Source organism: Microcoleus sp. PH2017_34_RAT_O_A (assembly GCF_020737885.1).
Taxonomy (GTDB): domain Bacteria; phylum Cyanobacteriota; class Cyanobacteriia; order Cyanobacteriales; family Microcoleaceae; genus Microcoleus.
In genome coordinates this window covers 1-46,238 of the sequence record NZ_JAEQDD010000059.1, presented here as the reverse complement: position 1 = coordinate 46,238, position 46,238 = coordinate 1, and the positions used below count along the sequence as shown (strand labels likewise).

43 protein-coding genes and 1 pseudogene are annotated in these 46,238 nt (G+C 44.1%); 26 read left to right on the top strand and 18 right to left on the bottom strand.

Going from position 1 to position 46,238, the window contains the following annotated elements; all coding sequences use genetic code 11:
* Positions 1-123: 123 nt before the first annotated feature.
* A pseudogene (locus JGK11_RS19955) lies at positions 124-714 on the bottom strand (transposase); the annotation flags it as partial.
* A gap of 524 nt (positions 715-1,238) precedes the next feature.
* Positions 1,239-2,006: a class II glutamine amidotransferase gene (locus JGK11_RS19950; RefSeq protein WP_293183975.1), complete on the bottom strand. Its 768-nt coding sequence runs from the start codon at positions 2,004-2,006 to the stop codon at positions 1,239-1,241.
* A 707-nt stretch (positions 2,007-2,713) separates the two neighbouring features.
* On the opposite strand from JGK11_RS19950, the gene JGK11_RS19945 reads away from it, so the two are divergent.
* Positions 2,714-4,663 (top strand): iron uptake porin, encoded by a 1,950-nt coding sequence (locus tag JGK11_RS19945; protein ID WP_293183978.1) that lies wholly within the window; start codon positions 2,714-2,716, stop codon positions 4,661-4,663.
* Between the two features lie 435 nt (positions 4,664-5,098).
* A complete protein-coding gene (locus tag JGK11_RS19940) occupies positions 5,099-5,428 on the top strand; it encodes a hypothetical protein (protein ID WP_293183980.1) in 330 nt (109 codons plus the stop codon).
* A 98-nt stretch (positions 5,429-5,526) separates the two neighbouring features.
* Here JGK11_RS19940 and JGK11_RS19935 read toward each other — a convergent pair whose 3' ends face one another.
* The 3 genes from JGK11_RS19935 to JGK11_RS19925 all read right to left on the bottom strand — a co-directional run bounded on the left by JGK11_RS19935 (position 5,527) and on the right by JGK11_RS19925 (position 7,049).
* Positions 5,527-6,423 (bottom strand): thermonuclease family protein, encoded by an 897-nt coding sequence (locus tag JGK11_RS19935; RefSeq protein WP_293183982.1) that lies wholly within the window; start codon positions 6,421-6,423, stop codon positions 5,527-5,529.
* A gap of 276 nt (positions 6,424-6,699) precedes the next feature.
* The gene (locus tag JGK11_RS19930) at positions 6,700-6,885 is read right to left on the bottom strand and encodes a hypothetical protein (protein WP_293183985.1); all 186 of its coding nucleotides are present in this window, start codon (positions 6,883-6,885) and stop codon (positions 6,700-6,702) included.
* 5 nt (positions 6,886-6,890) lie between these two features.
* A complete protein-coding gene (locus JGK11_RS19925) occupies positions 6,891-7,049 on the bottom strand; it encodes a hypothetical protein (protein ID WP_293183987.1) in 159 nt (52 codons plus the stop codon).
* Positions 7,050-7,068: 19 nt separating this feature from the next.
* Here JGK11_RS19925 and JGK11_RS19920 point away from each other — a divergent pair, with 19 nt between their 5' ends.
* Together JGK11_RS19920 and JGK11_RS19915 are read left to right on the top strand one after the other, a co-directional pair.
* Entirely contained in the window at positions 7,069-7,365 is a 297-nt protein-coding gene (locus tag JGK11_RS19920) for a hypothetical protein (protein WP_293183989.1), read from the top strand.
* The gene (locus JGK11_RS19915; protein ID WP_293183990.1) at positions 7,365-7,652 is read left to right on the top strand and encodes a hypothetical protein; all 288 of its coding nucleotides are present in this window, start codon (positions 7,365-7,367) and stop codon (positions 7,650-7,652) included. The genes JGK11_RS19920 and JGK11_RS19915 overlap by 1 nt, the downstream gene beginning before the upstream one ends.
* A 74-nt stretch (positions 7,653-7,726) precedes the next feature.
* On the opposite strand, the gene acs is transcribed toward JGK11_RS19915, so the two are convergent.
* Together acs and JGK11_RS19905 are read right to left on the bottom strand one after the other, a co-directional pair.
* Positions 7,727-9,697, bottom strand: coding sequence for an acetate--CoA ligase (acs, locus tag JGK11_RS19910; RefSeq protein WP_293212576.1), 1,971 nt, complete (start codon positions 9,695-9,697; stop codon positions 7,727-7,729).
* Between the two features lie 155 nt (positions 9,698-9,852).
* A complete protein-coding gene (locus JGK11_RS19905; protein ID WP_293183995.1) occupies positions 9,853-10,203 on the bottom strand; it encodes a DUF433 domain-containing protein in 351 nt (116 codons plus the stop codon).
* Positions 10,204-10,362: 159 nt separating this feature from the next.
* Here JGK11_RS19905 and JGK11_RS19900 point away from each other — a divergent pair, with 159 nt between their 5' ends.
* From JGK11_RS19900 to JGK11_RS19885, 4 genes are all read left to right on the top strand, one after another.
* Positions 10,363-11,022 carry a restriction endonuclease subunit R gene (locus JGK11_RS19900; protein WP_293183998.1) on the top strand — a complete coding sequence of 220 codons (660 nt, stop codon included), beginning with the start codon at positions 10,363-10,365 and terminating at the stop codon, positions 11,020-11,022.
* Between the two features lie 121 nt (positions 11,023-11,143).
* Positions 11,144-11,824: a VWA domain-containing protein gene (locus tag JGK11_RS19895; protein ID WP_293184001.1), complete on the top strand. Its 681-nt coding sequence runs from the start codon at positions 11,144-11,146 to the stop codon at positions 11,822-11,824.
* A gap of 254 nt (positions 11,825-12,078) precedes the next feature.
* Entirely contained in the window at positions 12,079-12,276 is a 198-nt protein-coding gene (locus JGK11_RS19890) for a type II toxin-antitoxin system prevent-host-death family antitoxin (RefSeq protein ID WP_293184004.1), read from the top strand.
* A gap of 21 nt (positions 12,277-12,297) precedes the next feature.
* Positions 12,298-14,469 (top strand): tetratricopeptide repeat protein, encoded by a 2,172-nt coding sequence (locus JGK11_RS19885; RefSeq protein WP_293184006.1) that lies wholly within the window; start codon positions 12,298-12,300, stop codon positions 14,467-14,469.
* A 124-nt stretch (positions 14,470-14,593) separates the two neighbouring features.
* On the opposite strand, the gene JGK11_RS19880 is transcribed toward JGK11_RS19885, so the two are convergent.
* Positions 14,594-16,033, bottom strand: a complete 1,440-nt coding sequence (locus tag JGK11_RS19880) for a type IV secretory system conjugative DNA transfer family protein (protein ID WP_293184009.1) — start codon at positions 16,031-16,033, stop codon at positions 14,594-14,596.
* A gap of 455 nt (positions 16,034-16,488) precedes the next feature.
* Positions 16,489-17,025, bottom strand: coding sequence for a hypothetical protein (locus tag JGK11_RS19875; RefSeq protein WP_293184012.1), 537 nt, complete (start codon positions 17,023-17,025; stop codon positions 16,489-16,491).
* Between the two features lie 144 nt (positions 17,026-17,169).
* On the opposite strand from JGK11_RS19875, the gene JGK11_RS32925 reads away from it, so the two are divergent.
* Positions 17,170-17,328, top strand: a complete 159-nt coding sequence (locus JGK11_RS32925; RefSeq protein ID WP_366053901.1) for a WD40 repeat domain-containing protein — start codon at positions 17,170-17,172, stop codon at positions 17,326-17,328.
* A gap of 29 nt (positions 17,329-17,357) precedes the next feature.
* Here the strand turns inward: JGK11_RS32925 and JGK11_RS19870 are convergent, their stop codons facing one another.
* Positions 17,358-17,645: a colicin immunity domain-containing protein gene (locus JGK11_RS19870; protein WP_293184014.1), complete on the bottom strand. Its 288-nt coding sequence runs from the start codon at positions 17,643-17,645 to the stop codon at positions 17,358-17,360.
* A 2-nt stretch (positions 17,646-17,647) separates the two neighbouring features.
* Complete coding sequence (locus JGK11_RS19865) at positions 17,648-17,962, bottom strand: colicin D domain-containing protein (protein WP_293184017.1); 315 nt, start codon at positions 17,960-17,962, stop codon at positions 17,648-17,650.
* A 103-nt stretch (positions 17,963-18,065) separates the two neighbouring features.
* On the opposite strand from JGK11_RS19865, the gene galT reads away from it, so the two are divergent.
* On the top strand, positions 18,066-19,088 hold the full coding sequence (gene galT / locus JGK11_RS19860; protein WP_293212574.1) for a galactose-1-phosphate uridylyltransferase: 1,023 nt from the start codon (positions 18,066-18,068) through the stop codon (positions 19,086-19,088).
* 160 nt (positions 19,089-19,248) lie between these two features.
* On the opposite strand, the gene JGK11_RS19855 is transcribed toward galT, so the two are convergent.
* Together JGK11_RS19855 and JGK11_RS19850 are read right to left on the bottom strand one after the other, a co-directional pair.
* Positions 19,249-19,533, bottom strand: a complete 285-nt coding sequence (locus JGK11_RS19855; protein WP_293184022.1) for a hypothetical protein — start codon at positions 19,531-19,533, stop codon at positions 19,249-19,251.
* A gap of 161 nt (positions 19,534-19,694) precedes the next feature.
* Complete coding sequence (locus JGK11_RS19850) at positions 19,695-20,666, bottom strand: acetamidase/formamidase family protein (protein WP_293212572.1); 972 nt, start codon at positions 20,664-20,666, stop codon at positions 19,695-19,697.
* Between the two features lie 397 nt (positions 20,667-21,063).
* On the opposite strand from JGK11_RS19850, the gene JGK11_RS19845 reads away from it, so the two are divergent.
* From JGK11_RS19845 to JGK11_RS19835, 3 genes are all read left to right on the top strand, one after another.
* Entirely contained in the window at positions 21,064-22,848 is a 1,785-nt protein-coding gene (locus tag JGK11_RS19845; protein ID WP_293212570.1) for a metallophosphoesterase family protein, read from the top strand.
* 267 nt (positions 22,849-23,115) lie between these two features.
* Entirely contained in the window at positions 23,116-24,363 is a 1,248-nt protein-coding gene (locus JGK11_RS19840) for a DUF262 domain-containing protein (protein WP_293212568.1), read from the top strand.
* 13 nt (positions 24,364-24,376) lie between these two features.
* Positions 24,377-25,018, top strand: coding sequence for a HEPN domain-containing protein (locus JGK11_RS19835; protein ID WP_293212566.1), 642 nt, complete (start codon positions 24,377-24,379; stop codon positions 25,016-25,018).
* Positions 25,019-25,176: 158 nt separating this feature from the next.
* Here JGK11_RS19835 and JGK11_RS19830 read toward each other — a convergent pair whose 3' ends face one another.
* Positions 25,177-26,301, bottom strand: a complete 1,125-nt coding sequence (locus JGK11_RS19830) for a DUF4336 domain-containing protein (protein WP_325315522.1) — start codon at positions 26,299-26,301, stop codon at positions 25,177-25,179.
* 23 nt (positions 26,302-26,324) lie between these two features.
* On the opposite strand from JGK11_RS19830, the gene JGK11_RS19825 reads away from it, so the two are divergent.
* Positions 26,325-26,552: a hypothetical protein gene (locus JGK11_RS19825; RefSeq protein ID WP_293184072.1), complete on the top strand. Its 228-nt coding sequence runs from the start codon at positions 26,325-26,327 to the stop codon at positions 26,550-26,552.
* A 185-nt stretch (positions 26,553-26,737) separates the two neighbouring features.
* On the opposite strand, the gene JGK11_RS19820 is transcribed toward JGK11_RS19825, so the two are convergent.
* The gene (locus tag JGK11_RS19820) at positions 26,738-27,538 is read right to left on the bottom strand and encodes a Uma2 family endonuclease (protein ID WP_293192518.1); all 801 of its coding nucleotides are present in this window, start codon (positions 27,536-27,538) and stop codon (positions 26,738-26,740) included.
* A gap of 119 nt (positions 27,539-27,657) precedes the next feature.
* Between JGK11_RS19820 and leuB the strand changes: the two genes are divergently transcribed.
* Positions 27,658-28,743 (top strand): 3-isopropylmalate dehydrogenase, encoded by a 1,086-nt coding sequence (gene leuB / locus JGK11_RS19815; protein ID WP_293184039.1) that lies wholly within the window; start codon positions 27,658-27,660, stop codon positions 28,741-28,743.
* A gap of 359 nt (positions 28,744-29,102) precedes the next feature.
* On the opposite strand, the gene JGK11_RS19810 is transcribed toward leuB, so the two are convergent.
* On the bottom strand, positions 29,103-30,581 hold the full coding sequence (locus JGK11_RS19810; protein WP_293212564.1) for a bifunctional orotidine-5'-phosphate decarboxylase/orotate phosphoribosyltransferase: 1,479 nt from the start codon (positions 30,579-30,581) through the stop codon (positions 29,103-29,105).
* Between the two features lie 129 nt (positions 30,582-30,710).
* On the opposite strand from JGK11_RS19810, the gene JGK11_RS19805 reads away from it, so the two are divergent.
* The 5 genes from JGK11_RS19805 (at position 30,711) to JGK11_RS19785 (ending at position 36,346) form a co-directional block, all read left to right on the top strand.
* A complete protein-coding gene (locus JGK11_RS19805; RefSeq protein WP_293184043.1) occupies positions 30,711-31,100 on the top strand; it encodes a pentapeptide repeat-containing protein in 390 nt (129 codons plus the stop codon).
* A gap of 506 nt (positions 31,101-31,606) precedes the next feature.
* Positions 31,607-32,311 carry a DUF547 domain-containing protein gene (locus JGK11_RS19800; RefSeq protein ID WP_293197959.1) on the top strand — a complete coding sequence of 235 codons (705 nt, stop codon included), beginning with the start codon at positions 31,607-31,609 and terminating at the stop codon, positions 32,309-32,311.
* 341 nt (positions 32,312-32,652) lie between these two features.
* Complete coding sequence (locus JGK11_RS19795) at positions 32,653-34,053, top strand: DUF2157 domain-containing protein (protein WP_293184047.1); 1,401 nt, start codon at positions 32,653-32,655, stop codon at positions 34,051-34,053.
* A gap of 180 nt (positions 34,054-34,233) precedes the next feature.
* A complete protein-coding gene (locus JGK11_RS19790; RefSeq protein ID WP_293184049.1) occupies positions 34,234-34,935 on the top strand; it encodes a GDYXXLXY domain-containing protein in 702 nt (233 codons plus the stop codon).
* 280 nt (positions 34,936-35,215) lie between these two features.
* Positions 35,216-36,346, top strand: a complete 1,131-nt coding sequence (locus JGK11_RS19785) for a hypothetical protein (RefSeq protein ID WP_293197952.1) — start codon at positions 35,216-35,218, stop codon at positions 36,344-36,346.
* A 227-nt stretch (positions 36,347-36,573) separates the two neighbouring features.
* Here the strand turns inward: JGK11_RS19785 and JGK11_RS19780 are convergent, their stop codons facing one another.
* Entirely contained in the window at positions 36,574-37,215 is a 642-nt protein-coding gene (locus JGK11_RS19780) for a class I SAM-dependent methyltransferase (protein WP_293184054.1), read from the bottom strand.
* 100 nt (positions 37,216-37,315) lie between these two features.
* On the opposite strand from JGK11_RS19780, the gene hemH reads away from it, so the two are divergent.
* The gene (hemH, locus tag JGK11_RS19775) at positions 37,316-38,479 is read left to right on the top strand and encodes a ferrochelatase (protein ID WP_293184056.1); all 1,164 of its coding nucleotides are present in this window, start codon (positions 37,316-37,318) and stop codon (positions 38,477-38,479) included.
* Between the two features lie 425 nt (positions 38,480-38,904).
* Here hemH and JGK11_RS19770 read toward each other — a convergent pair whose 3' ends face one another.
* A complete protein-coding gene (locus JGK11_RS19770) occupies positions 38,905-39,516 on the bottom strand; it encodes a DUF4126 domain-containing protein (protein WP_293184070.1) in 612 nt (203 codons plus the stop codon).
* A 480-nt stretch (positions 39,517-39,996) separates the two neighbouring features.
* On the opposite strand from JGK11_RS19770, the gene JGK11_RS19765 reads away from it, so the two are divergent.
* The 5 genes from JGK11_RS19765 to JGK11_RS19745 all read left to right on the top strand — a co-directional run bounded on the left by JGK11_RS19765 (position 39,997) and on the right by JGK11_RS19745 (position 46,137).
* Positions 39,997-41,283 (top strand): Glu/Leu/Phe/Val dehydrogenase, encoded by a 1,287-nt coding sequence (locus tag JGK11_RS19765; RefSeq protein ID WP_293184058.1) that lies wholly within the window; start codon positions 39,997-39,999, stop codon positions 41,281-41,283.
* Positions 41,284-41,680: 397 nt separating this feature from the next.
* Positions 41,681-42,244: a COP23 domain-containing protein gene (locus JGK11_RS19760; RefSeq protein ID WP_293184061.1), complete on the top strand. Its 564-nt coding sequence runs from the start codon at positions 41,681-41,683 to the stop codon at positions 42,242-42,244.
* Between the two features lie 31 nt (positions 42,245-42,275).
* Positions 42,276-43,061: a serine protease gene (locus tag JGK11_RS19755; protein ID WP_293184063.1), complete on the top strand. Its 786-nt coding sequence runs from the start codon at positions 42,276-42,278 to the stop codon at positions 43,059-43,061.
* 332 nt (positions 43,062-43,393) lie between these two features.
* The gene (locus tag JGK11_RS19750) at positions 43,394-44,449 is read left to right on the top strand and encodes an RRXRR domain-containing protein (protein WP_293184066.1); all 1,056 of its coding nucleotides are present in this window, start codon (positions 43,394-43,396) and stop codon (positions 44,447-44,449) included.
* Positions 44,450-44,475: 26 nt separating this feature from the next.
* Complete coding sequence (locus JGK11_RS19745) at positions 44,476-46,137, top strand: trypsin-like peptidase domain-containing protein (RefSeq protein WP_293192527.1); 1,662 nt, start codon at positions 44,476-44,478, stop codon at positions 46,135-46,137.
* Positions 46,138-46,238: the final 101 nt, after the last annotated feature.

Here is a 46,238-nt window from a genome sequence, read left to right as displayed (position 1 = left end):
TTTAAATCCAAAAAAGTCAAGCACAGAGGTACTGGAATAAAAACTAATCCTCCTATTTTTAATATTTTCAAGCCTCCCAACCCTTAAGTAAACCGTATTGGATTATCGTCGTGGTTTTCGTTATTTTGCTATGGCTAGGTATTCTTTCCTGGCTCTGTTTCGATATGTCCTCGGTTTTTTTACAGGTGACTTAATTTGATTGTGTAGAGCATCTATGATTTTTTCAGTATTCTCTCTTGCTTGATTTAATAGTCCTAAGTCGGTCGGATATTTAAGGTCGGCTGGCGCGCAGGTTGCATCTAATATTAATTTTCCTTGATTTTTGGATTCACTTATTTCTGATGACTTTTTTTCAACCAGCTCTCCTGGCACTTCGGTCTGCTCTTTGACCATTTTTTCGTTGATTTTATTGACTAGATTGACACCTATTCTTTGCCGAAAATAAACGAGCATGGATGAGTCGAATGGTCTAGCATTACTATAGCCACTCAGACCTAGGAAGTATTGTAGGTATGGGTTTTCTCTTATTTGTTCTACTGTTTCGGCATCGCTAGTTCCTAATCTTTCTTTGATTATTAATGCCCCTAAGGCGATACGAAACGATTTGGCAGGGGCTCCCGTTGAGCAGGTGAAATTTTTGGCATATTCTACTTCAAATTCTGACCACGGAATTATTTTTGCCATGATTACCCAACGATTATTCTCTGATAATTGTCACGCGATCGTTAAGGTCAAAGTTGGACGGTGCTTTTGGGGCCCTAGTCAAGTTTTCGGTACATGAACGAAAGTGATGCTGTGCATGGCTTTTGACTAATTTTAGCTCATAGTCTTACACTTTATCCGCGCCGATCGCGAGTCAAAGTCTTTTCAGGTAAGGCTTTTAGGCTTATTCAGCAAGCCCTACATAACCTTCCTCGTTACAGATGTTTAAGCTGTTAGTCATTTAAATTTATTGCTTGAACCTCTTACAGCATGGGGTCTGAGCTACAAATAGTGCAGTTTGAATGTCGAACAGCTTAATGTAACTTTGGTGCTGTGTGAGAATTCATATAAAAATCAATAGGCTATACTATCTCAGCGAATTGCTGTCTGAAATAAAATCGATTTTCCTAGAGTCCTCAAAGAGCATTAGTTGAATATGAATTAATAATTTTGGAACCATATAAAGTCAAAGTATACACTTGGAAAGCTAATATGCAACAAGGTTTAATTTCATTAATTTTTTTTTAATTCGGCTTTCAAATAACAGGCAAACCATCCTGAAATACCAGCAATTTTCCCGGTTCTATTTGCGTCCAGACTTCGTTATCAGTGAGCGGGAAAGTGGCAATCACCGCGACGCGATCGTCCTCTTTGGTCAATTCCCGGAAATCCACAGTTACATCTTCATCGATCGAGTGCGCGCTGGCAAAAGGTGCTTGTCGCACAATATAATGCAGATTAGTAGAACAGTGTGCAAACAAGTGTTCTCCATCAGAAAGTAAATAGTTGAAAATTCCTTGAACGGCAAGATTTTTAGTAATTTCGTTGAGAACCACGTAAATTTCCGTCACAGTAGGTTTATTGTGAGGAAAACTTTCTCGCAGCTTTTCTAATATTAAACAAAAAGCTTTTTCGCTATCAGTCTTGCCGACTGGTTTGTAAATCCCGGCACTTTCAGGATTAAAGTTTTCCAGATTTCCATTGTGGGCAAATACCCAATACCGCCCCCAAAGTTCCCGAATAAAAGGGTGACAGTTTTCTAGAGCAATTTCCCCTTGAGTAGCTTTACGAATATGAGCAATGACGTTAGTTGAGTGAATGGGATAGCGACGCACTACTTCAGCAAGCGGAGAAGCAACCGCAGGTTTTGAGTCTATAAACAGGCGACATCCCAAGCCTTCAAAAAAAGCAATTCCCCAACCGTCTTGATGAATGTCTGTTCGACCACCTCTTGCAGAAAAACCTTCAAAAGAGAAGCAAATATCTGTTGGAACATTGCAGTTCATTCCCAGTAATTGGCACATAGCTTTTAAATCTCTGGAGTTTGGATGGATGCCGCAGCTATGGGCAGCTACAGATTTTTGATAATACCATTATAGTATGAAGTGATTTAGCGTTATAAAAAAAACATAATTAATTTGCTTTGTCAACCGTAAGAATACTTAGTTAGAGAAAAATCCGAGGCGCTAAAATTCAGTACCCTATCCCCGAGAGCAGTCTTGATTGTTCCGTTTGTGTTGCAAATATTTGCTGATGTGGGCTGGCGGGGTATCTATCCCTGCGCAATAGTAAAACAACTATCAACACACTGGCGATTCAGTTGCCACAAAAAGTCAGGTGATTTTAGATGCAAAAGTTGGAAATAACTTATTTTATCTGGTTTGGAGCTTGACGACTGTTACATTATTTTTTAAACTGGTATCAGTTATCACATTAACAGCATATTGATGACTATATCGTAATTTTCCATCAAATCAATCAGATTAATGCCAATGTGATCGATCTAATTAGGAATGCTAAAACACCCAAATATGACGAGATTGTGAGTTATTTTTGGCGACAAGTAGCAGGTATTTAATGTTAGCTACATTAACTACACTTCGGCAGAGATTTTCAGGTTTCTCCGGCGCAGTTCACTACTAATATCTTTAATTTCATAGCGTCATTTTTGATCGGGTCGTCTCGTTTTCACATATCTTCAATCAACAAGCACCAAGTATAACAACTGAAAATGCAAAATCTCAATCAAAAAGACGATCGCCCAAACCGACAAATTCTCACAGGCTTAATCCTCGGATGGGGATTGCAAGGACTATTTAGCCTTCCAGCATTAGCACAACCAAGTTTACCCGAATCTCCCGCTGCGATTGAAAACCAGGCTCAACGCACCCCAACTGCAATTTCCGTAATTGCAGTTGAGGCACCGGAGACAATCTTACCGGAAAATCAGCAATTTGTCGATCGGTCTATCCCACCATCCACACCCAGCTTACCCCAGTCTTCCCCTACTCCTGCAACTCTTGCTGAACCAGCCCCTACCGAAATTGCAGTTGACTCACTCCAGAAAATATTAGTCGAAAATCCTCAATCAGCCAATCAAAATCTCCCAGCCGATGCCAGTTTACTTGAATCTCCAACAACTATTGAAAACCAGAGTGAACCAATCTCAGAGGAAAGCACAGAACAAGTTACATCTGTCTCTCAACTCAGCGATGTAAAACCCACTGATTGGGCATTTCAAGCACTGCAATCCTTAGTAGAGAGATACGGTTGTATAGCTGGATATCCCGACAGTACCTTTCGTGGCAACCGCGCTTTAACCCGCTATGAATTTGCAGCCGGAGTCAATGCTTGTTTAGATAAAATTAGAGAATTAATTGACACAGGCAATGAAAACAGAGTCAAGCAAGAAGACTTGGTAAAAATTCAAAAACTGCAAGAAGAATTTGCAGCCGATATCGCCGTACTGCGAGGGCGCACCGACTTATTAGAAGCGCGAATAACAGAAGTAGAAGCCAATCAATTTTCGCCGACAGTCAAGCTATCAGGATTGACAATTGTGGGAATACAAGGTCGCAGTCCCAACCGTGCCGATCGCGCTCCTAGAGATGGCAAAAGAGATACGAAAGACCCCGGCACAAATATCAACACTATCGCTTTAAGTCAGTTATATTTAACGGCTCAATTCACTCCCCGCAGTAACTTATTCATCGGTCTTTTAAATCAGAGAGGAAAGACATCACCGCAATTAACCGAAGACGTAAACCTTGCTTACGATTTTGGCGAAAATTCTGCCCTTACCCTCAGCGATCTTAACTATCGCTTTCTGGTAGGCGATAAATTAGCAGTAATTGGAGGGACAGCAGGAGTTAACATGATTAGCGGTTTCCGAGGACCGAATCGAGCTGAAAGCGCCGCTTCTGGCCCGATTTCAACCTTCGCTCAAAGAAACCCTATTTTGAACATCGGTCTCGGTCAAGGCGGCGCGGGAATTGACTGGCAATTTGCCAAAAGAGCGAGTTTGCAAGCTGTTTATTCTACTACGGTTCCCGGCTTTTTTGTCAGTTCTAACGGGCCTAGCGGACACAATGCACTGGGATTGCAATTAACTCTCACTCCCGCCGATCCACTAGATATTACTGTTTATTATGTCAACGACTATTCGCCTAACGGCAATTTGCTTGGTCTGGCGGGAGACAGTCAATTAACTGCTGTTAATCCCAGTACCAGCAAATCAGCATCCCTCCAAACGAATGCTGTGGGAGCAACTGTAAATTGGCGGGTTTCTTCGCGTATTTCCTTGGGAGGTTGGGCTGGTTATACTAATTCTCGGATTCCGGGTAAATCTGGGAGTGTGGCAACTACAAATTATATGGTGTTTGTGAATTTTCCAGATTTATTTGGCACTGGAAATTTGGGGGGGATTTATATCGGGCAACCTCCTAAAATTGTTAGCAGTAATTTACCGACAGGCAACAATATTCCCGATTTTTTAGATACGGGTTTAGGGCGCAAAGGCGGCCAACCGGGAACGACTACTCATGTAGAGATGTTCTACCGCTGGCAGGTGAGCGATAATATCAGCGTTACTCCAGGAGTAATGGTGATTTTTCGACCAGATCACACTCGCAATAGCGATCCGATTACGGTGGGTGTCTTGAGAACTTCGTTCTCTTTTTGATTTTGTTTGTAGTGGGGACTTCAGTCCTCATAAAAGTCAGACGACTAAAGTCCTCACTATAAACTTATAACGGTTATTTTAAAATAATTAATATTAGTTATCAGTCAGCTCGCGCCAGGACTTAAACTTTTTTGCGGGAATCCCGAATTATTGCAACAAATACAAGTTTTGAACCTCAATCAGTTTTCGCTTTCTGACGCGGATTAAAACGCCGAGGAAGATGTCTTAATCTTTTTTCTAAGTACAAACACATGAGCTTTACTAAAACTTCACATTTTTGGGACTAATATCGTCATTCAATCTTTATTTTGTAGATAAAAATACTGAATTACTTGTAAAAAAAAGATCCGCACAAACACTCTAGGAATTATTTTTAAATTCAATTAATATCTTAACATATCTTCGATAGTTCCTGAAGTTAGGATTTAGAAAAACATGATTAAATCAAATGGCTATTTTTTGGCTCTGGGCTTGGTAGCAATTTCGGCTCTGACAGCCTGTCCTTGTCAAGCACAAACGGCTGTTGAATCAAATATAAATTTAACGGGAGATAAGAATATAACAACCACTAACCAGCAGAATGGTGCTAACACTTCTACTGGCGATCGCTCAAAAACTATTAGCACTTCTAAATCTTTTGTGGTTTCAGAGACTAATACCGTAACCGTTCAACCTAGTGCGACGGCGGCGGCTCCGGAAAATCGAACTGTACGCAGCAATCCCTTGGGATGTCGATTTTTTAATACTCCTTCAATGCAGCAATAAATACCGCAGATATCGGAAAAAGAGAAGATCGTGGCCGAAGAGAGGGCGATGCTTTCTGAGGATTGCTCTCTATTTGCTTAATTAACTTCATTTTTAATTCAACTTTCTGGGGGAAAGTCAGAAAACTGTTTGATATTCTTCAAAATTATTTGAGGCTTGCTTTTGTACTGTTCAACCTTGCCGCTGATATACACGTAACCGCGTCCTTGACCTGCATAACGCTTTTCAATCAACCGCTTCAAAGGAGCCATTTCATAAGTTTCGGCATCGGGTATCCACAAATCTAATTTATGATAAACTGAACCTGCATAAATCAGGGCATTGCCGCCGATCCATTTATTAATTCCTGCCTGCAAGTCGCAGAAAATAGTAATAGATTTAGCTTTCTCGGAAGCTGCTAAAATTTTTGGGTAGTGCAATCTCACAGAAAGTGCTCCGTCCCTTGCTTCCGACAATCGAAACTCTTCAACAATCGAGCCTCGCATCGACCACCAAGGCAGCAAATTAGCATAGTTGCGAGAGGGAATCTTGGCATTGGTAATCGGATCCCAAATCATCAGATTGTAAGCTTTGGCTGCCGATTCTGCCTCGGTCATTTGTCGGTGATACAATCTCGATCGCCCGTATTTCATAAAGTAGGGACTCCAGCCTTCTTTAATCAGTTTTAGATTGTAATTTTCTCCATCTTTATGTACGTAACATAAGAGGCGCCCGTAGTTGTCACGGTGTTTTTCTAGAGCAATTTCAACCGGATCGTCTGTATCAAATTCAATGTCAATTTTAGCAAGCCCACCATTTGCTGTAGCGAAGTATTGTTTAGCCATTTCCGAAGCTGCTTTCCCTGCGGCAGTTACAGGCTTTGAAGTGTTAGAGTAACTTTCTTCTGTATCGACGCAAATCAGCCGCAGAGACTCGGTTTTGCCGTTGAGAGCAACTTTGACAGTATCGCCATCAACTACTTGAGTTATTTGCAGGTTCGGAATTCTAGTTGCCATATTTCGCACCCTGTTAAACTTGAGATTTGATTCACATATTGGGTTAATTGTACATGAGTTTGCTGCTGAATGCAATAAATGTACCGTTGCAACTACCAGGAGAAAGAGTAATGGCTGTTCTAGAGTATGTAAAACCCGGTGTAAAAACTGGTCAAATTATGCTGGCGGTCGATCTAAAATTATATACAACCGCAGATAAAGGCAGATGAACGCAGATCAAAACACATCTGCGTTCATTTGTGTTCATCTGCGTTCATCTGCGGTTACAAAATACCCCTAAGAATCAGCTCGCAACTTATCCAAAACTGTCCGATCTTCCAAGGTCGAAGTATCCCCAGAAACCTCTTCTCCAGCGGCCAAAGAACGCAACAAACGCCGCATAATCTTTCCGCTGCGAGTTTTCGGCAAAGCATCGGTAAATCGAATTTCGCCGGGACGGGCGATCGCGCGTAAATCAACCAAGGCGATCAATCGGGGTAAAGCGAGTTATCTTCAACTTTTAAATTCCTAATCTGTTCGCGAATCACATCGGTTTTTGTTCTACCGCTGTTCGCGCAATAAGCTTCTAGCCGAAGCATTTCTACTTCAGGGAGTCGGATGGTTAGAACTTTAACGTTTTTACTCATACTGCAATTATACTGAAAAATGCAGTACAATAATAGCAGAGAAATGCGCCTTGGCACAATGTTACCGCACCATGCCAAGACGACTTCCCCGAAGTTGAACGTCCAACAAAGGAGCAATTTAATTATGATTCAAGATCCAGAAAAAGAACCAGAACGTTGGGATGAGCCGATTTTAGCGGATAACCCCAACCAAGCGAAACAGGAGTGCCAAAAACGAGCCGATCGCTACCGGGTTGAATTAGAATCTGTAACTCAACCCCGAAAAGTCGAAAATCGCCCTCAAGTGTACCGTTGCAACTACAAGGAGAAAGAATAATGGCTGTTTTGGAGTGTGTAAAACCTGGTGCTAAACTCGGTCAAATTATTCTGGCCGTCGATTTAACTGTTGCTGGTGCAGTCGATCGCATTTTAGCAAAAATTCAAGACTTAGGATATGACCCAGAAATCCGTCATGTCAACTATCCGTCTGGAGTTCACGTCTTAGCAATTCTCAAAGACGAACAGCATTCAGAAGCAGTCGATGATGACTACTTGCTAGAAGATTGGCTGCAAGTAAGGTCGGAAATTAACAGCGATGCCGTTCATTTGTGGCGAGGTAAATAAGCGAATTAACAATTAAACCGCAGATGAACACAAATGTAATTATATCAGTCTTCATCTGCGGTTACAAAATACCCCTAGGAATCAGCCCGCAACTTATCCAACACCGTCCGATCTTCCAAAGTAGAAGTATCCCCTGTCACCTCCAAACCAGCAGCTAAAGAACGCAGCAAACGCCGCATAATCTTTCCGCTGCGAGTTTTCGGCAAAGCATCGGTAAATCGAATTTCGCCGGGACGGGCGATCGCCCCAATTTCCTTCACAACGTGCTGCTTCAATTCCTTAATCAATTCATCACTAGGCTGCTGAGTATTTTGCAACGTCACAAACGCCACAATTTCCTCACCCTTAATCTCATCCGGTTTCCCCACAACCGCAGCTTCCGCCACCGCTGGATGAGACACCAAAGCCGATTCAACTTCCATCGTACCGAGTCGGTGTCCGGCGACATTAATCACGTCGTCAACGCGGCCCATTACCCAGAAATAACCGTCTTTATCTTTGTGCGCGCCGTCCCCCGCAAAGTACACGAATTGGCCATCTTTTGGGTGCAAATATTCCCAATAAGTGCGGCGGAAGCGATCGGGATCGTTGTAAAGTGTACGCATCATTCCCGGCCAAGGATGTTTGACTACTAAATAACCGCCGCTTTGATTAGTTACTGGTTCGCCATCTTGGTCAACGATATCGGCAACAATTCCGGGGAACGGAAGGGTTGCAGAACCGGGTTTTGTGGGGATTGCACCGGGCAAAGCGGTAATCATAATTCCCCCGGTTTCTGTTTGCCACCAAGTATCGACTATCGGACAATTCGAGTTGCCAATTACGCGCTGATACCACATCCAAGCTTCAGGATTGATCGGTTCGCCGACGGTTCCTAACAATCGTAAAGATGATAAATCTCTGGCATTCGGCAACTCTTCGCCCATCTTCATAAAGGTGCGAATTGCTGTTGGTGCGGTGTAGAAAACAGTGACGCCGTATTTTTCGATTACATCCCAAAAACAACCGGGATTCGATGCGCGCGGAGCACCTTCGTACATGACAGTTGTTGCACCGTTGGAAAGGGGGCCGTAGACTATGTAACTGTGCCCTGTAATCCAACCTACGTCGGCGGTGCACCAGTAGATATCGGTGTCTTGGAGGTCGAATATCCACTTGGTTGTCATGTGGGTGTAAAGGTTGTAGCCGCCTGTGGTGTGGACGACTCCTTTCGGTTTGCCGGTACTTCCTGAAGTGTAGAGAATGAATAGCATATCTTCGCTATCCATCGGTTCGGCGGGACAATCTGCGGAGGCGTTTTTTTGCAATTCGTGCCACCAGCGATCGCGCCCTGGTTCCATTTGCACTTCTTGTTTGGTACGCTGGACGACGAGAACGTTGGTAACACTGGGTGCAGCGTTGTTGGCGAGGGCTTTGTCTACTTGTACTTTGAGGCCGACTGCTGCGTCTTTGCGGAAGCCTCCGTCTGCGGTGATGACGAGTTTTGCTTGGCCGTCGTTGAGGCGATCGCGCAAAGCTTCTGCACTAAATCCGCCAAAGACGACGCTGTGTACTGCACCGATTCTGGCACAGGCTAACATGGCGATCGCAGCTTCGGGAATCATGGGCATATAAATGCCGACGCGATCGCCCTTTTGGACACCCAATTCTTTGATGACGTTGGCCATTTGGCAGACTTCGCGGTGGAGTTGGGCGTAAGTCAGGGTGCGGGAGTCGCCCGGTTCGCCTTCCCAAATCAGGGCGGCTTTGTTTTTGCGCCAGGTAGTTAAATGGCGATCGAGACAATTGTAAGAAATGTTAATTTTGCCATTGACAAACCATTTAGCAAAGGGCGGCTGCCAGTCGAGCACGGTATCCCAGTTTTGAAACCAGTCTAATTCTTGGGTAGCGAGTTCGGCCCAGAATGCTTGGGGGTCGGCTTTGGCTTTTTCGTAGAGGGCGCGGTATTCTTCTAGGCTTTTGATGTGAGCTTTTTCGGAGAATTCAGCAGGCGGCTGAAATAGGCGTTTTTCTTGGAGTATTGATTCGATGGTATCTTGTGACATCGCTGTTAGTTTTAATTTCGGTTAGTCTTTGTAACTATTGTTTGCATAAGTTGGGGCAAAAGTATGTTTATTTTCCTTAAGACTTTGAATACTTGTGTAAATGTTGGCGCTTATTACCAATTACCAATTACCAATTACCAATCGCCAAATTTTCATCAAACAGATACTGAATTGGCATCAGCCTTTCTCCTTGCATCTCTTTCTGCTTTAAATTTGCGGAGTTTTTCTGTCACTGGAGAAGGGTTGCAACGTTGTTCTTCTTGCATTCTCTCGCCCCATTCCAACCATTCGGTTATGTACTTACCGACTGCTTCTTTGTTGTGCAGGTAGTACAAAATTGTCGCATAAACTTGTTCGAGGGTGAGGGATGTATAAATATTAGCAATTTCTTCGGGAGTTCGAGCGCGAAACAGGTATTCGTAAAGAATAGTTTCGATGCCGATTCGAGAACCTTTGAGCCGAATATCATCTGGTCTTAGGAAGTTGAAGTAGTCTTCTAGTTGCATAACTTGGTGGCTAGGATAACGGTTGATAATATTATATCAGTTGAACAGAAAATGTTTTAGTTGTTTTTTGACGTTAATAAAAATAAATAAAACAGGCTTCACTCCTCTGGGAATGCCCTTATAATATAGTTGAATGGAAGAGTCGATCGCACAAAAACCATGACCCAAAATTTAGAAGCAAGCCAACTTTCGTTAAATGACGTTCGTCGCCTTCTCAAGCTGGAAAGACAAACAGAAGGCTCTTTTACTGATTTTTTCTCTCTGGAACCTCTGACAGATTTTGAACAGCAGGAATTATTGCAAATCAGAAATGTCTTTTGGCGTCATCTAGAAGCAAGGAAAATTTCTGCAAAAATGGTGAAATTTTTAGTGCTTTCACCTTTGATGAGATTAGCAGGATTTTTTGATATTCCGATCGTGCTGACAATGGAAGATAGCATACCGATCGAGGTTGAGGATGGGGATACTTTAATTAAGGGGCGGTTGGATATTTTAGCCGTAAATCAGCCGGATGCGGAGATAGGGGCGGCACAGTTTTGGATTTTGGTGGTGGAGGCGAAAAATAGTGCGATCGCCCCTTTAGCCGGTTTGCCACAATTGCTGACTTATACTTATAAAAGTTTGCAACAGCAATCGTCTGTTTGGGGATTGACAACGAATGGGGAAAGTTATCGGTTTGTGCGGGTGACGCGGGGGAATCCTTGCACTTATCAAATTTTACCAGAATTGAATTTGATTGATACAGAGCGATCGCTCTTGTTGGCGCAAGTCTTGAAAGCGATTTGCAAGTTGCAGAATGTGCAGTTGCAGTTGGCATGATGGTTTGGGACAGAACCGTTTTGACAGATTTTGGCAACTGAAGTCTTGTTTACTGACACCTGGGAAGTGTAGCTTGATATATAATATTCTGTAATATGATATTTACCCTTATCCTAAAACCATGTCTGAATCCCGAAGACTTCTTGAGGACGACGCCGTAGGATTGGCAGACAATCCAGAGCCGCGCTGTCCCTGTATCCTGTTGCTAGACGTTTCCGGCTCTATGAGCGGCGCACCCATTAAAGCCTTAAATGATGGATTACGCATCTTCAGAGACGAGCTGAATAAAGATGACTTAACCAAGAAGCGCGTTGAAGTAGCGATTGTTACCTTTGAGAGTGAGGTAAAGGTGGTTCAGGATTTTGTAACTGCCGATAACTTTGAGCCACCAACCCTAAAAGTAGGAGGAGCCACCTACATGGGAGAGGGAATTAATAAAGCTTTAGACATTCTTCAAGCGCGAAAAGCGTCGTATAAGGCAAATGGAATCTTTTATTACCGCCCTTGGGTATTTATGATTACAGATGGTTCACCCAGTGATAATGAAGTTGTCGATCGGGCAGCCCAACGGATTCGGGACGAGGAAATAAATAAAAGAGTTGCTTTCTTTGGTGTGGGTGTGGAAGGGGTTGATATGCCCCGCCTCAGTCAAATTCTAATCGAGCGCACACCTGTGAAGTTACAAGGGTTAAATTTTGCGGAGATGTTCCAATGGCTATCCGTTAGTATGAGCAGAGTATCTCATTCTAAATTAGATGAACAAGTTCCCCTAGAACCGCCTAAAGGATGGGGTTCTGTTTGACGACTTGTCAAGTTGCGTTTAAGTCAAAAGCATCCCATATTTAAAATCTTTTTCAGCGGATGTACAAAGCCGAACTTTATTTTAAATTAAGGAAGATGTTTCGGTAATTCACCGCGTCAAACATCGAAAACTGGACTTAAGCATGGGATTCCAGAAACCAGGTTTTTTACGAAAAAACTTTGTTAGAACATCGTAGACTCAGTAAAAACCCGGTTTCTTTGGTCGGGGTGCGTCCAAAACCGGAGGAAATATCGATGATTCCGTTACATCCTCAGTTTATTACCAAAAACGGTAAAAAAGAATTTGCAGTGATACCTTACGAAGAATTTGCAACACTGCAAGCATTCATTGCTGATATGGAAGATTTGATGGATTTGAGGGCGGCCAAACAGGAAGATGCAGATCGACCTTCTGTGCCGTTAGCAGAAGTAAAAAAAATGTTAGGATTGTAGAGGGTTGTGGTGGGGATTAGTATGCAAGTCAAGCGTCAGTCTAATGGAGAACTGATTGATCTGGGGCCTGAGATAGCTCGTGGTGGTGAAGGGGCAATTCACCCATACCGTCGAGATCCGTCACTGGTGATGAAAATTTATCACGCCGAAAAGCTAAAAGATATTGATAGTGACAAACTCCAACTAATGCTCGCTAACCCCCCTGATGACTCAGTAAAAAAAGATCACGGGTGTGTCTCGATTGCTTGGCCGGTTGATTTACTACTTTCTATCGATGGTAGTGAGCAAATCATGGGCTTCCTTATGCCGCGAGTGCCGATGCAGCAAGTGCGACCCATCCACGATTACTACAGCCCTAAAACTCGCAGTGAGAAAAATCTCGGTTTCAATTATAAATACTTGCACCAGACGGCGCGAAACTTTGCAGCCGCGATGAGTGCTTTACACGCGAAACAGTATGTCATTGGCGATGTGAATGAGTCGAATATCTTGGTTTATGACACAGCGATAGTAACGCTGGTAGATACGGATTCCTTTCAGGTTCGTGATTTCCAACATGGTAAAGTTTATCGCTGTCGGGTGGGGAAACCGGAGTATACACCCCCGGAACTTCAGCGTAAGACATTTGCAGATTATGACCGCACGCCGGAACATGATTTATTTGGGTTAGGGGTGTTAATTTTTCAGTTGTTGATGGAAGGGACGCACCCTTTTGCTGGAGTTTATCAAGGAACTGGGGACCCACCACCAACGGAGAAACGGATTTTAGCAGGGCATTTTCCCCACGGAACCAAGACAGTGCCTTATCGCCCTGCACAAATTGCAGTAAGGTTTGATGTGTTGCATCCGACGCTGCGGCAGTTGTTTGTACGCTGTTTTGAGGATGGGCACAATAACCCCCAAGCGCGGCCTGATGCGCGGACTTGGGTGAAGGCATTAGAAGAAGCAGCAGAAAAAGATTTAGTGAGTTGTAGGGTGAATTCTGAGCATCGGTATGGGGGACATTTGAGGGATTGTCCTTGGTGTGAGAGGAAAAAACGATTAGGACTCGATGCGTTTCCGCCAAGGGCTGGGATACAATCTAATATTCCTGTCCAAATCCCTTTGTGGTCTGCTAGCAAACCTAAACCTGTCAGTTCGCCGGCACCTACTACATACGCGACTCCTGTTCGGCCTACACCTACACCTATATACAATCCTCCGCCTTCGCCGACTCTGGCTGCTACACCTACACCTACACCTACATACAAGACCCCTCCTCTGGCAACTAGAAAATTCTTTGATAAAGCATTGACTTTAGGTGGAATATCTGCGGTTCTTTCTGTCAGTTTTTTTCTATTTTATCCTCACCAAGATCCAGAATTAAAGGATAGACAAAAACACATTACGGATCATATTAAAGCCATTAAGCTTGATTCAAACAGTGCGGATGGTTACAGTAATCGGTGTCTTGTTCGTTATGATTTAGGAGATAAAAATGGAGCAATTGAGGATTGTAATCAAGCCATTAAACTTAATCCTAAATTAGCTGATGCTTACAGCAATCGGGGTCATGTCCGCTACAATTCGGGAGATAAAAATGGAGCCATTGAGGATTTCAATCAAGCGATTAAACTTAATCCTAAATTGGCTATTGCTTACAATAATCGGGGTTGGGCTAGCTATAAATCAGGAGATAAGAAGGGAGCTATTGAGGATTACAATCAAGCGATTAAACTTAATCCTAAATTGGCTATTGCTTACGATAATCGGGGTTGGGCTAGCTATGAATCAGGAGATAAAAAGGGAGCTATTGAGGATTACAATCAAGCGATTAAACTTAATCCTAAATTGGCTAATGCTTACAATAATCGGGGTATTGCTAGATCTGATTTAGGAGATAAAAAAGGAGCCATTGAGGATTATGATCAAGCGATTAAACTTAATTCTAAATTAGCTCAAGCCTACGGAAATCGAGGTATTGCTAGATCTGATTTAGGAGATAAAAAGGGAGCTATTGAGGATTACAATCAAGCGATTAAACTTAATCCTAAATTTGCTAATGCCTACTACAACCGGGGTCTTGCTAGATCTGATTTAGGAGATAAAAACGGAGCCATTGAAGATTACAATCAAGCCGCAGAAATCTATCAGAAAGAGGGGAATACAGAGTGGTATCAAAAATCAGTATATAGCATTAGAAAACTTCAGTAATAGCTAAACTATTGATAATGACAATGGCGACCACGATTATCATGCTATAATTTTAATAGGTTGGGAGAAAGCAATGCTGTTTTAATGCCCTCTATAATACAATCATTCCAGTGATTTTATAAAGCTATATCTTTCTCAAAGCCGTGTCCAACTCAACCATAAAAGGTTTACTGGTAACAGGTGAAGCTAACACAACTGCCGGATAATGCCCCACAGGAGGGTGCATAATTTCTCGATCGCCCAACACAGGAACTTCCACCGTATCAACTCCCGTACCGGAAGAAAACATACTGTCTAATACAACCCCAAAAAAAGACTTACCGCTATCTATATCTCGAAAATCATCAGCCAAAGTCCGTTGCTGATTAATTCTGACTTGCTGTTCACGTCGCTTTCCCATCTGCTTGGACAGATACTCTGCAACCTGTGGAGAAACCCCTTTAGTCGTAATTAAAGTATTGCAGTTACTCAAAATTTCTGCTGTCTTGCGTTCATCTCCAAATTGAGTCACATCTTGGGCCGCCAAACAGATACCAACATTAGCATTACGAGCGACTGCGAGCACTTCTTCGTACTTAATGTGCTCTTTAAGTTGGGGAGCTTCGTCTATGATAAAATTTAGGGGAATTTTCTTAGATGCTTTTCCGGCATTACGATTGTACACATGACCAAAAAGTTGATCGAGCATTAAGCTAGTGAGTTGTGACGATTTTGGATTGCCCATGTAATGACGGATGACTAGCAATGTCGGGCGACTGTCAATATCAGACAGTGCAAAATCACTGCGTTCCGTTACTTGCATTACAGCAGAATCATCAAAGACATTTAAAGCATTTAATAAACCTTGAACAGCTTTTGAGTGTTCTTCAACACTAAATGTAAAAAATGCAGCTAGCTTGATCTGATATTTATGAACTTGAGGATATTGGCGAAATACATTGCGGAGTTCATCTTGAAAGGCAATCAAGCGAAGCAGATGACTCGGTTTTGCGTTATATGAATAGACTATTTTGACAATCGGAATCAAAGCCCGCAACCACATCACATCGCGATCGTAGAAAAACCTGTTTGGATCGCCAGGATTAGGAGGAGATCGTAGTATGCTAGTAATAGCAGATTCTATGCTCCTATCATCTGATAATTGAATCGCATCTAACCAATTCCAAGAATCAGAAGAAGTGGGATCGCCATGATCCCAATACCAAACCCGGCAGCCCAATCTTTTCGCTTCATTACTGAGACGATTGGTGAGGTTGCCAACAACATCTACTGTCACCACGCTGTGCCCATTTTTCATTAACCCGATCGCCCAAGGTACAATCACACCCTCTGTTTTTCCAGCCCCAGTTTTCCCAATAACAGCACAGTGGCGTTTCAGTATATCAGCAGATAAAAACAATTCCTGTCCTTGGCGATTGTTAGGGTGCAAATAACGCCCTAAACTGACCGCACCCTGAGATAATTGTTTCACTTCCTCCTCTTCAGCAACCCCCCGATAATCCATGTAATCTCGATATTTATCTGGACGGGGAGACTTGTCTTTTGGGCCAAGAACTTTAATCATAGAAGTTTGACGATATCAATTGGTTGTTTAGAGTTGAATAGCAGTGAATTTGTGCCGATCAAAGGATACTGGAAGACTTAGGATCGCGAATTAAATAACTTACAGTTTTAATTGTTATTGTGGGATGCCTCGCCGTCCAAAAAGGGCGAGCCCGATACCCCACAAACTTGTGTAAGTTATTTAATTCTCATTCCTTAGCTACAAGCTTTTCGCCCATCGATAAAAAGCGAGGAAAAATTTATCAATAAAATTCATATTCTTCTGCATTTTTCTCTCATGTAATTCGTCCCGTGCTTCGCGTTCTTTAGTTGGAAAGAACTCGCCCCACAATCCCACATTGCTACTGAAGTCTGCGGATAAAAAACTGAAGACAAACATGGCCAGATAGACTATTGCATAAGTCGTAACTATGGAGAGTATCAACCACCACTTACAAAAAATCTTCAAAGTTTCCATTAGAATCTCTCCCGATAAGTATTTCTTTCTCGACTAGGATTTGGTTTGCGTTCCCAAAGATGAGGATTAGTCTGGATATCGTTGATTAAATATCTTGTCAAATTATCCAAAGACCTTTCTTCAGATGTGAATATACCAAGCCTTGTGGCTTCACGTAAATACTCATCTTTTGACGGTATATCAGTGCCTTTCCAGGGCGACATTCGGCGGTTAAACGACGGTTCACAACCAATAATAGCAAGATTTTCTGCCATAATCGGATTGCTACATTCAGCCCAACGCACGGTAACAGTATGTTGGTCAACCAACAAGTAATCCTTCAAAGATTGGTTGTGACTGGATTTGATCTCTTGTCGCAGCCGTGTTGCAATATCTTGTTGAGTAGCTTGTCCCGCATAGAGATTTTGTCGATCCGATTCATCGCGAATTAGATAAATCCCTAATTTTCCTTTGCACCCCCAAGTGTCGATAATATCTAAATTATCCTTGCCGGGTATAAACTTGTATGGTGACGACCAATTACTATTAAATTGCATTTAACCACCTTAGACCTATTAAATTAATTGGTACAGAGTGCTACAGAGGCATAGACAAATTTTCCTGACAAGCTTTGCTATATTTAGCTGCTTCTGCATTTAGTTCTGATAAATAAGTAGCACAAACGATTCCGTTTGTCAAGGATGCAGAACTCGCGGCGACACAGTTATAGTATTTGTTTTAGTCGGGACGGGAAGTTTTTAATAACTGGTTCGCAGGATGGAAAGGTGCGGTTTTGGCCGGTGGAAAGTTTGGATGAGTTGTTAGCGAGGGGGAGGGAATGGCTTGGTGAGAAATTTTAACCACTGATGCAAGCAGATGGTTTTGATTCTTATTTCTCACTTGTTAAAACTGTTGTTAACTTCAGTAACTTATCCAGCGTCTCCTGGGCCGATACTCGCAATTGAACCTCACCAATATCAAATCGAGGGTCTTCAATCAAATCCGGGTCGCTGCAATAAGCATCAACATCGGTAAACAATTTGTCTAAAATCTTAAATTCTCTCCCCGGCTGGAGGTTATTGTCACTCTTAAACAATTGTAGAAACCGCTGTTCAAACTCATCAGCGCTGATTTTACTGCCTGCAAACTCTTCTAATAACTTGATGTACTTATCCATATTTATCCACCTCCAATATCTCCAGTCGCACTTAATTCAGCAATTTGGGCAGAATTCAGTTTCCAGCCGCTAATAAAATTGTCTCCTGCGTCCACTATAACATTTAAATTAGTCGCAGGGTCAAAGTAGTGCTTTACAGGTTGCCTGCGATAAGTACCCTCAATCTCCTGCACTCCCTGTTTCTGGACATGAGTTTGAATAGCTGCCGCAAATGCTGCTGCTGTCTGCAAATTGTAATTGCCTGAAACACCAAAATCGGCAGCGTGTTTGAATTTCTTTTGAATTTGACGCTCTGATACAAGCAGATTTACAGACACATTGAAGTCAAGATTTGTTAAAAAATTACAATTAGCAGTGACATCAGGCAAACTCCTATCTTACCATAAGAAACGGCTCAACCCTGCAACAAAAGGTAAGAAAATGTCTGAACTTAGACAAAATCTAATTACCAGAGATTGGGTAATCATCGCCACCGATCGCGCAAAAAGACCTGACCAATTCGCCAACACAAAAAAAATACCCGCATTCCTACCCTCACACCGCCCAGACTGCCCGTTTTGCGTGGGTAACGAAGAAGATGGCACCTTAGAAACTTGCCGTTTGGGCGATCGCACGGGATGGAAAGTCCGCGCGATTGGCAACAAATATCCCGCCCTGTCGCCGACAGCAGAACGGATCAGGATATCATCGGGAATTCACCGCATGATGTCGGGAATCGGCTTTCACGAAGTAATTGTCGAACACCCGCGACACGATTTGACGACTGCTTTGTTGACCGTTGAAGAAGTAACTGACATACTTTTAGTCTACCGTCACCGCTATTTAGAAATTAGAAAATATCCCCACGTTGAAACAATTGTGATCTTCAAAAATCACGGGGAAAGTGCCGGAACTTCTCTTGAACACCCTCACTCGCAGATAGCAGCGACGCCCGTTGTCCCCAGCCAATTTCGCAGCCGCATCGATGCAGCAGTTCGCTATTTTGATGATACGGGAGAATGTCTATTTTGCAGGACTTTGGAAGATGAATTAGCGGCAGGTGAAAGAGTAATTTTTGAGAGCAAATATTTCGTGGCTTTTATTCCTTACGCTGCACTTTCACCGTTTCATATCTGGGTTTTTCCGCGCCGACATTCATCTTCGTTTGATGATATTACTGATGCGGAAATTACGGATCTGGCTGATACTTTGAAAACTGTACTCGCTCAGCTTTATTACGGATTGAACAATCCAGATTACAACTATAGTATTCGATCGGTACCAACGGCGGAACAAGCAACAAAATACTTCCACTGGTATATCGCCATTATTCCCAGAGTGTCGAAGCAGGCTGGGTTTGAGTTGGGTAGCGGGATGTTTATCAATACTGCTTTACCCGAAGAAAGTGCTGAGTTTTTGCGATCGATCGCAATTCCTATCAACCCTAATTTTCGACCAACCTAAAGTATAAAAAGTTACAATTTATCAAGGAATGTCCGAAGCGAAGACGGGAGACAATTTAATGATTTTCAATCATCGGTTGAAATAGACAATTTAAATCTGCAACAGCTTAATTGACACTCAAAATTTATCAACCTACAAATATTTATTAATATTACCGAACTCACAACAAACTTTCGACATACTGCCAACAGTCATCGCTAAAATTAGCTTTCAATATATCTCTAATTTTAGCATCGAGCGACAATCTCGCCTCGCCAGACTCAGCACTCTCGGCGATTTCGCAACTCTCATCAGATAAATTTTCTTGGAGGTGGGCGAGAGTATTGGCAAAATTAGCCAGAAAATAATGTTCATCCACCCACGCTGTCGGATCTGGGATGGCTGGACTTCCAAAAGCCCGATCGACTAAATCTTGTTTTGCAGAATCGTCAGTCTGGTTTTTCATGGAACCCATTTAGATAGAATTTGCAACCTATCCTAATCTTAAGCTAAATTTTGAACGCTGGTGCGATCGCGATCGACGAACCGCAGTGATAAATTTGGGTAATTTGTGCGATCGCGATCGAGGTTGTTTTGGCGATCGGCTGTTATCATACCACATCACGGCTAGCGATCGATAATTTGCACATTGGGCAAAATCGACTTAGGTATCATTCCGTGAACTCCTTTGCGGGGATTATTGACAGCCTGAGTAATCCGAAAATTGGCGGCGAGGGAACAGAAAACATAGGCATCTTCTTCTTGAAAACCTGCATATTTTTGTAGCCAATTAACAGTCTGTTTTACCGCCATATCAAACGCATCATCTAATGTTTGACCAAAACCCATAACTACAATATGAGTAGGAGTTTCCGCAAACGGAAATATATAAAATAAATCCTTACGCAAGATGATTTGAATAGTCCCATTCATCGAAGTTTCAATCGCCGTACCATTAACTTCGCCATCTCCCTGTGCCGAATGTCCGTCGCCGATTGACAGCAAACCGCCACGCACCGCAATAGGTAAAAATAACCGCGTTCCTGCTTGCAATTCCTGATTGTCCATATTGCCGCCGTAGCGTTGTGGAGGAATAGAAGAACGGTTGATTTCAAAATCTGCAACACCGATAATTCCGAAGAATGGATGCAGCGGAATCTGGACGCCGCTATTTGCCGGAAATTCCGCAATCTTTTGTTCTAAATCTAGGGGAATAAACCGCAATTTAGGGTCAGGAAAATATTCAGGTAAAACTCCCCAACCAGCGCGAATTGCATTGAATCCTACTGGTAAACTTGGGTAAACTTCCTCGATGTGAATTTCTAAAACGTCTCCGGGTTCAGCCTCATTAACATAAATCGGGCCTGTTAGCAAGTGCGGGCCCGGGCCGACTTTGCGGTTGTCAGGTAAATTCTGACAGATATCTAAAAATTCCGGCGTCAAAAATTCCGGCGGGGCCTTGTCAGCAACATAATATCCTGAATAGGTTTCGATATCGATGCGATCGCCCGAATCGACAGTTAAAGCAGGTTCTAGCTTGGGAGAGAAACCGCCTAAGTGTACGGTTTTGCAGTTAGCCTTGAGAAGGTGGTGAGTCATTCGATTTTAGATTTTAGATTGGGGGGATTGGGGATTGGGGGATTTTGTAATTGTTAATGAATTGGTGAATACCTCATCTTTCCGAGAACCGCTATATTTGAGATTAATAGTTGAGGTTTGTGGGGTGCATCTCATGTTTGGCAAATATATGTGTAGGGGCGAAGCATGACCGCATTCAATATGAGATTATAACTAATAACTTATCTGCGGTCATGCTTCGCCCTCTTCAAAAGTCAGATGCACCCGGTTTGTGATATCTGAGATATTCTCAGAATTTCTTAACTTTTTGATAACTTTGGTAGTCTAAAATTCAAACCGGGGGCGGGTTTATATATATTGGGGTTGGGAGTTATATTTTACTGTTGAACTTTCCCCTAGAGACTACTGACAATAACTTATGTTAACACCATTGCCCGATAAATTAGAAATACCCCAAGGTTCTTCTCGCAACCTGTGGTTTTTTGCTGTTTTGATTTTGATTGTCCTATTCCTAGGTTTGATTATGCAATCTTTCCTCAACAAACCAAAACTTTTAACCGATCCGTTTCTGCAACTTCCAACAACTAACTCGGTGCGAGTTGTTTGGTTTACCGAATTTTCCGGGACTCGGAACATTGTTGCTTACGGCGAAAACTTGAGTAAAATTGCGACTGCAAATACTACCAAGCTAAGCCGGGTTCGGGAAGACAAAGACTCGCACATCTCCGATGAAATGAAACAGGGCATAATTGATAACAATCCAATTGTCCGCCACATCTGGCGCCACGAAGCAGAAATTACTAATTTAATGCCCGGTGTTCGCATTCCTTATCTAGTGACTAGCGAAACGAAAGATGGTGAATCTGTTAGCAGCAAAGTTTTCAGCCTTTCTCCGACACCAGCAGCGGGAATTGGGCTAAAAATCCTATTTACTTCCGATCATCAATTGATGCCGATGACAGCGGCTAATCTCCAGAAAGTAGCACAAACAATTGATAAAGTTGATGCAGTTTTCATGGCTGGTGATTTAATTAATATAGCCGATCGCGCTTCCGAATGGTTCGACGACGACCGAGGCCGCGCTTTTTTCCCCGGTTTGCAAGGCCGCGCCTTCTCCGAAATCGACCAAAAGGGCATCAAAACCGTGTACAGCGGTGGCGAACTGATCCAACACGCGCCTATATTTCCGACGATTGGGAACCATGAGATTATGGGTAGGTTTTCAACTAGCAGCAGTCTCAACGACCAGTTTAATGACCCTTTTCCCCGCGCTGCTGTGGAAAAAATATATCCATACCTCACTCAGAAATATGGGATGAAAGATAAAGATGTTTTGTTAAAAAACAATAGTTTTAATAGTGATACTTACAACGAGATTTTCAGTTTACCTAGTGACAAAAATTATTATGCTGTGACGTTTGGAGACGTGCGGTTAGTGACTTTGTATGTTACGAATATCTGGCGGACTCCCAATTTAGATCCGGGGGCGAGAGGCAGGTATCGGGAACGGGACGAAGATTTTGATCGTCCCGAAAAATGGGGATACGGACAGCATATTTTTGAGCCAATTGCCAAAGGTAGCGCTCAATATTCTTGGTTGGAACAAGAGTTATATAGTGCGAAATTTCAGCAAGCTAAATATAAAATTGTGATGTTTCACCATCCACCGCATTCTCTGGGTGACAATATTGTACCTGCTTATACTGACCCTGTGCAAATAGTCGATCGCACTTTGGACGGCGAGATTAAGATGGTGCGTTATGAATATCCGAAACAGCAAGATTATCTGATTCGGGATGTGATGCCGCTGCTAGAAACGGCGGGCGTGCAGTTAGTTTTGTACGGACATTCGCATTTGTGGAATCGGTTTGTGAGTACCAGCGGAATGCACTTTTTAGAGACTTCTAATGTGGGCAACAGTTACGGGGCGTTTGCGGGGAGAAAGCGCCGATTTGTGCCGCCTGGATATCGGGAGGATTACAGCGCGATTGGAGATCCGAACGGATTGGAACCTGTGATGCCAACAGTTGCACCTTTGTTGGGGAAAGATGGGCTGGCATTGCCGTATATTGATAGCAATGATATTACGGCTTTTAGTGTATTTGATACGGGGAATGGTACGGTTAGTAGCTATTATTTTGATACGCGGAAACCGGACTCGGAAGTGGTTAAGTTTGATGAGTTTAAGTTAAAAAAATCGTGATTTAGTGCAGTCAGCTTTGTAGTGAGGACTTCAGTCCTCAGTATTCGTAGGGTGCGTCGCTATCCCTCATCCCCAAATAAAAATGAAAAATCTAACAGCGACGCACCAATAGACAATAGTTTAATACGCTGTGGAAGTTCCAAAATTGATGAGTTGGGAAGAAAACTCTCTCGCTCTCGGTCGAGAGTCAACTTCAGTCTTTTGACTTCTGCTATACTTAGGTAATACATAGTCTATCGAAATTAAACTCACAAGTAGAGTAAAGTCATGCCCAAACAAAAACTCTTGGAAAAACCAGAAGAAGTAATCTTTGATAAAGAAGATGAATATTTAGATGATGAGCTGGAATCTAATGAAAAGCCACAATCGATATTAAAAGAAATTTCAGAAATCATTGTAGGTAGCACTGATTGGACAACAACCAGCATCCTCGATCTAATTATGCGGGAAAACATTCAACTCAATCCAAGATTTCAAAGACGAGATGCTTGGGATATAACTCGCAAAAGTAGGTTTATCGAATCAATTTTTCTAGGATTTCCCATTCCAGAAATAGTTTTAGCTTCTCCTGAAAAGAGGCGCGGAAATTTTATAGTTCTTGATGGCAAGCAACGCTTGCTTGCCATCCTGCAATTTTATGGAATGAGCGAAACTCCTAATGATAGTTTTGCTTTGGTAAACTTAGAATTTAGACCCGATCTCAATGGTTATACCTATAAGGATATAAAAAACGATGTTGTGTTGAGTCCCGTACTTAATGTACTCGACACTCAAACTATTCGGACTACATTGATTAGAAACTGGCGTACAGAAAGTTTACTATACAAAGTTTTTTTACGCCTGAATTTAGAGAATACTCCGCTATCTCCCCAAGAATTGAGGCAAGCATTGCATCCCGGAGATTTTGTCAATTTTTTAGACGACGCATCAATTAAAAATCAGGCTTTAAGAACAATACTTAAATCAAAAAATCCCGATCCTCGGATGCGCGATGTCGAATTGTTGCTGCGGTATGTAGCCTTATATTATTTTTTATCCGATTATCGCGGGAATCTTAAAAAATTCCTGGACATGACCTGCGAAAAACTCAACAATGATTGGGACGAACGAAAAATCGAGATCGAAGATACAGTTAGCGAATTTGAGAACGCGGTGCAAATAACCATTGCAATATTTGGAGAAGAAAATATATTTCGCGTATGGTCTAACACTTCTAATACTTACCGCAAAAAAATGAATCGAGCTATTTTAGATGTAATGGTTTTTTATTTTTCATATCCCGAGATAGGACAAGCTGCTAAGAATAATAAGGAGCGAGTAGAAAATGCTTTTAAAGAGTTATGTTCGTCCCCTGATAGCGAATTCAGAGACGCTGTTGAGAAAAGAACAACTAGCATTCGCGAAACTCATACTCGTCTCTCACTGTGGGGCAAAACTTTGCGAAAGGTTTTAAATTTAGAGTTTTATGTCCCCGAACTCGCAGATAACCGCATTATCTTTAACGGGTTGTGGTAAGTTCTTAAGCAGTATGCCAAAATCCGTCAGATTTCGTACTCTAACTAAGGAGTTGAATAGGTTAAAAAAACAATTCATTCCTAAGATTAAGCCCGGACATTTTTATTCCCCCAGACAGTTAGCCTTAACTCTTGCCTACAGAGTTTTAGCTCATGCCGAAATTGAAGCTTATCTAGAGGATAGAGTTTGGGAAGCAGCCCTTAATGCTAAAAATAATTGGGACAGTCAGGGTAAGACTTGCTGTACTTTGATATGTTTGCTTGCCTTTTCCGGTCAAATGATGGAATTACCACCAGATACACTAAGTCCAACAAAGCCAGCTAAAAAAATACCGGATGAGAAAATCAAAATCAACAAAAAGATAGATTTAGCTATTAATAGTTTTAAGCGAATCATTGACCAGAATCATGGAATAAAAGAAGCTAATATTCTGTCGTTGCTTTTGCCAATAGGAATCAATCCCGAGAATCTAAATATTTTTTGGCTGGCTACTATGAATACCTTTGGGGAAGACAGAGGTGTTGCAGTCCATACTTCAGCTACATCCCCAACAACTATTAGAGTTCTCAATCCCATAAATGAATTGCAGAGGGTAGAGCAAATTATTCAAGAACTTTTGAAGGTGGATGAGTTGATTAATGATTTAATGAGATAAATGAATAAATTTCCAGTAATTGTTAAGGGTTTTATCTTGGCGATGGGCTTCTAGCCGGAACGGGCAAGATGCCCGTTCCACAATAGTTGAATTTTTGAGTGCAACAGGCATCTTGTTTGTGCTCAAACAGCTTATTCAGAATTGTCAAAAATATCAGATTAAACCTTCTCTTTTGCAGGCGGAACTAAACCAGTTTTATTCAAACCAGCATCAATATCCCTCAGCAATTTAAAATCATCTTCCGGTAAAGAATTAACAACCGAATGTTTTTCCAGAAATGAGAATGCTTGGCGAAATTCGCGGGGCTTGCAGTCGATCGCGGGATCGAAGTGACAAGGTACAATCCGATCAAAGTCCCAACTCGCGACTTTATCCACCCAATCGAGAGTTTCCCTCGGCGCGCGGTTGAGAATCAGAGTCTGCAACACCGGCGCCACCAACAACCGCCCTCCTCCCCGCAAAGCCTCGAACGATCGCACCCAATCAGTTTGCCACTTAAACGGATACAATCCAAAATAAGCTTTTCTCGATCGCTCTGGCGCTTTCAGGGCGCTGGCTAACACCCCCGACCACGGCGGCACCTCCAACACGCTAGGGCGAAAATACATCGCAAATAAGGCGATTCTCTGCCACCCTTTGCATCGATTTTCCTGGGTGTCTGCCACCACATCCAAAGCGGTGTCTTTGGCGTGAAATAGCAGCGGGTACGAGTCGAGTTGGAGAATCGCGGGCGGGTTTTCGGGAATCGAAACCACAGAATCTGTTAACATTAGCGTGCGCGATTCCCTGTGAAATAACGCAACTTCCGCAAAAAAGCCTAAACCGAGGTTCAGCGGGCCCAGGATTGCCCAATCAAATTCATCTGCAAGGGGCGTGTTGCTGCTATCCAAAGGCAGTACAGAGGTGCGTTTACCGGGCAAACCCAGCCAACTCAGCGGCAAATTTAGCGGAAAACTCCATTGCTTGGGAGTGACAAACACCTGCGCTTCGGGAAAACACCTCGCAAAGGGGCCGACAAATACCTTATGTTCGATGCCCGAAACCGTTGTCAGCAGGATATACTTAACCTCGCCATGTTCTGCGACTAACTCGTTTAGCAAGCGGATGCACTCAGGAGTCGGCGCGACGGGGGCGTAGACGAGAAGGCCTTCGGATTCGAGTTTGATGACTGTCATCCGAATCGGCACAATGACGTAGAAAATGCCTTGTAGTTGGTCAAAAGTCCAGATTTTGTCCTTGACTATTTCCTTGCGGATTGTCCGTCGCCTGCTGTAGGGATACATTGGAACAATTGGCCAAAAGGGCCATGAATAGTCTCGATTGTCAATCTGTGCTGATGTTGGTGTGCTTTCCCCGTCTGTCACTGGTGCGACTCCTTGCCGATTTTTTGTACGTGCGTGCGATCGAACTTTTGTTATTTTATTTCAATCTTGTTGCACGGATGCGAGGAGTTGAAAAGCGGTTATGGGCGATTAAGATCCCGATAGCTGCGCCGCGCCTGCTTTTGGAATACTCAAACAGGACTTACGGATGACTAGAAGCCCGGTTTCTCAGAAAATTTGCGTTTATTAAGCTGTTCTGCATTTAAATTGCATCTCAAAAAAATCAGACAATGAGTGGGGTGGGCGTCCCGCCCGCCCTGAATATACAATTTAAATGTGCGACAGCTTACGATAAATATACCAAGAAACGGTTTCACCAGGGCTGAGTGCGGGACTATTAAACCAACTGTTCAGGATCGATACCTAATTCCCGCAACCGCGCCGCTAGCCTTTCCTCTCGCTGTTGAGATTCTATCAGTTGCTGTTGATATTCTATCAGTTGCCGTTCCGCAGCAGTTGCCCTTTCACTCGGACTCAAAATCAACCCTCCTTCGGCCGTAAACCACCGCAACCACAAACGATTCATACTCTTATAAGTGCCTTGCCACCACCCTAAACTCAACTGCAACTCAGGAATAAATAACCGCCCATCCATTAATTCTGCCGGTTCATAATGGCCACCTACAAGATGAAAAGCTTGCAATTCATCCGTGTAGCGACTGAACACAAAATAGTAAGGAATCCGCAAAATTTGTTCGTAAACTTGCCACTTAGTCGGCGGTTCCCCAGCTTGCTGAACAGTCCGGCCCAAATCTTCATCCTCAGTTCCCGGCGATAGCAATTCCACCACCACAAACGGATTTACCCGTTCTTGCCAAACTACATAACTCAAACGCATATCGCGCCCTTGATAAAGCCTGGGCACACCCACCGCAGCAAACCAATCCGGGCGTTTATGCCAGCGCGGCTGTGTTGCATCGTAATACAAATTTAGGTCGCTGGCTGTAAATACTTGCTCCGCATCCCATCCAGGTGGCAAAAACGTGAATTCCAAGAGTTGCGGCTGATCTAAATGAAATGTATCAGGCAAACCGGGATCCTTTGGGTCTTCGCTAGGTAAATCATACATTGTTGGCAAACTCTGCCGGGGGTCTAGAGGCGGTTCAGCTTGAGCAGGCGGGTAAGTCGGGAATGTCATAATGAATTCTGAGGTTGCTTATCCTGATATGATTATAGCCTTGTGAGAATGTCTTGGATTGCCAAAGAATTCCCCTTAACTCTCAATCTCAAATCTCAAATCAAAACTCCTAAATCGATATGACTCAAAACTACCGCATCACTCTTTTACCAGGAGACGGCATCGGCCCTGAAATTATCGCTGTAGCGGTAGATGTCCTGAAACTTGTCGGCAAACAATTGGACATCGGCTTTGAATTTCAAGAAGCATTAATGGGCGGCGCTGCTATTGACGCCACAGGCAATCCGCTACCGGAAGAAACTTTGGAAAAGTGCCGCAACAGCGATGCGATATTATTAGCAGCTATCGGCGGTTACAAGTGGGACAATTTGCCCCGCGAACAGCGTCCGGAAACTGGATTGTTAGGACTGCGCGCCGGATTGGGATTGTTTGCAAATTTGCGTCCTGCAACTATTTTACCGCAGTTGGTTGATGCTTCTTCTTTAAAAAAAGAAGTTGTCGAAGGTGTGGATATTATGGTGATCCGCGAACTCACTGGCGGCATTTATTTCGGCAAGCCAAAAGGCATTTTTGAGACGGAAACCGGGGAAAAACGCGGTGTGAATACGATGGCTTACACCGAGTCGGAAATCGATCGCATCGGGCGCGTGGCTTTTGAGACGGCCCGGAAGCGCGGAAAAAGGCTGTGTTCCGTTGATAAGGCGAATGTTTTGGATGTTTCGCAACTGTGGCGCGATCGTATAATTGCCCTTTCTTCAGAATACCCCGATGTGGAACTTTCTCACCTTTATGTTGACAACGCAGCCATGCAGTTAATTCGCTGGCCGAAACAGTTCGATACAATTGTCACGGGTAACTTATTCGGCGACATTCTTTCGGATGCGGCGGCGATGCTAACTGGTAGTATTGGAATGTTGCCTTCTGCGAGTTTGGGTGCAAGCGGCCCGGGAGTTTTTGAACCAGTACACGGTTCCGCGCCGGATATCGCCGGACAAGATAAAGCTAATCCCATCGCCCAAGTTTTAAGCGCTGCAATGATGTTGCGCTACGCCTTAAGTCAGCCCGAAGCTGCTGATAAAATTGAGCAAGCGGTTGTGGCAGTTTTGGATCGAGGTTATCGCACTGGTGATATCATGTCGGAAGGTATGAAACTGGTCGGTTGTCGGGCGATGGGCGAGGCTTTAATTGAAGTTTTGCAAGGTTAATCGAGAATTTCATAAACCTGCCCCCGCCCAACAAACAATACAAAACATTGTAGGGCAAATTCAACGGCAAAAATCGAGAATTTCATAAACCCGCCCCCGCCCAACAAACAATACAAATGTACCCAAATGTGTCCTAAAAACATGATAAAAAATCCCCGACTTCTAGGGGGCGAATTCGCCAAAATTTAACGGCAAAAATCGAGAATTCCATAAACCCTTCCCACCCAACAAACAATACAAATGTACCCAATTTTTTAAGATTAAATGTTGCTTTAAATAACGGCGAAGGAGGGCGGGTTTATGAGATTGTTTATGGGTTTCATAGATGTCGGCGAACCCGCCCCTACAACAATTGTGACTTAGCCTTCGGCTGTCAACATATTAAATTGTTCGGTATCAATGCGATTTGCTTGATACAAAATCTCAGCTATTTCAGAAAGTGCTAGCACAGAATGTGCGCGATAACCGTTAGCCTTCAATTTATCTTTCACTCCCTGTTCGTGGTCAATCAAAACCACAATATCTTCCACATTCAACCCCGCAGATTTTAACTTCCCCGCACCTTCCATCACGCTTTTACCGCTAATCAAAATATCATCGACTACGACAATCGTTTCTCCAGGCTGAAAATGCCCCTCAATTAACTTACCCGCACCGTAGGTTTTCACTTCCTTGCGCGGGAAAATCATCGGGCGTTCCATTCGCAATGCTAAACCCGTTGCTGTAGGTAAAGAACCGTAGGGAATGCCCGCAATGCGATCGAATTTTAAGTCTTTGAGAATGTCTGCGTAGGCGCTGACAATTTGATGGAAAATTTGTGGAGTTGAAATGATTTTTCGCAAGTCAATGTAATATGGAAATACAGCGCCCGATGCTTGTACGTGGTCGCCAAAAACTACGCAGCCAATGTCATAAAGTTGCAAGATTAAATCGCGGTTGGGTTCCGGTTGCAAAAAGCAAACATCCGGTAGCCACAATTCGCAAGTCGGACTTCCTTCGATCGCGCGCAGCCTCTCTTTGTTAATATTATCCCGTAATTTCTCAATTTCTCGGCGTGGCTCTTTCCCCGCCAACAAACTTGGGGGGACTGGCAGCAATAAACCCTCACCATTCTTGCTTAAACCGGCCGCCAGCAGTTGCGCGAGGTCGTTTTCTTCTGTCAAGTGATTTTCTCCGGCGATGTCTCCTTCAACTAAAATCAGCCGTTCGGGAGCAGCTTTGCGGATTCGCGCCAACATATCCGGCATTACTCCTACTGCTAAACCCAGCTTTTCGGGAGTTCCCCAAGTCTGAGATACTCGGACTAATTGCAAGTAGAAAGGGTTTTCTGGTGTCGGATATTCTTGCAATTCGGCGGCTGACGGGTTGGCCGTGGCACAGAGGACAAAGACTGTTTTTCCGGGATATAATAAAAATGGCGCTACTTCATCGAATCCCGCGTAAGGACTTAAGGTAACAGCGTCAAATTGCCAGTCTTGAAATACGGTTTTGGCAAACACCGTGCTGGTGTTTAAATCGCTGTGTTTGGCATCTAAAATTACTGGTATGTGTTCTGGAATAATTGTTAATATTTGTTGCAGCAGTTGCCAGCCGGGAATGCCGAGAGATTGATAAAAACCGAGGGTGATTTTGCAGGCGCAGATTAAATCGGCTGTTTGGTCGATCGCACTTTTGAGCCTTTTCAACAAATCAGTTACAAAACTTTGAGTTTCATCGACAGTCATCGAAACCAGTGCTGGCAAGGTTTCCGGGTCGGGATCGAGGGCTAAATACAGCAGACTTTGATTGATTTCAACAGCCGCTAACAGTTTATCAAAAAAATTGGTGCGATCGCTCATAGTTGGTTTGTTTGGTAACGAAAAATTACAAATTAACATCAGAAAGTGGGATTGGTGTTGTGCCGGAATAAACCGCTCCCCGTTGAAGTTTAAATTAAGAATCTTTTATAATTGTAGAAGGTAAAGACTATGAAATCTGTAACTTTAGGAGCGATTTCATTTGGACTGATATTCGGGCTGGCTACAGCGGTGATTGCAGGGAACCCCCAGCAAATCAACCAGTTGCTGCAAACTAACCAATGTCCGGGATGCGATTTGAGAAGCATTCCCCTTCAGCAAGCGAGTTTAGCAAATGCCGATTTGCAAGGGGCAGATTTGAGAGGATCGAATCTCAGGGAGGCTAATTTATCCGGGGCAAATTTGAGTGGGGCTTCACTCAGCGGGGCTTCTTTGCGGCAAGCTAATTTAGCAGGTGCTGATTTGACTGAGGCTAATTTGACCGGAGCCGATTTGACGGGGGCCAATTTGGAAAATGCTAAGCTGAAAGGGGCTACTTGGGTTGACGGTAGTATTAAATAAGCTGTTGTATCGCCTTTCTGGTGTAACATGAGCTGCTAATAGGGCATAGGGCATAGGGCATAGGGCATAGGGCATACCTCATTTATTTGAGAAAGGCTGTACACTTAAATTGAACTTTTGGGCAGCGTCGAAGGCTACCACACAAGAGTTAAAAGAAAATAAGTGTACAATAAATAAAACCCCAAGCTAAAGCAATGTCGGCTTTAGAATGTGGACAGTAATTCAACAGTTGACAGTTGACAGTTGACCTGGGACAGTTGATAGTTGGAAAGCGACTTCTACCTAAAACGAAGAGGATTGGAGTAATGAATAGTTTGAGTTTAATTTCTCCCTCAAAGGGTTCCGGCTTTCAACCAATTCTTGCTGGTAAATCGATCTAATTAAACGTGAAATACGGATAGCTAAAAAGCTGGCTGTGTATCTCTTTTCCCTCCTTCTTACTTCTTACTTCTCCCTTCTCCCTTCTTCCTTCTTCCTTCTTCCTTCTTCTTTCTCCCTTCTACTTAATGATAAATTCGATCGACTTTTCGACTTGGGACGAGTTGCTAAAATGCTACGTTGACGATTTCGGCCGCGTCAATTACCGGCGCTGGAAAGCTGAAGGGGCGGAGGTTTTGAGCAATTGGCTGGGAACTTTGGCAGATGTAGATTTAGCTGCTATGACGGATGTGGATGCGCGGTTGGCGCTGTGGTTGAATGCGTACAATGCGATCGCAATTTCCCAAGTAATCGAAGTATACCCGATCGCGTCCATCCGTCCCAAAATTTTAGGAATCCCCAACTGGCTGGGTTTTCTGGAATTCTTCACCCGTTCAAATTCAATTATTGGCGGCAAAAAGTACAGCCTCAATCAAATCGAACACGCTATTTTGCGCCCGGAATTTGCCGAAGCGCGCATTCATTTTGCCTTAGTTTGCGCTTCCGTCGGATGTCCGTTGTTGCGCCGCGGCGCTTACTTCCCCGAGTCTGTGCGAACTCAACTGGAGACGGATGCGAATAGTTTTATCAAGAATCCCGATAAAGTGCGGTACGATGCTGGGAAAAAGACGCTTTATTTGAGCAAGATTTTTGAGTGGTACGGCGAGGATTTTGTCAAGAATGCGGGTTCGGTAGCTGCCTATGTGGGCGGTTATTTGGGCCCGGAGGTGGGTGTAAGCGATGAATGGGCGATCGTTTTTTTACCCTATGATTGGAATTTAAATCAAGTTTAGAACCACCGCAGATGTAAAGCAGATGAACACGGATGAACGCAGATAATTTCAAGAGATTTTGCCTTATCTCTCGCTCTAGCAATACCTTTGAAAATCACTATAAACCAATCATATACTGGAATTGCCAAAATCGCCAACTATCTTAAAAACATCCGCGTTTATCCGTGTTTATCTGCCTTCAATCTGCGGTTAGTCTATCAGTCAACAATTTAAGCAATTCAAGTTTACTGTCTTCAAACACTCCTGTGCAACTTCAGCAGGTGTCCCAACATCCACCGACAATCGACCGACAAGTGACATTATTATAACAATCACAGTTAAAACACTCTGGAATATTGAAAATGATTTCAGATAAATTTCGGCGCGAGTTGCGCGCAGAAGCCAAACTCTGGGAAGCAGAAGGACTCATCGACAAATCTCTCTACCAACAACTTTCGGAACGATATCAATTTCACACTCTCGAAACCGCTTCCCGCAACCAATTTCTGAGCATTCTCATCGGCTTGGGGAGCATACTTCTAGGTATAGGAGTCATCACCTTTGTAGCAGCAAACTGGCAAGTTTGGTCGCGCGAAGTGAGAGTTGCAATGCTGCTGAGCGTTTTCGTTGCAGTCAATGTGGCGGGTTTCTATTTGTGGCGCATTCCCCCTTCCCAAAACAAAAGCTCAAATCAAAGTATTTTACCCGTCACAAAAGGGCGAAACAAACTGCTTGGTGAAGGATTGTTACTGTTAGGAGCTCTGATTTTAGGAGCAAATATGGCGCTGATGGCGCAAATGTTCCACATCGGCGGTTCTTCCTACGGACTTTTCCTAGTTTGGGGAATCGGAGTGTTGGGAATGGCTTACAGTTTGCGGTTGACTTCGTTGGGTGTTTTGTCCGCACTTTTAATCGGTTTCGGCTATTGGCTGGCGGTGTTAGATTGGTCTTCTAAAGTTGAGTTTTCTTGGCTGGAAGTTTTGGTGCGACAAATGCCAATCGCTGCGAGTTTGATGTTTGTGCCGTTGGCTTATTGGTGTCGATCGCGTGTTATTTTTGCTATAGGTGCGATCGCCATAATTTTCTCATTACAAGTTTCTATTGCCCAAGCAGCAGATGGCGGCTGGGGTGCAGCAATATTTTGTGGTTTAGCGCCCGCTTTGCTGTGGGGATACGACGATGCGATGTGGCCGAAGTTGCACAGCAGACTGTTTCAACCTACCGCCCGCAGTTTAGCACTGCTGTACTTCGCCGGTCTGTTTTACTTTCTGTCTTTCCACTGGTTTTGGCAAGATTCGCCGACACCTAGACAAACCGGGCCTGATTGGGTTTTGTTGGCAAATGTCGCTGTTTTGGGTGGTTTAGCGGTGTTGGAGTGGCTGCATTTGGGACGTTTGGAGATGGGCCGCCGCACGCAAAAAGCAGTGAATTTGACTACAGGTGCGATCGCACTTTTCATTCTCGCCAGCGCTTTCATACCGTTTTTTCACCTGACTTTTACTCCAATTCCTCAATTAGCAACTTTTCTGTTTAATGTTTTATCATTTCTGCTCGCAGTCGGCTTAATCCGAGAAGGTTTAGCTTTAGGAAACCGTCAGAGTTTTTGGGGAGGAATGGTATTGATAACTTTGCAAATTATCAGTCGAGTCTTTGAATATAACACAGAATTGTTGCTCAAATCTTTTGTATTTGTATTGTGTGGAATTGGCGTAATTGCCGCTGGCTTGTGGTTCGAGAAACACTTCGCTAAAATCGATGATTAGAAGTCAGATAGTTGTTTCACTGCAATCCGATCTTCCTAGCCCCTCGATCGAAGCATGGTCGTTTTATTGTTATCCTAAAAATTAGGTACGTTGTTGGGCTTTAGCCCTCTTTGTCTATACGTCTCAAGGAGGCTCAAGCCCAACAACATACCAATTAATCACAAATTCCCAAATACTAATATGAATACCGAAAACTCAGAAACAACCAACACTTTAATTCAGTCCCCATCCTTCACCCTTCCCCCCACTGCAAAACGGCTTCCCGGGTGGCGGCTGTGGATTCCATTGATTCTGCAAATTGGACTGATTGCCGCAGTACCGGCTCCAGCAGTTTACACTTTTGTTACTGGCAAAACTGTTGTCTTGCAAACTGCACCAGTAGACCCCTACGACTTTTTGCGCGGATATTACCAAGTTTTGAGTTATGATATTTCCGATCGCACAAATCTCGAAAAGCTCCCCGGCTGGCAAGATTTACCAGGAAAACTAGAGAAAATACCTTGTCCGCGCGGAGTTGTTTGCGAAAAACAAATATACCGTGTCAACCAAAATATCAGTTTTTATGTAATCTTAGAAGCGCCAAAAGCCGCGACAAATTCTGTCCGCCCCCAACCTTGGAAACCGACGCGCGTCAGTCTGAAAAATCCCCCAAATTTGCCAGCCAATCAAATCGCCATTCAAGGCAAATATAACGATTCGCGCATGGAATATGGCTTGGAAACTTATTATATGCCCGAGAATGAAAGGGAAAAAGTCAATGACGAGATTAGCGAAGCTCAACGGAAGCAGCGGCAGTCTTTTGTCGTAGAAGTCAAGGTTGACAAAACAGGCCATGCTGTGCCTGTGAGTTTGTGGGTGCGCGATCGCAATTATCGATTTTAGCCGGTTTTGGCACAAGCACGCGCGACGTAGCTATCCCGTAGGGAATCTACCTTACAACCTGGCTTTGAGTGTTTTTGCTTAGATATGACTGGGTAGTGGGCTTCACGACTTTCAAGCCCAAATCCCGTAAAATCGACCTGTGCGAGACAATATCCGTTACAATTGGCGATCGGATGTGAATTCAATTGCCGACAACTCAAGAGAATCCATTAAGATATATAAGACTTGCACAAATCTTGCGAATTCAAGGTTGCAAGTTCAGACTCTACTGGAGCTTCTCATGTTAGCCGAGCTAATTTCTGCCAGACGAATACTCAAAGCCCAACTCCTCGACTTCTTAGGACTTCCCGACAATTCTCAAGACCAAACAGATCGCATCGTCAGCACAATTGTATCAGTGCTGGAAGCAAATGCAGCCGAACAAGAAAGATTTTGGGAGACCTTCAAAAGTGAATTAGCCGTCGATCCGGTAGAATTAGAAGCAATGCTCAAGTGTTCAGCAGCAGAACGCCAGCAATGGATCGAACAAGGCAGGCTCCCGATCCTAGAATACCGCTCTTTCCGCAAATCGGGAATTCATTTAGAATATCCCGTTCACGACAGAAGATTCATCTTAACTCTCACGCCAACTGACATTGATAACTGGCGCAAAGAACCCAAAGGACTGATTAAAAATCCTCGCCCAACAGCCGAGCCAATCAATACAGAAAACTCCGAACAAAACGAACAATCGCGAGGAGCTTTTAGTGCAGCGTGGGAAAAAATTATTTCCGACTGGAAAGAACAAGGTTCGGCGGAAATTTCAGCAACTTTCCAGTTAGCTTACTGGACAGTTTGGGCGTCGCGGTGGGCAAAAGAAAATCAGCTTAACAGCTTTAAAGCAATTAAATCTAACGAAGTCTACGAAATTTACGAAATTCACCAGCAAGAATGGTACGAGCGCAAAAATCAAGCAGTCAAATTACTGATTGAAATGCCCTATGCGATGCTTTACTTTTACCGTCCTCCCGGTGCTGACAAATTATATCTCGAACTGTGCGACGACCACCAAGACATGATGAAAGATGACTACTATTGGGATAAGTGGGATTTTTTCTATCAAAACCGGAAACTGGTAAATAAGTGTCGCGAATGCGTGTACTGTGAAACAAAGGATTATTATTCGCTTTACTACCTGGAAATTAAGAGCGATAAGTTTCCAGATTTTAGTTTTTCTTACCACACGCCGTACACAATCGGTCGCAAATTTTTGCCACATCCCGAAACGCTTCCTGCTGTAGACCACGTAGAACAAGATGGTATTTTTCGGTTTGGCCGCCCGCTACTAGAACAGGAGAAAGTTATTCACACAGAAAAGGATGTATTGCTTAAGTTTGAAGCAGCTTTGGCTGAAGCGAAAAAGTTTGTTTAGTCAACAGTCATGGACGCAAATGTCACATTAAATCCAGGTACGTAGTTGCGCTTGAGCGCTCTTTGATCTATATAAAGAAAGAGCGCCCAAGCGCAACTACGTACCTATTTTTGAACTTGCTCTTTCCTAGATATACAGAAAGAGCGCTCAAGCGCAACAACGTACCTATTTTTTAACTTGCTCTTGCTTATATATAAAAGAAAGAGCGCTCAAGCGCAACAACGTACCTATTTTTTAACTTGGATAACTTGAATGCTGCCGCCAGCATAAAGTTTAGGTTGTTCGCTTTCTTCTGAATTGTAGAGTTGAAATCCCACTTGGGCCAACAAACTCTCCAAGTCAGTTTCAATCAACTGCCAAGCAGTTTCAGTCTCAAACAACCACAAAAATACAGCCAACCCCGGCCACAATAGCAGATTTGTGGGCCGATGAAAATCTACCAAAGTGAATAGACCACCGGGCTTGAGCACGCGGTATACTTCTTGAAAAATTTGCCTCAACTGTAACGGCTGCATTTCGTGCATCGCAACGCTGCTGTGTACTAAATCAAAATGATTGTCGCCAAAAGGCATCGATTCGGCAAAAGCTTCTACATAATTGGCTGATGGCACATTTTTTCTTGCCCGTTGCAGCGATAATGGTGAAGCGTCAAGTCCTGTGACATCCTGGGAATATTGCACGAGAAATTGCGTAGTTTGACCGCTACCGCAACAAAGGTCTAAAACTTTAGTTTTCGCGCCCAGGGTCACATTTTCCAAGGCTAGCTGCCTAAAACGAGTTTCGCCACCTACGCTCAAAGCAGCCAGACGCGCGATCGCATCGTACAGCCACTGATACCTATAACTTAAATCTCTCAAAATTGTTGCCATATTCAAAATTATGTATATCTTGCTATCGACTTAAGATATTATTAAGTTATATGATAAAAATAACTAACAGAACTGAGACGATGGGAGAGGCGTAACCGCTATGGGCCGTGTAGGAGTATTACTATTAAACTTGGGCGGGCCCGATCAAATCGAGGATGTCCGTCCTTTCCTGTTCAACTTGTTCGCTGACCCGGAAATCATTCGCATTCCGTTTCCGTGGATGCAGAAACCGCTCGCCTGGTTGATTTCGACTCTGCGTTTTAAAAAATCCCAGGAAAACTACCGCCAAATCGGTGGCGGCTCTCCTTTGCGGCGGATTACCGAAGAACAAGGCTTGGCGCTGCAAGAACTTTTGCAGTCTAAGGGACAAGATGCCAAAGTATATGTGGGGATGCGTTACTGGCATCCTTTTACTGAAGAGGCGATCGCCAAAATTAAGCGCGATCGCATCGAACAATTGGCAATCTTGCCATTGTATCCTCAATTTTCGATCAGCACCAGCGGTTCTAGCTTCCGACAGCTAGAAGAAATGTGGAACCAAGATCCAGATCTCAACCAGATAGAATATACCGCGATTCCTTCTTGGTATCACCGACCAGGCTACCTTCAGGCAATGTCGGAATTGATCGCCCAAGAATTAGATAACAGTCCAAATCCCGATCGAGTTCACATCTTTTTCAGCGCCCACGGCGTCCCCCTCAGCTACGTAGAAGAGGCTGGAGACCCATATCAGCGGGAGATTCAAGATTGTACTCGTCTGATTATGGAACATTTGAATCGATCGAACGAACATACACTAGCTTACCAAAGTCGGGTTGGCCCGGTGGAATGGCTCAAGCCTTACACCGAAGAAGCGATTACCGAATTAGCAGAAAGTGGAGTTCAAGATTTGTTGGTAGTTCCAATTAGTTTTGTTTCCGAGCACATCGAGACTCTGCAAGAAATTGACATGGAGTATCGAGAATTAGCAGAAGAGTCGGGGATTGAAAATTTCTATCGAGTCCCTGCATTGAATACTCATCCGGTATTTATTGAAGCCTTGGCAGATTTAGTAATCGAGTCGATAGAATCTCCGAGCGTTAAATTTGCGGATGTGATACGCCCTTCCAAGAAAGTTAAAATGTACCCTCAAGAGCAGTGGGAGTGGGGTTTGACGACGGGGGCGGAAGTCTGGAACGGTCGTGTAGCAATGATTGGTTTTATAGCATTAGTGATCGAGTTAATTACGGGTCAAGGCCCGCTACACTCGATCGGCTTGCTTTAGATCTTTAGGTGCAGATTAAGCCTGCAATCCGAACCAACAGCAGACAAAGAATCTCAACATAAAACCCGCCCCGCGCATCTAAAAACCGCAAGAGGGCGGTTTTTGTATCGAGATTAAATTCATTGAATAAAAGGTACGTAGTTGCGCTTCAGCGCTCCGAAAGGTACGTAGTTGCGCTTCAGCGCTCCGAAAGGTACGTAGTTGCGCTTCAGCGCTCCGAAAGGTACGTAGTTGCGCTTCAGCGCTCTTGCTTTTATATAACGATCGCGAATTAAATAATTTACACAAAGAAAGTGGGATTGGCCAGAAGATCTCGTCCTTTCTGGACGGGCGGGACGCCCATCCCACAATAACAATAAAGATTGTAAGTTATTTAATTATCATTCCTAAGAAAGAGCGCTCAAGCGCAACTACGTACTTAAAAATTAATCTGGATTGCGCTTGTGGCGGCGGGGATTTCCCCCATCCCCCGGTACTCCCTGACTTCTGTACCAGCAATACCACTCCTTAGAACTGCGAATAGCCAACCACAGCAGCAGCATAGCAATTAACGCACCCTCTTTCGGGGCGTCAAAGGCAAACAAAACCAAGGAAATACACAGAACATCTTGCAGGAAAATCACCCAAATCGGTAAAATATGTAGTCGGTAAAGCCATCCTGCTTGTACCAGTTGCAGCACTAAAGCCAGCAAACCTCCGACAATACCAATGATGCACAGCATCCCAGGGTGAAGAATCATTTCGTCGATCGCACTTACCTGAGCGATCGCAATTCCCATAATTGCTCCTACAATAGGACTAAAAATAATTTGCACAACTTGCAGCACCCGCTGTCCGACAAAGGTTTTAGAAGCAAATACCTCCAACAGCGACCAACTCACCAAGATAGATATCACCACTTGGGGGTGAACGCGAGACAATAGAGGTATTTCTGACCAAAGTTTGTCAATCCGCAACAAACCAATCAACAGCAGGGGCAGGGCAATTCTCATACCCCCCGCCGCAGACGCAGAGAGCGCGGCTAGGAGTCCAACCATCATAATAATTTAGTTTATAGCGTTTGCTAAAGCGTCGATGATTTCAGAATATAATTCCCCTGGTGGCTGGCGGTGATTTGAGCGATCTCTCCTCAAATTGCTGCTTGAGCTTAAATATCACCCTCTATTTTAACTGTATCTGCTGAATTGCTGCTTGGGACTGCCAGATTGTCGATCGACTTGGGGGACAGAAGCCACTTATACAGTTATTGTAGAAGGTAGAAGGCAGTTATCCAGAATCAAACCGCGATCGTGATTAAATTAGAAAGTATCGAAAAACCAGCAGTTAAGCCAAAATAATTAAATTTAAAATACCACCTAACCCAGAGCTTTCCGGCAAATTATTCTCCTATCTTCCCTCTTTCTTCTTCCTTCTTCCTTCTTCATTGTTCCTTTTCCCGTCTTTCCTCTTCCTTCTAGCTTCTTCCTTCGGTCAACTGTCAACTGTCAACTGTCAACTGTCAACTGTCAACTATTCTTATGTCTGAATCATTATTTGCCGATGCCAGCCGCCGACTAGAACGAGCCTTAAAATATGTATCCCTTTCCGAGGATACTAGCGAGCGGCTCAAATATCCCAAATCCAGTTTAATCGTATCAATTCCCGTGCGGATGGATGATGGTTCCCTGCGAATTTTCCAAGGTTATCGAGTGCGCTACGACGATACCAGAGGCCCGTCGAAAGGAGGAGTGCGCTACCACCCGAAAGTATCCCTCGATGAAGTGCAATCACTGGCATTTTGGATGACATTTAAATGTGCAGTGCTCAACATACCCTTTGGAGGAGCCAAAGGCGGAATCACAGTCAATCCCAAAGAATTATCCAAACTCGAATTGGAAAGATTGAGTCGGGGTTACGTAGATGCGATCGCAGATTTTATCGGCCCAGATGTCGATATTCCCGCACCGGATGTCTACACCAATCCCATGATTATGGGTTGGATGATGGATCAGTACAATATTATTAAGCGGCAGCTCAGTCCGGCGGTTGTGACAGGTAAACCAGTGACAATCGGTGGCAGTTTAGGCAGAGATACCGCTACCGCCACCGGCGCTTTTTTTGTAATTCAAAATCTCCTACCCAAATTTAACCGAACTCCGTGGGAGACAACGGTAGCCGTCCAAGGTTTTGGTAATGCCGGAGCCGAATTAGCAGAATTGCTCTGGAAAGCAGGTTACAAAGTTGTGGCTGTCAGCGATTCCCAAGGGGGAATTCATGCGAAACAAGGGCTGGATATTCCCAGCATCCGCCGCTTCAAAGAAGCTAACAAAGGTATCAAAGCTATTTACTGCGAAGGTTCTGTCTGCAATATTGTCGAACACGAAATCTTGACAAACGAGCAGCTTTTAGCCTTAGATGTAGACGTGCTGGTTCCAGCAGCTTTGGAGAATCAAATCACTGCACAAAATGTCAATGATGTCAAGGCTAAGTTTATTTTTGAAGTAGCAAACGGGCCGATAGATTCTGCTGCTGATTTGATTTTGGAAGCGCGGGGAATTCAGGTGTTCCCGGATATTTTAGTCAATGCCGGGGGCGTGACGGTGAGTTATTTTGAGTGGGTGCAAAATCGCAGTGGGCTTTATTGGACGCTGGAGGAAGTCAATCAGCGGTTGCAGCACAAAATGGTTGAGGAAACTGAGGCAATTTGGACAAAATCTCAGGAATTGTCGGTTTGTATGAGAACTGCTGCTTACGTGTACGGTTTGCAACGACTCGGAGAAGCTATGAATGCGAAGGGAACGCGGGATTATTATCTAAACGGTTGACGGAATGCTGGGAAGTGCGATCGAACGAACAGGCTAGAAGCTTGTTCCACAACAACAGGCTAGAAGCTTGTTCCACAACAACAGGCTAGAAGCTTGTTCCACAACAACAGGCTAGAAGCTTGTTCCACAACAACAGGCTAGAAGCCTGTTCCACAAAAAAAAGATTGAATATGATTGTGGGGCGGGCTGCGGCGAGGCTCAGAACAGGTAGCAGCTAATTATCAAAAATTTGGTGGACGCAGATTGACTAATATTATTTGATAATGTAAAGTAAAATGTTAAGGGTCGCAAGATTTAAAAACTATGTGCGGCAAGGGGTCTCCTGTGAACTCGATCGAGTTTAACGGGAGAGAACGTAAAAAAAATTCCAATCATTAAAACTATATAGGCTACTCTAATGAGACAACCTTTATTTGGCAAGCTCGCTGCGGCAGCGATCGTTATAGGTACATCGGGTGTTTTTTCGCAGCCGAGCCAAGCTCAAACCAGAAATCAATTTTTCTGCGGGATTAGCGAAGGCAAACCAGCAACCATCGTCCGCACGGCCGCTAAAGGCCCCGTACCGCTGATAGTTTGGAACAATGAAGCTTTTTCCGGTTCAGGTTGGACTCCCAAACGGCGCTGCGAAGACGTATCGGCTAGATTTCAACGGTTTAACGATAACGGTCAACTCCGATTCATGAGAGCGGGGACTTTCAATGGTCAACAAGTATTGTGCGTCGATAGAGTCAGAGGTAGCGGGAACTGTTCGAGTGCTGAAGCAATAGTGCTGACAGTACCCCGGCCCAACAATGCCAACCAGATTCTCGAAGAAATGCTCAACACCCGCAACCGCGCCTCCAAGCAGCCGCTTTACCTGAGTGGGGAAAAGCAACTGGTAACATACGAAAATGGCTTTGCTAACGTCAATCTCAATCAATGGTTTGAAAACGAACTACCAGACAACGAGCGTTTGTGGTAAAAGTAGCAAAGAAACTGCGAGCTAAACAAACATGGATTGGCGTTCACTAATCTTGGCAACTTGTATCAGTGGCATCTCAATGATTTTGCCTGCACAACTTCCGCGTGCCAAAAATTTCTTAAAACAGATGCCAGTCGAAATGTCGCAACAGCAATTGCAGCAACAAGCTGAGTCTATCGCTGTTAGGGTGCGATCGTCTGGACAAGTTGCCGGAACGGGAATCGCCATTCGCAAGCAGGGTTCGCAGTACACCGTACTGACAAACGAACACGTCCTCAAAGCCGGCAAGGCTCCCTACCAAATCCAAACCCCAGATAATAAAATTTACCCTGCAATCTTCGTCAAAGACGCTAATTTTAAAGGCAATGATTTGGCGTTGTTGCGCTTTACTAGCAGCGTTGAATATACCACTGCTAAGCCGGGTGCCGTACCAAAAGTTGAGGATGCAGTATTTGCAGGTGGGTTTCCTTTGACAGAAGAAGGTCAAAAAGACCGAGGATTTGTCTTCAAAACTGGCAAAGTTTGGCGAGTGTTAGATAAAGCTTTGGAAGGTGGCTATCAAATTGGTTACACCAATGAGATTGAAAAAGGGATGAGCGGCGGGCCGCTGCTGAATGTTCGCGGCGAGGTGGTGGGGGTTAACGGCGTCCACGCTTACCCGCTGTGGGGAGACCCATACCAGTATAAAGATGGCACTGAACCGAATGCAGCGCTGCGAGAGCAGATGAGTAAGTACAGTTGGGGAATTCCGATCGACACTTTTAAGCAGCTAGCACCTTCAGGGCTGGAAATGACAACCAATTCTGTGAAAAAATAGGCGCGATTGAGTGTGCGATATTTCGTGCTTTGGCTTGGTGGCGATTTGAGCGATCGACAATATATACAAACCCGCCCTACTATTCCTTAAACTAAACTAAATAATTGGACAGTCACTAACCCCAGCTATCAAGGCGTGGGGCTTGAAAGAGGAAGACTCACCACCTTCTTGATTCAAGACTAAAACAGTGTCTAGCCTACGTCCTTAAAAGACAGACTGAACTGCCTGGGAGTGGTATCCTGCAAGACGTTAAGAATGCCTCTCTAGTTTTTAACCGCTCTGGCAGTCAGTGGCGAAGGGAAATATACACCTAGAAATAGGACTTACCGTAAATGTTTGTACCCGTTGTCAACAGTGAAAATAGACCGTTAATGCCGACTACCAACGCCCGTGCTAAGCGTTGGATCAAATCAGGCAAGGCAACACCATTCTGGAAAAAAGGAGTATTTTGCATCCGACTAAATGCAGAACCTTCAAATCACAACTATCAACCCATAGCGGTTGGCATCGATCCAGGCAGCAAGCGCGAAGGATTTACCGTTAAATCCAAATCGCATACTTACTTAAATATCCAAACTCATGCAATTGATTGGGTAAAAGACCGTGTAGAGGTCAGGCGCAATATGCGACGATCTCGTCGGTTTCGGAACACGCCGTGCCGCCAAAATAGAGCTAACAGGCTGGTTAACAAAAATCGTATCCCCCCATCCACGGCATCAAGATGGCAGTGGAAGTTAAGGATAGCTAACTGGTTGACATTGATGTTTCCGATATCGACATTTGTTGTAGAGGACATCAAGGCACAAAAGAGGAAAAACGGATCGCCCGTGTGGAATGTATCGTTTAGTCCTTTAGAAGTGGGCAAAAAGTGGTTTTACTGTGAGATTAGAAAGATTGCCCATCTTGAGATTAGATCGGGAAACGATACTTATGAGCTACGTCAAAGTTTAGGACTAAAAAAATCCAAACAGAAGCTATCGAAGAAGTTTGAGGCTCACTGCATTGATTCTTGGGTATTAGCTAATTGGTATACAGGGGGACACATTCAACCTGATAATACCAAGCTAATAGAAGTAATCTCTCTTGAGTTTCATCGCAGGCAACTCCATCGTTTGCAGCATTCTACAGGTCATATCCGCTCTCGGTACGGTGGCACTTTAAGTGCGGGGTTTAAGCGTGGTTCGATCGTTAAACATCCTAAATATGGGTTCTGTTATGTTGGCGGATGGCAAGAATCTCCTACAAAGAAAGAACCAGACCGAAAAACAATTAGCTTGCACGAGTTAAAAACTGGCAAGCGTCTAACTCAAAACGCATTACCCCCAGATTGTAAGTTTTTGGCTTACAACTCGTGGCGCATTGCAAACATTGTAAAGCCGTCCTTCTAGGACGGGGTTTCAAACCCATTTTTCTGATGACAAAATTTTATAGCAGAATTTCAACAACATTGGTAGGGGCGGTGGCGATCGTCGTCTCAGTGCAAATTCTGCCAGCACCAGCACTAGAACGAACCGAAATCGGGGAAATTGCTAAAAAATTTACAGTAATGATCGCTGGCGACTGTCAGGGATCGGGATCGATAATTGAGCGTCAAGGTGAAAATTATACTGTCCTCACAGCCAATCACGTCGTAGCAACTACTGGTGAATGCTTTATTCAAACTGGCGACGGTATGCGTTACAAAATCTACGAAGCCATAAACGTGCCGGGAACAGATTTAGCAGTGTTGCAGTTCCAAAGCAAAAATAACTACGGAGTCGCTCAAACTGCGACCTCTGCAAATTTGCAGCCTGGGTCAACAGTTTATGTAGCAGGCTATCCCAGTCCCGGACAATTTGATACCAAACGCGGCTACCGCTTTTACCCTGTCAACGTCAACGGTAGAGCCCCCGGCTCTCGTGAAGGTTACGAACTATCCTACGACGGCGCCTCTCTCCCCGGTATGAGTGGCGGCCCGGTTCTCGACAGCAACGGCCGTGTGGTAGCAACTCACGGTAAAGCTGACGTGCGGCTTCAACAGGCTGTAGAGAATTACGGCGTTCCTTTTGAGATATTTCTGGCGAGACGGAACCAAATAAGGGGCGACGCCCGATCGACCTCAGCCCAGAATCCACCCGTGCAAATAGCACCGCCACCGCCGATAACGCCAGCACCAGCACCCGCACCAGCACCAGCACCCGCACCAGCACCCGCACCCGCACCCGCACCCGCAGCCCAGCCGCCGGAAGTACAACAGTCGCAGGCTTTAGTGCCAGCACCGGAACGCATCGCAGCGAGGGAAGCGCTATCACCTGCGGAGTCGGCAATTAGTGCGATGGTGCGCGGCCAGCAAACCTATGTGGTTCGCAACCACGATTTTCTCAATTCTGTGGGGTCGATCGCCAAAACCTTTAGTATTTTATTGCCACAGGATTACAACTTTGCAATTCGCACCACTACCAGAGGCGCTTTTCACTATGCAATACCGAAATCTGCGGATATGAAAGCTTATGTCGGAGCAATTTTCTTGGAAGAAAACGCCAGTTTAAAGAATCCGGTGACTATCTCCATTGTCTGCGAAGCCACCACACCAATCAATGTTCGCCCTTCCGATCCGACTTACGGCAGAAATAATTTAGTTTGCGGTGTGGGTACCCAACGCAAGACTGCTAGCAGTCTGCCGCAGCAAAACGTAGCAACCCAGACTGCACCTGCGACAAGGCCTGCACCTACTCCCGCAGCCAGAGTAAATCCACCTCAAACTAGAGCCGCAGGGCCGATCGGGTTTTTGAGTTTAGTGAATGTTTGCAATACTTACGACCTCAGCGGTCAAAGTCCTCACCAAGAAAGAGCTTTGGAGTGGTTGCAGGGCAGGATTCCCGCGCCAACCATGCAGAAATTTGCTGAAGAGTGGCGCACTCAATTGATAGCAAGAGTCGGTAACAGGCCGATTAATTTGGTCGATGTTTGCAAAGTGTACGATCGCGCCGGCCTCCACCCGCACCAAAATCGGGCTTTGGAATGGTTGCAGCAGCAAATTCCCAAGGAAACGCTAACAGATTTCGGCAAAAAGTGGCAAAATCAAGCCGGTTCGTAGGGGAGCATTCTCCTGTTGATTGATTTACTGAATTTTGCTGCAATTATCTGAATAATGTGTTAAACTAGCAGAATATTCAGCATTATTCACTTTTGGATAAC

Coding starts and splice junctions, on each gene's coding strand:
- JGK11_RS19950 (WP_293183975.1), bottom strand. CDS start 2,006: ATGTGCCAATTACTGGGAATGAACTGCAATGTTCCAACAGATATTTGC.
- JGK11_RS19945 (WP_293183978.1), top strand. CDS start 2,714: ATGCAAAATCTCAATCAAAAAGACGATCGCCCAAACCGACAAATTCTC.
- JGK11_RS19940 (WP_293183980.1), top strand. CDS start 5,099: ATGATTAAATCAAATGGCTATTTTTTGGCTCTGGGCTTGGTAGCAATT.
- JGK11_RS19935 (WP_293183982.1), bottom strand. CDS start 6,423: ATGGCAACTAGAATTCCGAACCTGCAAATAACTCAAGTAGTTGATGGC.
- JGK11_RS19925 (WP_293183987.1), bottom strand. CDS start 7,049: ATGAGTAAAAACGTTAAAGTTCTAACCATCCGACTCCCTGAAGTAGAA.
- JGK11_RS19920 (WP_293183989.1), top strand. CDS start 7,069: ATGCAGTACAATAATAGCAGAGAAATGCGCCTTGGCACAATGTTACCG.
- JGK11_RS19915 (WP_293183990.1), top strand. CDS start 7,365: ATGGCTGTTTTGGAGTGTGTAAAACCTGGTGCTAAACTCGGTCAAATT.
- acs (WP_293212576.1), bottom strand. CDS start 9,697: ATGTCACAAGATACCATCGAATCAATACTCCAAGAAAAACGCCTATTT.
- JGK11_RS19905 (WP_293183995.1), bottom strand. CDS start 10,203: ATGCAACTAGAAGACTACTTCAACTTCCTAAGACCAGATGATATTCGG.
- JGK11_RS19900 (WP_293183998.1), top strand. CDS start 10,363: ATGACCCAAAATTTAGAAGCAAGCCAACTTTCGTTAAATGACGTTCGT.
- JGK11_RS19895 (WP_293184001.1), top strand. CDS start 11,144: ATGTCTGAATCCCGAAGACTTCTTGAGGACGACGCCGTAGGATTGGCA.
- JGK11_RS19890 (WP_293184004.1), top strand. CDS start 12,079: ATGATTCCGTTACATCCTCAGTTTATTACCAAAAACGGTAAAAAAGAA.
- JGK11_RS19885 (WP_293184006.1), top strand. CDS start 12,298: ATGCAAGTCAAGCGTCAGTCTAATGGAGAACTGATTGATCTGGGGCCT.
- JGK11_RS19880 (WP_293184009.1), bottom strand. CDS start 16,033: ATGATTAAAGTTCTTGGCCCAAAAGACAAGTCTCCCCGTCCAGATAAA.
- JGK11_RS19875 (WP_293184012.1), bottom strand. CDS start 17,025: ATGCAATTTAATAGTAATTGGTCGTCACCATACAAGTTTATACCCGGC.
- JGK11_RS32925 (WP_366053901.1), top strand. CDS start 17,170: ATGCAGAACTCGCGGCGACACAGTTATAGTATTTGTTTTAGTCGGGAC.
- JGK11_RS19870 (WP_293184014.1), bottom strand. CDS start 17,645: ATGGATAAGTACATCAAGTTATTAGAAGAGTTTGCAGGCAGTAAAATC.
- galT (WP_293212574.1), top strand. CDS start 18,066: ATGTCTGAACTTAGACAAAATCTAATTACCAGAGATTGGGTAATCATC.
- JGK11_RS19855 (WP_293184022.1), bottom strand. CDS start 19,533: ATGAAAAACCAGACTGACGATTCTGCAAAACAAGATTTAGTCGATCGG.
- JGK11_RS19850 (WP_293212572.1), bottom strand. CDS start 20,666: ATGACTCACCACCTTCTCAAGGCTAACTGCAAAACCGTACACTTAGGC.
- JGK11_RS19845 (WP_293212570.1), top strand. CDS start 21,064: ATGTTAACACCATTGCCCGATAAATTAGAAATACCCCAAGGTTCTTCT.
- JGK11_RS19840 (WP_293212568.1), top strand. CDS start 23,116: ATGCCCAAACAAAAACTCTTGGAAAAACCAGAAGAAGTAATCTTTGAT.
- JGK11_RS19835 (WP_293212566.1), top strand. CDS start 24,377: ATGCCAAAATCCGTCAGATTTCGTACTCTAACTAAGGAGTTGAATAGG.
- JGK11_RS19830 (WP_325315522.1), bottom strand. CDS start 26,301: ATGTATCCCTACAGCAGGCGACGGACAATCCGCAAGGAAATAGTCAAG.
- JGK11_RS19825 (WP_293184072.1), top strand. CDS start 26,325: ATGAATAGTCTCGATTGTCAATCTGTGCTGATGTTGGTGTGCTTTCCC.
- JGK11_RS19820 (WP_293192518.1), bottom strand. CDS start 27,538: ATGACATTCCCGACTTACCCGCCTGCTCAAGCTGAACCGCCTCTAGAC.
- leuB (WP_293184039.1), top strand. CDS start 27,658: ATGACTCAAAACTACCGCATCACTCTTTTACCAGGAGACGGCATCGGC.
- JGK11_RS19810 (WP_293212564.1), bottom strand. CDS start 30,581: ATGAGCGATCGCACCAATTTTTTTGATAAACTGTTAGCGGCTGTTGAA.
- JGK11_RS19805 (WP_293184043.1), top strand. CDS start 30,711: ATGAAATCTGTAACTTTAGGAGCGATTTCATTTGGACTGATATTCGGG.
- JGK11_RS19800 (WP_293197959.1), top strand. CDS start 31,607: ATGATAAATTCGATCGACTTTTCGACTTGGGACGAGTTGCTAAAATGC.
- JGK11_RS19795 (WP_293184047.1), top strand. CDS start 32,653: ATGATTTCAGATAAATTTCGGCGCGAGTTGCGCGCAGAAGCCAAACTC.
- JGK11_RS19790 (WP_293184049.1), top strand. CDS start 34,234: ATGAATACCGAAAACTCAGAAACAACCAACACTTTAATTCAGTCCCCA.
- JGK11_RS19785 (WP_293197952.1), top strand. CDS start 35,216: ATGTTAGCCGAGCTAATTTCTGCCAGACGAATACTCAAAGCCCAACTC.
- JGK11_RS19780 (WP_293184054.1), bottom strand. CDS start 37,215: ATGGCAACAATTTTGAGAGATTTAAGTTATAGGTATCAGTGGCTGTAC.
- hemH (WP_293184056.1), top strand. CDS start 37,316: ATGGGCCGTGTAGGAGTATTACTATTAAACTTGGGCGGGCCCGATCAA.
- JGK11_RS19770 (WP_293184070.1), bottom strand. CDS start 39,516: ATGGTTGGACTCCTAGCCGCGCTCTCTGCGTCTGCGGCGGGGGGTATG.
- JGK11_RS19765 (WP_293184058.1), top strand. CDS start 39,997: ATGTCTGAATCATTATTTGCCGATGCCAGCCGCCGACTAGAACGAGCC.
- JGK11_RS19760 (WP_293184061.1), top strand. CDS start 41,681: ATGAGACAACCTTTATTTGGCAAGCTCGCTGCGGCAGCGATCGTTATA.
- JGK11_RS19755 (WP_293184063.1), top strand. CDS start 42,276: ATGGATTGGCGTTCACTAATCTTGGCAACTTGTATCAGTGGCATCTCA.
- JGK11_RS19750 (WP_293184066.1), top strand. CDS start 43,394: ATGTTTGTACCCGTTGTCAACAGTGAAAATAGACCGTTAATGCCGACT.
- JGK11_RS19745 (WP_293192527.1), top strand. CDS start 44,476: ATGACAAAATTTTATAGCAGAATTTCAACAACATTGGTAGGGGCGGTG.